Annotated in this window: 52 protein-coding genes, 1 tRNA gene and 1 pseudogene (2 of these 54 only partly in view); 18 read left to right on the top strand and 36 right to left on the bottom strand. The window is 72.2% G+C overall.

All coding sequences use genetic code 11. From position 1 onward, the window contains the following. Both ACRRSS_RS02875 and ACRRSS_RS02870 read left to right on the top strand, forming a co-directional pair. Window positions 1-265: the 3' portion of a 2OG-Fe dioxygenase family protein gene (locus ACRRSS_RS02875; protein WP_435969641.1), read on the top strand. 503 nt of this gene lie to the left of the window's left edge; only the last 265 of its 768 coding nucleotides appear in the window; the start codon falls outside the window, past its left edge; the stop codon is at window positions 263-265. An 89-nt stretch (window positions 266-354) separates the two neighbouring features. Beyond that, window positions 355-972, top strand: a complete 618-nt coding sequence (locus ACRRSS_RS02870) for a LysE family translocator (protein WP_435969640.1) — start codon at window positions 355-357, stop codon at window positions 970-972. A 38-nt stretch (window positions 973-1010) separates the two neighbouring features. On the opposite strand, the gene ACRRSS_RS02865 is transcribed toward ACRRSS_RS02870, so the two are convergent. From ACRRSS_RS02865 to ACRRSS_RS02840, 6 genes are all read right to left on the bottom strand, one after another. Then, window positions 1011-1538, bottom strand: a complete 528-nt coding sequence (locus ACRRSS_RS02865; RefSeq protein WP_435969639.1) for a YbaK/EbsC family protein — start codon at window positions 1536-1538, stop codon at window positions 1011-1013. Window positions 1539-1564: 26 nt separating this feature from the next. After that, the gene (locus tag ACRRSS_RS02860; RefSeq protein ID WP_435969638.1) at window positions 1565-2662 is read right to left on the bottom strand and encodes a helix-turn-helix domain-containing protein; all 1098 of its coding nucleotides are present in this window, start codon (window positions 2660-2662) and stop codon (window positions 1565-1567) included. Window positions 2663-2815: 153 nt separating this feature from the next. Next, window positions 2816-4000 carry a serine hydrolase domain-containing protein gene (locus tag ACRRSS_RS02855; protein WP_435975233.1) on the bottom strand — a complete coding sequence of 395 codons (1185 nt, stop codon included), beginning with the start codon at window positions 3998-4000 and terminating at the stop codon, window positions 2816-2818. A gap of 124 nt (window positions 4001-4124) precedes the next feature. Next, a complete protein-coding gene (locus tag ACRRSS_RS02850) occupies window positions 4125-4868 on the bottom strand; it encodes an energy-coupling factor ABC transporter ATP-binding protein (RefSeq protein WP_435969637.1) in 744 nt (247 codons plus the stop codon). Further along, complete coding sequence (gene cbiQ / locus ACRRSS_RS02845; RefSeq protein WP_435969636.1) at window positions 4865-5626, bottom strand: cobalt ECF transporter T component CbiQ; 762 nt, start codon at window positions 5624-5626, stop codon at window positions 4865-4867. Before cbiQ ends, ACRRSS_RS02850 begins: the two co-directional genes overlap by 4 nt. Window positions 5627-5662: 36 nt before the next feature. Beyond that, complete coding sequence (locus ACRRSS_RS02840) at window positions 5663-6697, bottom strand: energy-coupling factor ABC transporter permease (protein ID WP_435969635.1); 1035 nt, start codon at window positions 6695-6697, stop codon at window positions 5663-5665. A 187-nt stretch (window positions 6698-6884) separates the two neighbouring features. On the opposite strand from ACRRSS_RS02840, the gene ACRRSS_RS02835 reads away from it, so the two are divergent. Then, on the top strand, window positions 6885-7268 hold the full coding sequence (locus ACRRSS_RS02835) for an SsgA family sporulation/cell division regulator (RefSeq protein ID WP_435969634.1): 384 nt from the start codon (window positions 6885-6887) through the stop codon (window positions 7266-7268). A gap of 28 nt (window positions 7269-7296) precedes the next feature. On the opposite strand, the gene ACRRSS_RS02830 is transcribed toward ACRRSS_RS02835, so the two are convergent. Both ACRRSS_RS02830 and ACRRSS_RS02825 read right to left on the bottom strand, forming a co-directional pair. Then, the gene (locus tag ACRRSS_RS02830) at window positions 7297-9504 is read right to left on the bottom strand and encodes an MMPL family transporter (RefSeq protein WP_435969633.1); all 2208 of its coding nucleotides are present in this window, start codon (window positions 9502-9504) and stop codon (window positions 7297-7299) included. 126 nt (window positions 9505-9630) lie between these two features. Then, complete coding sequence (locus ACRRSS_RS02825; protein ID WP_435969632.1) at window positions 9631-10215, bottom strand: TetR/AcrR family transcriptional regulator; 585 nt, start codon at window positions 10213-10215, stop codon at window positions 9631-9633. A 187-nt stretch (window positions 10216-10402) separates the two neighbouring features. Between ACRRSS_RS02825 and ACRRSS_RS02820 the strand changes: the two genes are divergently transcribed. Then, on the top strand, window positions 10403-13759 hold the full coding sequence (locus tag ACRRSS_RS02820; RefSeq protein WP_435969631.1) for a S41 family peptidase: 3357 nt from the start codon (window positions 10403-10405) through the stop codon (window positions 13757-13759). A 42-nt stretch (window positions 13760-13801) separates the two neighbouring features. On the opposite strand, the gene ACRRSS_RS02815 is transcribed toward ACRRSS_RS02820, so the two are convergent. From ACRRSS_RS02815 to ACRRSS_RS02795, 5 genes are all read right to left on the bottom strand, one after another. After that, a complete protein-coding gene (locus ACRRSS_RS02815; protein ID WP_435969630.1) occupies window positions 13802-14326 on the bottom strand; it encodes a GNAT family N-acetyltransferase in 525 nt (174 codons plus the stop codon). A 132-nt stretch (window positions 14327-14458) separates the two neighbouring features. Continuing rightward, entirely contained in the window at window positions 14459-14644 is a 186-nt protein-coding gene (locus ACRRSS_RS02810; RefSeq protein WP_435969629.1) for a hypothetical protein, read from the bottom strand. Between the two features lie 163 nt (window positions 14645-14807). Beyond that, a complete protein-coding gene (locus ACRRSS_RS02805; RefSeq protein WP_435969628.1) occupies window positions 14808-15689 on the bottom strand; it encodes an SDR family oxidoreductase in 882 nt (293 codons plus the stop codon). After that, window positions 15686-16615: an alpha/beta fold hydrolase gene (locus ACRRSS_RS02800; RefSeq protein WP_435969627.1), complete on the bottom strand. Its 930-nt coding sequence runs from the start codon at window positions 16613-16615 to the stop codon at window positions 15686-15688. Before ACRRSS_RS02800 ends, ACRRSS_RS02805 begins: the two co-directional genes overlap by 4 nt. After that, on the bottom strand, window positions 16612-18138 hold the full coding sequence (locus ACRRSS_RS02795) for a flavin-containing monooxygenase (RefSeq protein ID WP_435969626.1): 1527 nt from the start codon (window positions 18136-18138) through the stop codon (window positions 16612-16614). The genes ACRRSS_RS02800 and ACRRSS_RS02795 overlap by 4 nt, the downstream gene beginning before the upstream one ends. Before the next feature lie 299 nt (window positions 18139-18437). Between ACRRSS_RS02795 and ACRRSS_RS02790 the strand changes: the two genes are divergently transcribed. Then, window positions 18438-19085 (top strand): MerR family transcriptional regulator, encoded by a 648-nt coding sequence (locus ACRRSS_RS02790; RefSeq protein WP_435975232.1) that lies wholly within the window; start codon window positions 18438-18440, stop codon window positions 19083-19085. Between the two features lie 66 nt (window positions 19086-19151). On the opposite strand, the gene ACRRSS_RS02785 is transcribed toward ACRRSS_RS02790, so the two are convergent. Then, on the bottom strand, window positions 19152-19955 hold the full coding sequence (locus ACRRSS_RS02785; protein ID WP_435969625.1) for an exodeoxyribonuclease III: 804 nt from the start codon (window positions 19953-19955) through the stop codon (window positions 19152-19154). A 62-nt stretch (window positions 19956-20017) separates the two neighbouring features. Here ACRRSS_RS02785 and ACRRSS_RS02780 point away from each other — a divergent pair, with 62 nt between their 5' ends. Then, a complete protein-coding gene (locus ACRRSS_RS02780) occupies window positions 20018-20497 on the top strand; it encodes a GNAT family N-acetyltransferase (RefSeq protein ID WP_435969624.1) in 480 nt (159 codons plus the stop codon). Between the two features lie 138 nt (window positions 20498-20635). Here the strand turns inward: ACRRSS_RS02780 and ACRRSS_RS02775 are convergent. From ACRRSS_RS02775 to galU, 7 genes are all read right to left on the bottom strand, one after another. Next, window positions 20636-20709: transfer RNA gene (locus ACRRSS_RS02775), tRNA-Ala, on the bottom strand. Between the two features lie 95 nt (window positions 20710-20804). Next, entirely contained in the window at window positions 20805-21833 is a 1029-nt protein-coding gene (sepX, locus tag ACRRSS_RS02770; protein ID WP_435969623.1) for a divisome protein SepX/GlpR, read from the bottom strand. 137 nt (window positions 21834-21970) lie between these two features. Further along, complete coding sequence (locus tag ACRRSS_RS02765) at window positions 21971-22582, bottom strand: GNAT family N-acetyltransferase (RefSeq protein ID WP_435969622.1); 612 nt, start codon at window positions 22580-22582, stop codon at window positions 21971-21973. Next, on the bottom strand, window positions 22579-23082 hold the full coding sequence (locus tag ACRRSS_RS02760; protein ID WP_435975231.1) for a MogA/MoaB family molybdenum cofactor biosynthesis protein: 504 nt from the start codon (window positions 23080-23082) through the stop codon (window positions 22579-22581). The genes ACRRSS_RS02765 and ACRRSS_RS02760 overlap by 4 nt, the downstream gene beginning before the upstream one ends. A 98-nt stretch (window positions 23083-23180) precedes the next feature. Continuing rightward, window positions 23181-23666 carry a cyclic pyranopterin monophosphate synthase MoaC gene (gene moaC / locus ACRRSS_RS02755; protein WP_435969621.1) on the bottom strand — a complete coding sequence of 162 codons (486 nt, stop codon included), beginning with the start codon at window positions 23664-23666 and terminating at the stop codon, window positions 23181-23183. Between the two features lie 57 nt (window positions 23667-23723). Continuing rightward, the gene (glp, locus tag ACRRSS_RS02750; protein WP_435969620.1) at window positions 23724-25115 is read right to left on the bottom strand and encodes a molybdotransferase-like divisome protein Glp; all 1392 of its coding nucleotides are present in this window, start codon (window positions 25113-25115) and stop codon (window positions 23724-23726) included. A 4-nt stretch (window positions 25116-25119) separates the two neighbouring features. After that, a complete protein-coding gene (galU, locus tag ACRRSS_RS02745) occupies window positions 25120-26031 on the bottom strand; it encodes a UTP--glucose-1-phosphate uridylyltransferase GalU (protein ID WP_435969619.1) in 912 nt (303 codons plus the stop codon). Window positions 26032-26135: 104 nt separating this feature from the next. On the opposite strand from galU, the gene ACRRSS_RS02740 reads away from it, so the two are divergent. Further along, window positions 26136-26729: a 5-formyltetrahydrofolate cyclo-ligase gene (locus tag ACRRSS_RS02740; RefSeq protein WP_435969618.1), complete on the top strand. Its 594-nt coding sequence runs from the start codon at window positions 26136-26138 to the stop codon at window positions 26727-26729. Between the two features lie 18 nt (window positions 26730-26747). Here ACRRSS_RS02740 and ACRRSS_RS02735 read toward each other — a convergent pair whose 3' ends face one another. Next, complete coding sequence (locus ACRRSS_RS02735) at window positions 26748-29495, bottom strand: penicillin acylase family protein (protein WP_435969617.1); 2748 nt, start codon at window positions 29493-29495, stop codon at window positions 26748-26750. A gap of 260 nt (window positions 29496-29755) precedes the next feature. Here ACRRSS_RS02735 and ACRRSS_RS02730 point away from each other — a divergent pair, with 260 nt between their 5' ends. From ACRRSS_RS02730 to mscL, 6 genes and pseudogenes are all read left to right on the top strand, one after another. After that, window positions 29756-31267, top strand: coding sequence for a potassium/proton antiporter (locus ACRRSS_RS02730; protein WP_435969616.1), 1512 nt, complete (start codon window positions 29756-29758; stop codon window positions 31265-31267). A gap of 262 nt (window positions 31268-31529) precedes the next feature. Further along, the gene (locus ACRRSS_RS02725; RefSeq protein ID WP_435969615.1) at window positions 31530-32801 is read left to right on the top strand and encodes an MFS transporter; all 1272 of its coding nucleotides are present in this window, start codon (window positions 31530-31532) and stop codon (window positions 32799-32801) included. Between the two features lie 68 nt (window positions 32802-32869). After that, complete coding sequence (locus tag ACRRSS_RS02720) at window positions 32870-33208, top strand: FmdB family zinc ribbon protein (protein ID WP_435969614.1); 339 nt, start codon at window positions 32870-32872, stop codon at window positions 33206-33208. A 101-nt stretch (window positions 33209-33309) separates the two neighbouring features. Then, window positions 33310-33630 (top strand): annotated as a pseudogene (locus ACRRSS_RS02715) (phosphorylase family protein); the annotation flags it as partial. 160 nt (window positions 33631-33790) lie between these two features. Continuing rightward, window positions 33791-34420 (top strand): hypothetical protein, encoded by a 630-nt coding sequence (locus ACRRSS_RS02710; protein ID WP_435969613.1) that lies wholly within the window; start codon window positions 33791-33793, stop codon window positions 34418-34420. A gap of 114 nt (window positions 34421-34534) precedes the next feature. Then, the gene (gene mscL / locus ACRRSS_RS02705; RefSeq protein ID WP_435969612.1) at window positions 34535-35059 is read left to right on the top strand and encodes a large conductance mechanosensitive channel protein MscL; all 525 of its coding nucleotides are present in this window, start codon (window positions 34535-34537) and stop codon (window positions 35057-35059) included. Window positions 35060-35078: 19 nt separating this feature from the next. Here mscL and ACRRSS_RS02700 read toward each other — a convergent pair whose 3' ends face one another. The 10 genes from ACRRSS_RS02700 to ACRRSS_RS02655 all read right to left on the bottom strand — a co-directional run bounded on the left by ACRRSS_RS02700 (window position 35079) and on the right by ACRRSS_RS02655 (window position 46098). After that, window positions 35079-35300 carry a hypothetical protein gene (locus tag ACRRSS_RS02700; protein WP_435969611.1) on the bottom strand — a complete coding sequence of 74 codons (222 nt, stop codon included), beginning with the start codon at window positions 35298-35300 and terminating at the stop codon, window positions 35079-35081. Window positions 35301-35402: 102 nt separating this feature from the next. After that, a complete protein-coding gene (locus ACRRSS_RS02695; RefSeq protein WP_435975230.1) occupies window positions 35403-35768 on the bottom strand; it encodes a hypothetical protein in 366 nt (121 codons plus the stop codon). 116 nt (window positions 35769-35884) lie between these two features. Next, window positions 35885-36544: a Rieske (2Fe-2S) protein gene (locus ACRRSS_RS02690; protein WP_435969610.1), complete on the bottom strand. Its 660-nt coding sequence runs from the start codon at window positions 36542-36544 to the stop codon at window positions 35885-35887. Then, window positions 36541-37140 (bottom strand): 4Fe-4S dicluster domain-containing protein, encoded by a 600-nt coding sequence (locus tag ACRRSS_RS02685; protein WP_351897365.1) that lies wholly within the window; start codon window positions 37138-37140, stop codon window positions 36541-36543. Before ACRRSS_RS02685 ends, ACRRSS_RS02690 begins: the two co-directional genes overlap by 4 nt. A gap of 7 nt (window positions 37141-37147) precedes the next feature. Then, complete coding sequence (locus tag ACRRSS_RS02680; protein ID WP_435969609.1) at window positions 37148-39460, bottom strand: molybdopterin oxidoreductase family protein; 2313 nt, start codon at window positions 39458-39460, stop codon at window positions 37148-37150. Then, window positions 39457-40578, bottom strand: a complete 1122-nt coding sequence (locus ACRRSS_RS02675) for an MFS transporter (RefSeq protein WP_435969608.1) — start codon at window positions 40576-40578, stop codon at window positions 39457-39459. The genes ACRRSS_RS02680 and ACRRSS_RS02675 overlap by 4 nt, the downstream gene beginning before the upstream one ends. 67 nt (window positions 40579-40645) lie before the next feature. After that, window positions 40646-41512: a pyruvate formate-lyase-activating protein gene (gene pflA / locus ACRRSS_RS02670; RefSeq protein ID WP_435969607.1), complete on the bottom strand. Its 867-nt coding sequence runs from the start codon at window positions 41510-41512 to the stop codon at window positions 40646-40648. 82 nt (window positions 41513-41594) lie between these two features. Further along, window positions 41595-43865, bottom strand: coding sequence for a formate C-acetyltransferase (pflB, locus tag ACRRSS_RS02665; protein WP_435969606.1), 2271 nt, complete (start codon window positions 43863-43865; stop codon window positions 41595-41597). Between the two features lie 240 nt (window positions 43866-44105). Next, window positions 44106-45527, bottom strand: coding sequence for an MFS transporter (locus tag ACRRSS_RS02660; protein WP_435969605.1), 1422 nt, complete (start codon window positions 45525-45527; stop codon window positions 44106-44108). Window positions 45528-45654: 127 nt separating this feature from the next. After that, window positions 45655-46098: a nitrite reductase (NAD(P)H) small subunit gene (locus ACRRSS_RS02655; protein WP_435969604.1), complete on the bottom strand. Its 444-nt coding sequence runs from the start codon at window positions 46096-46098 to the stop codon at window positions 45655-45657. Between the two features lie 12 nt (window positions 46099-46110). Here ACRRSS_RS02655 and ACRRSS_RS02650 point away from each other — a divergent pair, with 12 nt between their 5' ends. The 4 genes from ACRRSS_RS02650 (at window position 46111) to ACRRSS_RS02635 (ending at window position 49935) form a co-directional block, all read left to right on the top strand. Then, entirely contained in the window at window positions 46111-46653 is a 543-nt protein-coding gene (locus ACRRSS_RS02650; protein WP_435969603.1) for a sirohydrochlorin chelatase, read from the top strand. Then, window positions 46650-47843, top strand: a complete 1194-nt coding sequence (locus tag ACRRSS_RS02645; protein WP_435969602.1) for a low temperature requirement protein A — start codon at window positions 46650-46652, stop codon at window positions 47841-47843. Before ACRRSS_RS02650 ends, ACRRSS_RS02645 begins: the two co-directional genes overlap by 4 nt. 53 nt (window positions 47844-47896) lie before the next feature. Beyond that, window positions 47897-49009 (top strand): P1 family peptidase, encoded by a 1113-nt coding sequence (locus ACRRSS_RS02640; RefSeq protein ID WP_435969601.1) that lies wholly within the window; start codon window positions 47897-47899, stop codon window positions 49007-49009. Window positions 49010-49092: 83 nt separating this feature from the next. Then, window positions 49093-49935 (top strand): DUF6227 family protein, encoded by an 843-nt coding sequence (locus tag ACRRSS_RS02635; RefSeq protein WP_435969600.1) that lies wholly within the window; start codon window positions 49093-49095, stop codon window positions 49933-49935. Between the two features lie 69 nt (window positions 49936-50004). Here ACRRSS_RS02635 and ACRRSS_RS02630 read toward each other — a convergent pair whose 3' ends face one another. From ACRRSS_RS02630 to ACRRSS_RS02615, 4 genes are all read right to left on the bottom strand, one after another. Then, a complete protein-coding gene (locus ACRRSS_RS02630) occupies window positions 50005-52056 on the bottom strand; it encodes a PTS fructose transporter subunit IIABC (protein WP_435969599.1) in 2052 nt (683 codons plus the stop codon). Continuing rightward, window positions 52053-53006, bottom strand: coding sequence for a 1-phosphofructokinase (gene pfkB / locus ACRRSS_RS02625; RefSeq protein WP_435969598.1), 954 nt, complete (start codon window positions 53004-53006; stop codon window positions 52053-52055). The genes ACRRSS_RS02630 and pfkB overlap by 4 nt, the downstream gene beginning before the upstream one ends. Continuing rightward, window positions 53003-53764 carry a DeoR/GlpR family DNA-binding transcription regulator gene (locus tag ACRRSS_RS02620; protein ID WP_435969597.1) on the bottom strand — a complete coding sequence of 254 codons (762 nt, stop codon included), beginning with the start codon at window positions 53762-53764 and terminating at the stop codon, window positions 53003-53005. The genes pfkB and ACRRSS_RS02620 overlap by 4 nt, the downstream gene beginning before the upstream one ends. A gap of 247 nt (window positions 53765-54011) precedes the next feature. Beyond that, window positions 54012-55547 carry an MFS transporter gene (locus tag ACRRSS_RS02615; protein ID WP_435969596.1) on the bottom strand — a complete coding sequence of 512 codons (1536 nt, stop codon included), beginning with the start codon at window positions 55545-55547 and terminating at the stop codon, window positions 54012-54014. A 62-nt stretch (window positions 55548-55609) separates the two neighbouring features. On the opposite strand from ACRRSS_RS02615, the gene ACRRSS_RS02610 reads away from it, so the two are divergent. Next, on the top strand, window positions 55610-56278 hold the 5' portion of the coding sequence (locus ACRRSS_RS02610) for a helix-turn-helix transcriptional regulator (RefSeq protein ID WP_435969595.1). It continues 291 nt past the right edge of the window; only the first 669 of its 960 coding nucleotides appear in the window; the start codon lies at window positions 55610-55612; its stop codon lies beyond the right edge, outside the window.

Genomic DNA, 56278 nt, shown 5'->3' with positions numbered 1-56278 from the left:
GCCGACGCCGGAGGGTGTCCACCGCGACGGTGTCACCTTCGTCCTGATGGCGATGATCGGCCGTTCGAACGCCACCGGCGGCGAGAGCACCGTGTTCAACCTGGACAAGCAGCCGGTCGAGAAGTTCGAGCTGACGGACCCGCTCGACGTGGCCCTCGTCAACGACGAGCGGGTCTACCACGGCGTCACGCCCATCGAGCAGATCGACTCCGGCGCCCCGGCCTCGCGCGACGTGCTGGTCATCACCTACCGTCACAAGCCCTGATGTCAGGCGCGGGTGCGGGGGCCGGCGTCCGCGAAGGCGCCGCCCCCCGCCCGCGTACCCCTTGAGTGAGAAGACGGGAAGACGGGTACATGGGTCAGCTCATCGCCGTGGCGGTCATCACCATTCTGGCTGTCATCAGCCCCGGCGCGGATTTCGCGATGACCGTCCGCAACAGTTATCTGTACGGACGGACCGCGGGCGTTCTCGCCGCCGTCGGAATTGCGCTGGGCGTTCTCGTCCACGTCACCTACACGATGCTGGGCGTGGGTCTTCTGGTTTCCAGGAGTCCGATGCTTTTCATGGCGATGAAACTGATCGGCGCCGCATATCTCATCTACATCGGGTACAGGACGTTCGTCACCAAGACCGAGGTGGACATCGACCTGTCGAGCGACGGCGGTCTGTCGAAGGCGGGCGCGCTGCGCACCGGTTTCCTGACGAACGCGCTCAACCCGAAGACGATGCTGTTCGTGCTGAGCACGTACACCCAGGTCGTCAGCGCCGACACCCCCGTCTTCCAGCAGGTCGGCTACGGCCTGTTCATGTCGTTCGCCCACCTGGTGTGGTTCGCGCTGGCCGCGCTCCTCTTCTCCCAGCAGAGCCTGCGCTCCCGGCTGTTGAAGCGGCAGACGGTGCTCAACAAGATCATCGGCACCGTGCTCGTCGGTCTGGGGATGGTGCTGGCGCTGACGCCCGCCATGGCGTGATGTCAGGTCCCGGGGCGTGATCCCGGGACCCGGGAGGGTCAGTCGGTCGAGACCCGCTCCACGCGCGGCTCGGCGATCGACCGGTAGTCCTCCACCGACAGGGCGATCGAACGGTCGAGCCGCGCCGCGTTGAAGTAGAACTCCGGGTGGACCAGCAGGTCCGGGTCGACGAGGAGTTCGAGGCGCTCGTCGAAGGAGAACGGCAGGATCGTGCCGCTCGGCGATCCTGCCAGGTCCTCGGCGATCTCCGGGGAGGCGAAGGAGACGTAGGTGCCGCCGTACAGCGCCTTCACGGCGCCCAGGTCGATCCGGCGGTCGCCGGGGACGACGACCAGCGCGAAGCGCTTCTCCTTCTTGCCGATCTTCACCATCGCGATGATGCACTTGGCCGCCTCGGCGAGCGTGTGACCCCGCAGCGCGCTGACCGCCTCGGTGCCGCCCTCGGGGGCGTGCTCGATCAGCCGGTACGCCGCCCCGCGCTCGTCGAGCAGGGCGATCAGCTTCTCGTACGTGGCGTTCGTCCCGTCCGTGGCACTCGTCGCGTCCGCGGCGTTCTCGTCGGTCATGTGGTTCCTCCTCGTTACTGCGTGTATCAACTGGTTTCGCACGACGGCGCGTTGACCCTACGCCAGTTGTCGAGGTGCCTGAGCAGCACGACACCCGAGCCGTCCAGCTCGTACAGCACCCGCACGCCCGCCCGGCGACGCCGCACGACTCCCGCGGCCACCAGCGAGGTGAGATGTTCGGAGACGGTGCTGGGGGCGAGTCCGAGCGCCGTCGCCAGGTCCGAGGTGGTGGTCGGCGCGACGAGCGCGCGGACGACGGCGGCCCGGCTGCGGCCGAGCAGGATCTCCAGGCGGTCGCCGCGCGCGGGTTCGTCGGCCCGCCGGCCCGGCTGTATCTCACCGGCGAGTACGGCGGCCCCCTCGGCCTGGTACGACACGGCCGTCACACCGTTCGGGGCGGAGCCGACGAGGGACGCCCCCCGGCCGAACACCAGGGGGACGAGGACGACACGGGAGCCGTGCGGCGACCCCGCGCCAACGCCGGTACCACCGCCGGGGCCACCGCCGCCGGGCACGGTCCCGCCCGGCCCGTACCCGCCCGGCGTCCTGACGTTCAGCCTCAGGACCTCGCCGTGCCGCGAGAGCCGCCCGCGCAGGCCGCCGAGGAGTTTCTCCGGGCCCTCGGTGGCGAGGACGCGGGCGCGGAGCAGGATGTCGTCCTCCGTGACGGCCCGCAGGGGTCCCCCGAACGGGGCAAGGGCGGCCCGCCAGTAGCGCGGGAGGAAGGCGCACAGCTCGGCGATCCGCGCCTCCGGGTCCGCGTGCAGCGGGCGCACCTCGACGGGGACGCCCTGTGGGAACCACCGCTCCAGCTCCTCGCGCACCCGGGCCGGGGACACGGAACGGAGGGTCGCGATCTCCTCCGCCAGGCCGGCCTGCGGGGCGGAGGACGGGACGGGCAGGAGGAAGGAGGGCAGGGTTCCGCCGCTGACCCGGTAGAGGTGGACGAGCCACCCCGGGATGGTCACGTCGGCGCGCATCAGCGAACGGCGGCTCGCCCTGCCCCAGTTGGTGTACGGCCAGGGGGCGAGCCCCCGGTGTGCGGACAGCAGCCCGATGCTGCCGAAGGTCTCCCAGAGCCGGCTTTCGGCGATCCGAATCGTCCCGCGTTCGGAAGTCGTCAACGGAATCTCGATCACATGCGCCCCCGTGCGCCTGGTCCACCGGACGGTGGAGCGGGCACACGGTACCGGCGGCTCGATCGCCTCTCCGCGCGACTTACGCTCAGAATGTCAGGTCGGGTCGGCCCTATGTCAGGTCCGGGAGGGCGCAGGCCTTCAAGGGCGGCCGTCCGTCACCGACTTGACCGCTCTCACCAGCGACTGAGCCCTCGGGTCGGCCGTCACCGTCCTCCGCATGCCGTTCGTCACGTACCCCAGGGCGACGCCCGCGTCGGGGTCGGCGAAGCCCAGCGAGCCGCCGCGTCCGGGGTGGCCGAAAGACGACGGTCCGAGCAGCGGGGAGGCCGGGCCGTGCAGCATGTGGCCGAGGCCGAAGCGGGTGCCGACCAGCAGCACCCTGTCCGGGCCCGCGGACTCCTCGGTCCGTGCGAGCGCGAGGGTGTCCGGGGTGAAGAGGCGCGCGGCGCCGTCCACGGGGCCGAGGGTGGCCGCGTAGAAGCCGGCGAGGGCGCGGGCGGTCGCCACCCCGGCCGAGCCGGGCAGCTCGGCGGCGCGGTAGACCGGGTCGTTCTCGTCGGGCTTGGGGTCGATGACCCCGAAGGCGCGGCGGGTGAGGGAGGCCGGGTCCTTGTACGCCTCGGAGACGGAGCGCTTGGGGCGGAGCCTGAGGGCGCCGCCGCCCGCCGGTTCGATCTCCTCGACGGGGCCGATCCTGCCGACCCGGTGGGTCTCGGCGGCCGGGAGCCCGATCCACAGGTCGAGGCCGAGGGGGCCGGTGATCTCCTCGGCGACCCAGTGGCCGATGGTGCGGCCGGTGACCCGGTGGACGAGGCCGGAGAGCAGCCAGCTGAAGGTGTGGGCGTGGTAGCCGTGGGCGGTGCCGGGCTCCCAGACGGGGGCCTGGGCGGCTATCGCGCCGGTCGCGGTCGGCAGGTCGACGGCCTCGGCGAGGGTGAGCGGCCGGTCCAGGACGGGGACCCCGGCCCGGTGCGCGAGCAGCTGTCGTACGGTCACGCGGTCCTTGCCGGCCGCCTTGAACTCGGGCCAGTACGCGGCGACGGGGGCGTCCAGGTCGAGCAGGCCGCGCTGGTGCAGCAGCAGGGGTACGGCGGCGGCGACGCCCTTGGTGGCCGAGCGGACGACCTGGGCGGTGTCGGCGGTCCAGGGGGCCGCGTCGGCACCGGGGCCGACGTCGCGGGTGCCCGCCCACAGGTCCACGACCCGCACCCCGTCGTGGTGGACGGCGACCGCGGCCCCGCGCTCGCCGCGCTGCTCGAAGTTGCGCAGGAACGCGTCCCTGACCGGCTCCCAGCCCGCCGCCACCGTGCCCTGGACGTCCACCCGACCCACTCTCCCTTTTGTACGACCGGCTCGTACGACCGGCTCGTGCGACCGGCTCGTACGACCGGCTCGTACGACCGGCTCCCATGGTGCAACGCGGGTCGGGAGGGACGGATTCCGGGGGTCAGGCCACGGAGCGCGGCACGAAGCCGAACGGCAGCTCCAGGCGGTGCCGGGCCATCAGCTCCTCGTCGGCGAGGATCTCGCCGGTGCGTCCGTCGGCGGCGATGACGCCCTCGCTGAGGATCACCGCGCGCGGGCAGAGCTCCAGGGCGTACGGCAGGTCGTGGGTGACCATGAGGACGGTGACGTCGAGCGTTCGGAGGATGTCGGCGAGCTCGCGGCGCGAGGCCGGGTCCAGGTTGGAGGAGGGCTCGTCGAGGACGAGGATCTCCGGCTCCATGGCGAGGACGGTGGCGACGGCGACCCGGCGGCGCTGACCGAAGGACAGGTGGTGCGGCGGCCGGTCCGCGTACTCCGCCATCCCGACCCGCTCCAGCGCGCGGGTCACGACGGCCTCCAGCTCGGCGCCCCGCAGGCCCGCGGCGGCCGGCCCGAAGGCCACGTCCTCGCGGACGGTCGGCATGAAGAGCTGGTCGTCGGGGTCCTGGAAGACGATGCCGACCTTGCGCCGGATCGCGGCGAGGTGCTTCCTGCCGACGGGGAGCCCGGCGACGGTGACGCCGCCCGCGCCGCCGGTGAGGATGCCGTTGAGGTGGAGGACGAGGGTGGTCTTGCCGGCGCCGTTGGGACCGAGGAGGGCGACCCGTTCGCCGCGCCCGACGGTCAGGTCCACGCCGAACAGGGCCTGGTGGCCGTCGGGGTACGCGTACGCGAGGCCGGTCACTTCGAGCGAGGGGGCGGTCATAGGGTCCATCCCAGGAGGCAGATCAGAAGTGCGGTGAGCGGGAGCGCGGCCGCGTACGCCCACTGGGCGCGGGTCGCCGTCACCTCGTCGATGACGGGCATGGTGCCCGTGTACCCCCGGCTGACCATGGCGAGGTGGACCCGCTCCCCGCGCTCGTACGAGCGGATGAAGAGCGCGCCCGCCGACTTGGCGAGGACGCCCCAGTGGCGGACGCCCCGTGCCTCGAAGCCGCGCGAGCGGCGGGCGACGGACATCCGGCGCATCTCGTCGGTGATGACGTCGCCGTACCGGATCATGAACGAGGCGATCTGGACGAGCAGCGGCGGCAGTCTCAGCCGCTGGAGGCCGAGGAGCAGGGCGCGCAGTTCGGTGGTGGAGGCGAGGAGCACGGAGGCGGCGACGCCGAGGGTGCCCTTGGCGAGGACGTTCCAGGCGCCCCACAGTCCGGGGACGCTCAGCGACACCCCGAGGACGGTCGTCCGCTCGCCGGGGACGACGAAGGGCATGAGCAGCGCGAACGCGACGAACGGCACCTCGATGAGGAGCCGCTTCAGCAGGAAGCCGGCCGGGATGCGGGCCTTCGCCGCGACGGCCGCGAGGAGCACGGCGTAGAGGGCGAAGGCCCAGACGGCCTCGCGGGGCGTCGAGACGACGACCACGACGAAGCCGAGGACCGCGGCGAGCTTGGTGTGCGGGGGCAGCTCGTGGACCGGCGAGTGCGCGTGCCGGTAGAGCTTGTGGGCGTGGCCCGCTCCCATCTCAGTGTGCTCCCATGTCGGTGCCCCGGGCCCGGGTCAGACCCGCGCCCCGGTCTCGTTCCTGCGGCGGCGTACGGCCACGAAGGCGCCGGTGCCGACGGCGAGGGTCGCGCCGACGCCGATCACGCCGGCGAGTCCGCCGGAGAGCCGGGCGGTCTCGATGCCCTTGACGCCGTAGTCGGCGAGCGGGGAGTCCGCGGTGGCGTGCTCGTACTCCTCGGCCTTGGCGTCGATGCCCTTGTCGGCGGCGACCTTCTCCAGGCCGTCGGGGCTGGCGGAGGCGTAGAAGGAGACGAAGCCGGCGAGGACGAGGGCGGTGACGACACCGCCGATCCACAGCTTCCTCGGGGACCGGGCGGGCGCGGGTGCGGCGGCGGGCGTCGCGTCGACCAGCTCGCCGTCGACGCGGAGCTTGAGCGGGGCGGTCAGGCCCCGGGCGCCGTAGACCAGGTCGGGGCGGACGGCGATGACCGCGCCGACGGTCAGCATGGTGATGACGGCCTCGCCGATGCCGATGAGGACGTGGACGCCGACCATGGCCGTGAGGACCTTGGGGAGCGGTACGTCGGTGGTGCCGCCGATCGCGTAGACGAGGGTGAAGGCGGCGGCCGCGGCCGGTACGGAGACGAGGGCGGCGACGAAGGAGGCCGCGGTGACCGAGGCGCGGGTGCGGGGCAGCACCAGGACGAGGCCGCGGAAGAGCGCGTAGGCGACGACGACCGTGACGACGCCCATGACGGTGATGTTCACGCCGAGGGCGGTGAGGCCGCCGTCGGCGAAGAGGATGCCCTGCATCAGCAGGACGACGGCGATGCACAGGACGCCGGTCCAGGGACCGACGAGTATCGCCGCGAGCGCGCCGCCGAGGAGGTGTCCGCTGGTCCCGGCGGCGACCGGGAAGTTCAGCATCTGCACGGCGAAGACGAAGGCGGCGACGAGCCCGGCGAGCGGGGCCGTCCGGTCGTCCAGCTCGCGGCGGGCTCCGCGCAGGCTGACGGCGACGGCGCCGGCGGCGACGACTCCGGCGACGACCGATACGGGGGCGTTGATGAATCCGTCAGGTACATGCACGTCCCGAATGATGAGCGTTCCTGCAAAGCACTTGCAAGAGCGCACAGGTCACAGAACGGCGGCGCACGGTCGCGCGTGACCCCGACCACACCTGCGCTCATCCGTGCATGGCTCGCGCTCACCCGGGGAAGAAGTGGGACATTGAGTACAGCGAGGTACAAAAGAGACGGCTGTGAGGAGCACTTCCATGCGCGCCCCGGAAGACCGTGAAGACGCCCGCGACACCGACGCCCATGGAATCGAGGACCACGCCAAGGGACGGATCATCAGCGACGCCCCGCTCTCGCGCCCCGTTCCCGTGGCCCTCCGCTACGACCCCGGCTTCTCCCCCGCCACCGTGCGCTTCGCCTTCCCCGGCGAGGAGTGGTCGTTCCCCCGCGTCCTCCTGGAGACCGGGCTGCGCGCCCCGACCCGCCGCGGCGACATAGGCGTCTGGCCCTGCGGCCGGGTCCAGACGGTCGTCGAGCTCCACACGGACGACGGGGTCACGGTCGTCCAGTTCGACACGACGGCCCTGCTCCGCTTCCTGAAGCACACGTACGCCGCCGGTGCGTCGATGACGACACACTGACGGCGTACGCGAGCTGTTCCGGCGCGGGTCAGACCTTCACGAGGTCCGGCTTCGCGCCGGAGGACCCGTCGGCGGGCGTCCCCGCGGCGAGGGCCTCGCCCTCCACGTCCACGTTCGGAAGGATCCGGTCCAGCCACTTCGGCAGCCACCAGGCCTTGTGGCCGAGGAGCGCGAGCACGGCCGGGACGATCGCCATCCGGACCACGAAGGCGTCGAAGAGGACCGCGACGGCCAGGCCGAAGCCGATCATCTTGATCATCTGGTCCGTCATGCCGATGAAGCCGGCGAAGACCGCGATCATGATCACCGCGGCGGCGGTGACCACCCGGGCGCTGTGCCGGAAGCCGGTCACGATCGCCTCGCCGGGCCGCTCCCCGTGGACGTACGCCTCCCGCATGCGGGTGACGAGGAAGACCTCGTAGTCCATCGCGAGACCGAAGACGACACCCACCATGAAGATCGGCATCATCGACATGATCGGGCCGGTCTGCTCGACCCCGAAGAGGCTGCCGAGCCAGCCCCACTGGAAGACCGCGACGACCGCGCCGAGGGCCGCGACCACCGAGAGCAGGAAGCCGAGGGCCGCCTTCAGGGGGACGAGGACCGAGCGGAAGACCAGGGTCAGGAGCAGGAAGGCCAGGCCGACGACGAGGGCCAGGTACGGCACCAGGGCGTCGTTCATCTTCTGCGAGAAGTCGATGTTCATCGCGGTGGCGCCGGTGACGAGCACGTCGTCGCCGGTGGCGTCCCGGATGTCGTGGACGAGGCTCTCGGTGGCGACCGAGGACGGGCGGTCCTTCGGGACCACCGTGATCATCGCGGCGTCGCCGGCCTTGTTCGGGGTCGCCGGGGTGACCGCCGCCCAGCCTTCGAGGCCCTTGATCGTGGAGACCGTCCGGTCGGCGGTCGCCTTGTCGCCGTCCACGACGACGAGCAGCGGGCCGTTGAAGCCGGGGCCGAAGCCGTCGGACAGGGTGTCGTAGGCCCGGCGCTCGGTGGTGGAGGTCGGCTTGGCGCCGTCGTCCGGGAGGCCCATCTCCAGGGAGGCGGCGGGCAGCGCGATCGCGCCGAGGCCGAGGACTCCGACGAGCAGCACCATCACGGGGCGGCGGATGACGAAGCGGGCCCAGCGGGTGCCGCCGTTCGGCTTGTCGGCCTCGGCCTGGTCGCCGGTGGAGGCGGCGACGTCACCCGCGGCACCGGCCTTCGCGGCCTTGCGCTGCTTGCGGCCGACGACCCTGTCGCCGGCGAAGCCCAGCAGGGCCGGGATCAGGGTGAGCGCGATCAGGACGGCGATCACGACCGTACCGGCGGCGGCGAAGCCCATCTTCGTCAGCATCGGGATGTTGACGACGGCCAGGCCGACCAGGGCGATGACGACGGTGAGTCCGGCGAAGACGACGGCGGAGCCCGCCGTGCCGACCGCGCGGCCCGCCGCGTCCTCCTTCTCGCGCCCGTCGGCGAGCTCCGCGCGGTAGCGGGAGACGATGAAGAGGGCGTAGTCGATGCCGACCGCGAGGCCGATCATCATCGCGAGGGTGGAGGTGGTGGAGCCCAGGTCGAGGACGTTCGCGAGCGCGGTGATCGAGGAGACGCCGATGCCGACGCCGATGATCGCCGTGAGCAGCGGGAGTCCGGCGGCGACGAGCGAGCCGAAGGTCATGACCAGGACGATGCCGGCGATGACGACGCCGATGATCTCGCTGGAGCCGGTCGCCGGCATGGTCTGGAGGGCGTCACCGCCGACCTCGACGGTCAGCCCCTTGCCCTGCGCGTTCTCGCCGGCCTGGGTCAGCGCCTCGCGCGTCCCGTCGGTGAGCTCCATCGCGTTGACCTTGTAGGCGACGGAGACGTAGGCGGTGGAGCCGTTCTGGGAGACGGCCTGCGCGGTGTACGGGTCGGTGACCGAGACGATCTGGTCCGACCCCTTCTTCAGCGCGGAGACGGTCTCCTCGACGACGGCCTTGTGCGCCGGGTCGGTCATCTTCTGGCCTTCGGGGGCCTTGAAGACGACCCGGGCGGTGGCTCCGTCGGCGCCGGCGCCCGGGAAGCGCTCTTCGAGCAGGTCGAAGGCGCGCTGGGCCTCGGTGCCGGGGATGGAGAAGGAGCCGGAGGTCGCGGCGGGTGCGGTGGCGGCGCCGATCCCGGCGACCGCCAGGAGGGCCACCCAGAGGAGGGCGACGAGCCGTCGGCGCCGGAAGGCGGAACGGCCCAACTTGTACAGGAACGTGGCCACGGGGGCGTACTCCCAGGGTGGGGTGGGACAGGGCATGGGGAGCCGGCCCGACGGCGAGAGCGGAGCGCGTCAGGGGGGTACTGCTGCTGTCGGGAGGGGTGCTCCGGCCGGGGACGCCGGTGCGGGTTACAGGTGGCTCTGGACGCCGAGCGAGGGGAGCACGACGGCGTCGACATAGGCGCTGAGGAACGCGTGGTCGACCGGCTGATCCTCGATCAGCGGGCGGGCGACGAACGCGCCGATCAGCATGTGCGGGACGAGCTTCAGCGCCGGGTTCCCGGCGTCGACCTCGCCCCGGCGGACCGCTCGGCGCAGTACTTCGTCGAGGCCGTTCATCTCGGGTTCGATGAGCAGCTCGCGCAGCGCCCGGTGCAGTTCGGGGTTGGTGTGGACGGCATGGGCCAGACCCCGCATCAGCGCGGAGTCCTTCTCCATCTGGCAGTCGTCGGTCCGGTCGAGGAGCTCGTGGAAGTCGCCGCGCAGCGTGCCGGTGTCGATCTGCGAGAGATCGGCCGGCTTGTTGTCGCGCAGCGCCCTGGCGACCAGCTCGGGCTTGCTCCCCCACTGGCGGTAGAGGGTGGCCTTGCTGGAGTGGGTGCGGGCGGCGACGGCGTCCATGGTGAGGGCGTCGTAGCCGACCTCGCGAAGGAGGTCGAGCACGGCCGCGTACAGCTCGGACTCCCGCTCGGGAGTGAGTCTGCTGCGTGCCATGGCCGTGTCTCCGTCCAGGGTCCCGGTGTAACGAGCGAAACGACTTCGTACAGTACGAAGATACCCCCGCCCTCAGCGAAACGAAACCGTTTCGTACGTGTCCTGGACCACATCGGGCGCCCCCTTCGGAGACGCCCGCATACACGTACGAGTTGCCTCACCCCCTCCGCGCGGAAAGCATGAACGGGTGAGTGACGACGTCGCGTATCTCCGTTTCCCGCACCTCCACGACGACCTGCTGTGCTTCGCCGCCGAGGACGACCTGTGGATCGCCCCGCTCGCCGCCGAGGGCCACCGCCCCGGCCGGGCCTGGCGGCTCACCGTCGACCGCACGCGGGTCGGCCACCCGCGCTTCTCGCCGGACGGGCGCCTGATCGCGTACACGAACTGGCGCAGCCTCGATCCGGAGATCCATCTGGTGCCCATCGAGGGCGGGGCCGCCCGGCGCCTCACCTACTGGGGCTCCACCGACACCCGGGTCTGCGGCTGGACACCCCCCGACAAGGACGGCCGCTCCGACATCCTCGCCGTCTCCTCGCACGGGCAGCCCTTCTCGTACTTCTCCTGGGCCTACACCGTCCCCACCGACGGGACCCCCGGCAGCAAGCTGCCCTGGGGCCCGGTCTCCGACATCGCGGTCACCGACGACACCGCCATCACCGGCGGCGCCACCGGCCCCGACCACGAGGGCGAGCGCCGCTCCCTCCTCCTCACCGGAAAGCCGCCCCACGAGCCGGCCGCCTGGAAGCGCTACCTCGGCGGCGCCACCGGCCGCCTCTGGCTGCACGGCGAACGGCTGCTGCCCGACATCGGCGGCCACCTCGACAGCCCCATGGCCGTCGGAGGCCGCGTCGCCTTCCTCTCCGACCACGAGGGCGTCGGCAACCTCTACTCCTGCCGGCCCGACGGCACCGACCTGCGCCGCCACACCGACCACGACGAGTTCTACGCCCGGCACGCCTCCACCGACGGACAGCGGGTCGTCTACCAGTGCGCCGGCGACCTGTGGATCGTCGACGCCCTCACACCCGACTCCCGCCCCCGGAGACTGGAGGTGCGGCTCGGCGGCCAGCGCGTCGGCCGGCGCCCGTACCAGGTGCCCGCCGCCCACCACGTCGACGCGGTCACCGTCGACGAGACCGGCCGGGCCAGCGCCGTCTCCGTACGGGGCAGCCTGTACTGGCTGACGCACCGCGACGGCCCGGCCCGCACGATCATCGACACCCCGGGCGTCCGGGTCAGGCTCCCCGAGATGCTGGGCAGCGGCGGCCAGGTCGCGTACGTCACCGACGCCGAGGGAGAGGACGCCGTCGAGGTCGCCTATCTGCCGCGCGCCAGCGGCGACCGTCCCCCGCGCCGCCTCGCCTCCGGCGACCTCGGCCGTGTCGAGGAGCTCGTCGCCGACCCCGACGGCGAGCGGCTCGCGATCGCCTCCCACGACGGACGGCTCCTCCTCCTGGACACCACGGAGGAGTCCGGACAGGACGCGGACACCTCCCCGGCCGAGGGCTCCGGGGGAGTCACCGAGCTGATCAGGTCCGTCAACGGGCCCGTCCGCGACCTCGCCTTCTCCCCCGACGGCGCCTGGCTCACCTGGTCCCACCCCGGCATCGGCCGCTCCCTGCGCTCCATCAAGATGGCCCGGATCTCCGGCCCCGGCGCCCGGACCGTCATCGACGTCACCAACGGCCGCTTCGAGGACGAGAACCCCGTCTTCACCCGGGACGGCCGCTACCTCGCCTTCCTCTCCTGGCGGGGCTTCGACCCGGTGTACGACGTGCACACCGGCGACCTGTCGTTCCCGCTCGGCTGCCGCCCCTACCTCGTCCCGCTCTCCTCCGCCACGCCCTCCCCCTTCGCGCTGCTCCCCGACGGGCGCCCGGCGGCCGGCGGCCTCGACCCCGCCGACGACGACACGGAGACGGCCGACGGCACGGTCACCGTCGAGATCGAGGGGCTCCCCGACCGGGTCACACCCTTCCCGGTCACCGCCTCCAAGTACTCCGCCCTGCACCCGGTCAGCGGCGGCGGCCTGGTCTGGCTGCGCTGGCCCATCTCGGGCGCGCTCGGCGAGACGTTCGCCAACCCCGCCGACACCTCCGGCCGCCCCACCCTGGAGTACTTCTCCATCACCAAGGCCCGCAAGAGCGAACTCGCCAAGGACCTCGACTGGTTCGCGGTCAGCGGCGACGGCACCCGGCTCGTCGTCGCCGACGAGGGCGAGCTGCGGGCCGTCCCCGCCACCGAGTCCGGGGACGGCGACTCCACCGTCTACCTGGACCTGCGGCGCATCCTCCACGAGGTCGACCCGGGCGCCGAGTGGCGGCAGGCCTTCGACGAGGCCGGCCGGATCGTCCGCGCCTACTTCTGGGAGCCCGGCATGGGCGGGGTCGACTGGACGGCCGTCCTCGACCAGTACCGGCCCCTCGTCGAACGGATCGCCTCCCCCGACGAGTTCGCCGACCTGCTCCGGGAGGTCGTCGGCGAACTGGGCACCTCCCACGCGTACGTCACCCCCGCCCGCCGCAACGAGGGACCACCGCACTACCAGCGGCCCATGGGCCTCCTCGGGTCCAACCTCGTCCTCCGCGAGAACGGCTGGACGGTGAAGCGGATCCTGCCCGGCGAGTCCTCCGACTCCAAGGCCCGCTCCCCGCTCGCCGGTACGGGCATCCGCGAGGGCGCCGTCCTCACCCACGTCGACGGCCGGCCCGTGGACCCGGTCACCGGCCCGTACCCGCTGCTCTCCGGCACCGGCGGCACCACCGTCGAACTCACCTTCACCCCCGCCGAGGGCGAGGGCAGGGCCCGCCGCGTCGCCGTCGTCCCGCTCGTCGACGAGCGCCCGCTGCGCTACCAGGACTGGGTCGCCAAACGCCGTGCGGTGGTACGGGAGATCAGCGGCGGCCGCTGCGGCTACCTCCACATCCCCGACATGGGCGGCTCGGGCTGGGCCCAGTTCAACCGCGACCTGCGCATGGAGGTCTCCCGGCCGGCCCTCATCGTCGACGTGCGCGGCAACGCGGGCGGCAACATCAGCGAACTCGTCATCGAGAAGCTCACCCGCAAGATCCTCGGGTGGGACCTCACCCGCAACGCCCAGCCCGTCGCGTACGCCTCCAACGCCCCGCGCGGCCCCATCGTCGCCCTCGCCGACGAGGCCACCTCCTCCGACGGCGACATGATCACCGCCGCGTTCAAGCTCCTCGGCCTCGGCCCGGTCGTCGGCCAGCGCACCTGGGGCGGGGTGGTGGGCATGACCGGCCGCCACCGGCTCGGCGACGGCACCCAGATCACGGTCCCGATGAACGCGGCCTGGTTCCCCGAGTACGGCTGGTCCCTGGAGAACCACGGCGTCGAACCCGACCTCGCGGTCCTGCGCACCCCCCTCGACTGGGCCGAGGGCCGCCACGCCCAGCTCGACGACGCGGTCCACGTCGCCCTCGCGCTCCTCACCGAGACCCCGGCGGCGAGCCCGCCGGGGTACGAGGACCTCCCGGACCGCTCCCGCCCGAAACTGCCCCCGAGGCGGGACGTCCCCTAGGGGTGTCCGGAAGGTCCCGCCCGGCCCGGCGGGCGGACGGCACTACTTTCCGGACAGGACCTGGACGCCGACGAGGCCGGGGGCGTGGCTCAGGTCCAGCTCGTACGAGGTGCCCGGCCGCCCGTCGAGCGTCACGCTCCCCACCGCGCCGAATCCGACCCGCCCCAGCACGACCCTCGACCCGTCGTTGTCGAGGGTCGTGACGGCGGTGAGCCGGCTCAGCCCGTACTCCTCGCGCGCCAGCCGGCACACCGCGCGGACGCCGGCGGTCGCCACCCCGCGCCCGGCCGCCCTCTCGGCCACCCGGTACCCCAGCTCGGCGGCCCCGTCGGCGACGCCGACGAGGTTGAACCGCCCGAGGATCCCGCCGCCCTCCCCCACGAGCACGTGGAAGTGGATCGCCCCGGTCCCCTGTTCGTCGAGCAGCGCCCGGTGCCGCTGCTCGAAGTCGGTGAAGTAGGCGTCCCCCCGGTCGGGGACGGACGCGGCGAAGTACCCCCGGTTCTCCCGCTCGAAGGCGAGCAGGGCGGGCGCGTGGTCGGATCGCAGTCGCTCAAGTACGGCCATGGGCGCCACGGTACGAAGATCCGCCCCCCGGCGCGTACGACTTTTCGGCCCATGACGCGAGGAGGCGCACCCGGTCTCCCGGGTGCGCCTCCTTCAAGGATTCCGCGAGGCTCCGCGGGAAGCGGTCCGCCGTCAGGCCTCGTAGTCCTGGTCCACGCGGTCCTGGGCCTCCTGCTGGGCCCTGCGGGTCTCGTCGCCGGAGCGGTCGCGGCCCCGGGAGGCACGCTCGGACGCCTCGTCCTTCGCCTTGCCCGCGGCCTGCCTGGCCTGCTCCTTGAGCTGCTCCGCCTTGTCCTTGAACTGGTCTGCCATGCCCATGAAGGTTCACTCCTAGAAGGGTGTGAGGGGGCCGGGGCGGTGCGCCCCTTGGGCCTCGACCAGCCTCGCACGAGCGAACATTCCACGCATTTCGATCAGTTACGTTCCGTACGCGGGGGCGCTGCGGTGCGGCCCCCGCGTACGGCCGCCGGTCGGGCGCCGGTCAGAGGCGGCCCTTACGCGCCTGCTCGTCGGCCGCGCCGCCCGCGCCCACCAGCCCCTTGGAGACCGAGGCAAGACGCGGCTCGAAGCGCTCCATCTCGCGCCGGCCGACCGTCGCGATCATGCCGGGCAGGTAGCCGCGGACCGACTGCATCCCCCGCAGCCACCACTGCGCGTACACATGGGCCGAGCGCCGCTCGATGCCCGCCACGATCCGGTCGACGGCCGGGCCGAGCGGGTACGTGCGGTTCGAGGGCCACGGCAGCCGCTGCCGCAGCTCCTTCATCACGTCGTCCTGGTCCGCGCCCCGCACCATGTCCGTGTCGGTCCAGGACAGATAGCCGACCCCGACCTTCACGCCCTTGTAGGCGACCTCGGCGCGCAGGCTGTGCGCGAAGGCCTCGACGCCCGACTTGGAGGCGCAGTACGCCGTCATCATCGGCGCCGGGGTGAGCGCGGCGAGCGAGGCGATCTGGAGGAAGTACCCCCGGGACTCCATGAGGACGGGCAGGAACGCCCGGCCCGTCACCGCGCCGCCGATCAGGTTGACCTCGATGACCCGTCGCCAGGCCGCCGGGTCGGAGTCGACGAACGGACCGCCCGCCGCGACACCGGCGTTGGCGACGACGATGTCGACCTTCCCGAACCGCTCCTTCACCTCGGCCGCGACCCGGGCCATCGCCTCGTGGTCGGTGACGTCGGCGTGCCACCAGTCGGCCTCCGTGTGGAGCCGGCCCGCGACCTCCTTGAGCTGCTCCGGCTCCAGGCCGACGAGCGCGATCCTCGCGCCGCGCGCGGAGAGCTTGCGGGCGAGGAGCTCCCCGACGCCGCGGGCTCCTCCGGTGACGACCGCGACCTGTCCTTCCAGGCTCACCCTGCTCATGCCTGCTCCTTCTCCTTCTCGTCGGACTTCGCGCCCAGGTACGTGAGGGTCAGTTCGCGGATCTGCGCGGTGACGGCCTCGGGGGCCTCCAGCGGCGTCATGTGGCCCATGCCGGCCAGCTGGACGAGGCCCGTGCAGTGCGGCAGCGCGTCCGCCATCGCACGGGAGTGGGCGGCCGGGGTGAGCCGGTCGGCGGTGCCGACGAGCACGGCCACCGGCAGCCTCAGCGCCCGCAGTGCGGGTTCGAGGTCGAGCCCGGCCAGGACCTGTGACCAGCCGTACCGGGCGCCGCGCGGGCAGGCGTGCACGATCCGGGCGCAGGCCTCGACCCGGTCCGGCGCCGAACCCGGTCCCATCGTCGCGTACTTGAGGACCTTCTTCGAGACGGCGTTGACCGGGCCGAGCGGCGCCTTCGCGCCGAGAACGGCCTTGGTCAGCCGGCTGCGCAGACCGCCGGGCCGCAGCGGTACGACGGTGGCCTCGGCCGTCAGCCGCGAGGGCCCGGTGGAGCAGAGCAGGACGGCGGCGGCGTGCTGCCGGAAGCGGGGGCGCTCGGCGGCGGCCATGATCGTCATGCCGCCCATGGAGTGGCCGGCCAGGACGGCCCGCTCGCCGGGGGCGAGGGTGGCCGCGAGCACCGCCTCCAGGTCGTCGGCGAGCGCCGTGGTCGAGTAGCCCGCGCCGCCGGTCCCGGCGGGGGCCGGGGTCCGGCCGTGGCCGCGCTGGTCGTAGGCGATGACCCGGTGGTCGGCGGCGAGGGCCTGGATCTGCTCGGCCCAGAAGGTGATCGAGCAGGTCCAGCCGTGGGCGAGGACGACGGCGGGCGCGCCCTCGGGGCCGTACACCTCGACGTGGATCGGGGCGCCGTCGGCGGAGAGGGCGGTGAGTTCGCGGGGCGTGGGCAGCGAGGTCAGGTGCCGGTTCACTGGGCGGCCTCCTTCTTGCGGGTGGTGCGCGTCTTCGTCGCGGGGGCCGGCCCGGTCGCGCGGATCACCTCGTACTCGGAGAGGTCGACCTGCCGGGTCTCGCGCCGGAACTCGCCGGTCGTGCCCGGCCACAGCGTGGTGTTGCGGCCGTTGGCGTCGAGGTACCAGCTCTCGCAGCCGCCCGCCTTCCAGACGGTCCGCTCCATCCGGGCCTGCACCTTGCGGTTCCAGGCGCCGACGGCGGAGGGCCGGACGGCGAGGGCGGCGCGGCCGCCGAGCACGTCGAGCTGGCGCAGGTAGTCGGCCATGTAGTTCAGCTGGGACTCGATCATGAGGATCATGGAGGAGTTGCCGAGGCCCGTGTTGGGGCCGATGACCGTCATGAAGTTGGGGAAGCCGGCGGCGGTGGCGCCGCGCAGCGCCTCCATGCCGCCCTTCCAGGTCTCGGCGAGGGTCCTCCCCTCGGCGCCGACGACCCGTTCGGCGATCGGCATGTCGGTGACGTGGAAGCCGGTGCCGAAGACGATCGCGTCGACCTCGGTCTCGGTGCCGTCGGCGGCGACCAGGGTCGAGCCGCGGACCTCGCGGAGTCCGGAGGCGACCACGTCGACGTTGGGCCGCGCGACGGCCGGGTAGTACGTGCTGGAGAGCAGGATGCGCTTGCAGCCGATGCGGTACGAGGGCGTCAGCTTGGCGCGGAGCACCGGGTCCTTGATGGACTTGGAGATGTTGGCCTTGGCCAGCTTCTCGACGAGCCCGAGTTCGTTCGGGTGCTTGGTGAAGGCGCCGACCTGGAGTTCGCGGATGCCCCAGAGCAGACCGCGGCGCAGGGTGCCGGTGGCGGGCACGGCGCGGTGGAGCCAGCGCTCGGGGCCGGTGATGGCCCGGTCCATGCGGCGCATGACCCACGGGGGCGTGCGCTGGAAGAGCGTCAGCCGCCCGACCTGGGGCTGGATCGCGGGCACGATCTGGATGGCGGAGGCGCCGGTGCCGATCATGGCGACGCGCTTGCCGGTGAGGTCGTAGTCGTGGTCCCAGCGGGCCGAGTGGAAGACCTTGCCGGGGAAGTCGGCGAGCCCCGGGATGTCCGGGATCTTGGGGTCGGAGAGCGGCCCGGTCGCGGAGACGACGACCTCGGCGCTGAAGCTGCCCCGGCTGGTCTCGATCTCCCAGCGGAGCGTCTCGGTGTCCCATTCCATCCGCCGCACCTCGTGGCCGAGGCGCAGGTGGGGGCGGATCCCGAAGGTGTCCGTGACGTGCTCCAGATACGCGCGGATGTGGCGCTGTCCGGAGAAGGTCCGCGGCCAGTCGGGGTTGGGCGCGAAGGAGAAGGAGTAGAGGTGGGAGGGGACGTCGCAGGCACAGCCGGGGTAGCTGTTGTCCCGCCATGTTCCGCCCACGGAGTCGGCCCGCTCCAGGACCACGAAGTCGGTGATCCCCTCGCGGCGCAGCCGGACGGCTGCACCGAGGCCACCGAATCCCGATCCGATCACCGCCACCCGTACGTGCTCGTGCTTCGCCATGCCGCCTCCCGTGCGCCCGGCCAATCACGCCAGCAATCACTGGCACAGTCGGGACTGTAGAGCAGCTCCATACCGAGCGGTAGGGGTACGACGAGGGAAAGTTACCGGCGGTACAACATAGGCTGGCGGGCGTGGCAGAAGGATCAGGCGCAGCATCGGAACCCACCGCGGGCGCACGCGACGACGCACAGGCGGGCCTACGCGCGGGCGCGCGCGAGGCCGGGCGGGCGGGCGCGCCCGAGGCCGCGCGGACCGGCCCGAACGAGACCGCCCCGCACCCAGGCGTACGCGAGTACCGCATGGAGGAGCTGGCGTCCGCCGCCGGCGTCACCGTGCGCACCCTGCGCTTCTACCGCGAACGCGGCCTGATCCCCCCGCCCCGCCGCGAGGGCCGGATCGCCTGGTACGACGAGCAGCACCTGGCCCGGCTGCGCACCATCGCCGCCCTCCTGGAGCGCGGCCACACCCTCAACGGCATCGCCGACCTCACCACCGCCTTCGAGAGCGGCCGCAACGTCCGCGAGGTCCTCGCCATCGACGTCCCCAGCGAGGAGGAACCGGTCCGGCTGACCCCCGGGGAGCTGGCCGACCACTTCGCCGGCGAGGTCACGCCCGAGAACCTCGCCGCCGCCCTCGACCTGGGCTACCTCGCCACCGACGGCGAGGAGATCGTCCACATCAGCCGCCGCCTGCTCGACGTCTCCGCCGCCCTCGTCCGCGAGGGCGTCCCGCTCGCCGAGGTGCTCAAGGCGGGCGCCCGCGTCCGTGAACACGCCGACGCCCTCGCGGAGCTCTTCACCGACCTGCTGCGCACCCACGCCGCCGAGGACGACCTGTGGCGGCTGCGCCCGCTCGCGAAGAGCGTGGTGGAGGCGGAGCTGTCGATGGCGCTGGACCGGCGCCTGCGCACCGCGGGCCCGCCGGAGGGCGACGGACCGGCCTCATGACCGCCTGACAGGTCCTCCCACGGCAGACCGCCGCCCGCGGTCGGCACGGTACCGCGCGGGAATGGCCTACATCGCGTAGACGGCGGTCACGGGAGCGTGGTCGCTCCACCGCTCGGCGTGGGTCGCGGCCCGCTCGACGTAGGCCTTCACGGCCTTGGCGGCGAGACCGGGGGTGGAGAGCTGGTAGTCGATGCGCCAGCCGCTGTCGTTGTCGAAGGCGCGACCCCGGTAGGACCACCAGGAGTAGGGCCCCTCCTGCTCGGGGTGGAGCGCCCGCACGACGTCGACGTATCCCCCGTCGGCCTCGTCGAGGACGCGTCCGAACCACTCCCGCTCCTCGGGCAGGAAGCCGGCGTTCTTCCTGTTGGCCTTCCAGTTCTTGAGGTCGGCCTCGCGGTGGGCGATGTTCCAGTCGCCGCAGACGACGACCTCGCGCCCGTCGGCGGCGGCCCGGGTCCTGAGCTCCTTCAGGTACGGCAGGAACTCGCCCATGAACCGGTACTTCTCGTCCTGGCGCTCGGTGCCGACCTCGCCGGAGGGCAGGTAGAGGCTGGTGACGGTGACGCCGGGCAGGTCGGCCTCGACGTACCGGCCGCTGCCGTCGAACTCGCTCGACCCGAAGCCGACGCGCACCTGGTCGGGCTCGCGGCGCGTGTAGAGGGAGACCCCGGCGCGGCCCTTGGCGGCGGCGGGCGCGTGGACGGTGAACCAGCCCTCGGGCGCCCGCACCTCCTCGGGCAGCTGCGCCTCCTCGGCGCGCACCTCCTGGAGGCAGACGGCATCGGCGGAGGTCCCGGCCAGCCACTCGACGAAGCCCTTCTTGGCGGCGGCGCGGAGACCATTGACATTCACGGACGTCACAGTGAGCATCCCGGGAGAATACCGACACGGGGGCCCGCGCCGGATAGTCGCATAGATGTACGATGCTCCGCATGAACATCCAGCCCACCCCCTATGACCACCCCGACGCCGTGAAACTCAACGACGCCGTGCAGGCGGAGTACGCCGTCCGTTACGACGACGAGGGCGATGTCACACCGCTGGACGCCGGGATGTTCGTCCCTCCCCACGGCCTCTACCTCCTCGCGTACGACCCCGAGGGCAACCCGCTGGCCACCGGCGGCTGGCGCACCCAGGACGAGAACGAGCAGGGCTACGCGGACGGCGACGCCGAGCTCAAGCGCATGTACGTGATCCCCGAGGCCCGCGGCCTGGGCCTGGCCCGCCGCATCCTGAGCGCCCTGGAATCCGACGCCCGCTCGGCCGGCCGCACCCGCATGGTCCTGGAGACGGGCACCGCCCAGCCGGAGGCGATAGCCCTCTACACCTCCAGCGGCTACGCGCCCTGCGCCAAGTTCGGCCACTACCGCGACCACCCGGCCAGCCGCTGCTTCGCGAAGCCGCTGACCTGACACCCCGCGGGAGACGACGGACGGAGAGAGGGGCGCCGAGAGGGGCGCCCCTCTCTCCGTCCGGCCCCCGTCCGGTCTCCGTCCGGAAAAGCAGGAATCCCGCCCGATCTTTCGATCGGACGGGATTCCCGTTGTCTGTGGACCTGTGGGGATTTGAACCCCAGACCCCCTCGATGCGAACGAGGTGCGCTACCAGACTGCGCCACAGGCCCTTGCGACGTGTGAAACATTAGCATCCCGACGGGCCCAGACAAAAATCCGTTCCCTCGCAGGTCAGCCGGGGGCCGTCACGGGCTCCCGGCCGGGGTCATTCGTTGGCCGCCCGGGGGCGGTCGTCGTCCGCGTACTGGTCGAAGAGCGGGGTGCGGCCGTGGTCGCGGTCGCGGTTCCGGTGGGGCGGGTTGGCGCGCTGACGGGGGGCCGGGGACGGGGCGGGGGCCGGGTCGGCCGCCGTGGAGGAGCGGGCGGCGCTCCAGGTCTCCGGGTCCGTGATGTCGATGCCGCTCGTGGCGCGCGGGGCGACCGGCGCGGTGACGTACGTGGGCAGCGGCACCGGCACCGGGTCCCAGCTGTCGCCGCGGGCCGGGCCGCGCTCGCGCTGCTGGTCGACCCACTCCGCGTGGTCGGTCTGCTCGACCAGGGCGCGCCGGTCCGCCTCCTGCGGGGAGGGGGCCGAAGAGGCCTCGGGCGACAGCTCGGGCGTGGGGGCGGGCCGTCGGCTCTCGCGGAGCCGGGCCGCCGCCGCCTCGGCGCGCCGCCGGTCCATCACGTACACGAAGCGGCGCCGTTCCTGCGTCCGCAGGTGCACGATGTACGCGCTGAGGAGCAGGGCGGGGACGGCGGGCACCCAGAGGAAGGCGATGCCGCCGACGGCCGCGACGACCGCGCCGAGGGTGAAGCCCGCGAAGAGGAGCGTCGTGGTGCGCCGGCGCCGGGCGAGGACCTTGCCGCGGCGGGCGCGCTCGGCGGCGGCGCCGGTGGCGGGGCGGGCCGGGGAGGGCGCGGGATCCGGTTCGCGATCCGGGAGTTCCAGGCGCGCCTCGGTCCTGGCCGCGGGCGCGGAGAAGGCCCGGACGTCGACCGAGCTGACGTGCTCGGTTTCCGCGTCCGGGTCCACGTCGGGGGTCGGGCCCTCCACCGTACGGTCCCGCTGCTTGAGCTCCTTGGCGTACCGGCGCTCCATGCCCGCCCGTCCGGAAAGCAGCCGGATGGCGGTGCTGAAGCGTTCCGTCGGACGGGCTTCGTTCAGCTCGTCCTGCCTGCGGAGCCACATCGGCACCAAGTAGGCGGCCCAGGCCCCGACGATGACTGCGTAGATGAGGCCGCTGCTGCTCACGCCTCACACGGTAGAGGGGTTACGTAACGGGCATCGGCCAATTGGCCCGGTGTGTCGCACGATCTGGCTGATATCACTGAACTTTTTTGTGATTGTTCAGATCGATTGGCTGACAACTACCGATTAAATTCGAACACTTATTTTATTCTCGCCTGACGCCAACGACGCAGAAGCCCTTCCGGGACCTCCTCGACGGTCAGCGCGAAGACCAGATGGTCCCGCCACGCGCCGTCGATGTGGAGGTAGCGGGGCCGCAACCCCTCCTCGCGGAAGCCCAGTTTCTCCACGACCCGGCGCGAAGGCCCGTTCTCCGGGCGGATGCAGACCTCCATGCGGTGCAGCCCGACCGCGCGGAAGCAGTGGTCGACGGCGAGCGCGACGGCCGTCGGCATCACCCCGCGCCCGGCCACCTCGCTGTCCACCCAGTAGCCCACGTGCCCCGAGCACATCGAACCCCAGGTGATGCCGGCCACCGTCAACTGGCCGACGAGCCGCCCCCGGTACTCGATGACGAAGGGCAGCATCCGGCCCGCGTTCGCCTCCGCGCGCAGATGGCGGACCATCTGGCGGTACGTCGGCCGCTGGGCCACCGGCCCGCCCGGGGGCGGCGGCGGAACCGTCGCCTCCCACGGCCGCAGCCACTCGCGGTTGCGCCGGTTCACCTCGCGCCAGGCCGCGTGGTCACGCATCCTTATCGGGCGCAGCACCACGTCGCCGTCGACGAGGACCACCGGCCAGGACGGGATCACGACGGTCTCGGGTGGTCGCCGCCGCGGATCTGGTCGACGGCGTGCCGCAGGATCGGCTCCAGGACGGCCAGCCCGTCCCGCACCCCGCCGGGGGATCCCGGCAGGTTCACGATCAGCGTGCCGCCCGCGACGCCCGCGAGGCCCCGCGAGAGCGCCGCCGTCGGCACCTTCTCCCGGCCGTACGCCCGGATCGCCTCCGGGATGCCCGGGATCTCCCGCTCCAGGACCCGGCGGGTCACCTCGGGCGTCTCGTCGGTGGGCGAGATGCCCGTGCCTCCGGTGGTCACGACGGCGTCGTACCCGGCGGCGACCGCCGCCCGCAGCGCCGCCTCGACCGGCGCACCGTCCGGCACGACCTGCGGGCCGTCCACGGCGAAGCCCGCCCGGGTCAGGCCCTCGACGATCAGCGGACCGCCCTTGTCCTCGTAGACCCCGGCGGCCGCCCGGTTGGAGGCGGTGACGACGAGCGCGGCGTAGGGGGCGAGGAGCGCGCCGCCCACGCCCGCGCCGAGCGCCGCCGGAGGGTGCTCCTCCCGCGCGGGGCCCTCGTGGTCGGGTGCCTCGTGGTCGTGCGCTCCGGACACCCGGCCGCCGCGGCTCACGACCCGCTCCGCGTCCAGTGGCCCGACTTTCCGCCCGTCTTCTCCTCCACCCGTACGTCGGAGATGACCGCGCCCTTGTCGACCGCCTTCACCATGTCGACCACCGTGAGGGCCGCCACCGAGACCGCCGTCAGGGCCTCCATCTCGACGCCCGTGCGGTCCGTGGTCTTCACCGTCGCCAGGATCTCGACCGCCTCGTCCGTGACCGCCAGGTCCAGCGTCACGCCGGACACCGCGAGCGGATGACAGAGCGGGATGAGCTCCGGGGTCTTCTTGGCGCCCATGATCCCCGCGATCCGGGCGGTGGCGAGCGCGTCGCCCTTCGGGACGCCCTCGCCGCGCAGCAGCTCGATCACGCGCGGCGAGACGAGGACCCGCCCGCTGGCGCGCGCCGTACGGGACGTGACGTCCTTCGCCGATACGTCGACCATGCGGGCCGCGCCCGCCTCGTCGATGTGGGTGAGACCTTGCTGCGTGCTCATCGCCGTGACACTCCCGGTCGCTGTGTGGGACGACACCGTACCCCCACCCTCGCCCCCTCAGCCGAGGAGGACCACTTCCAGCTCGGCGCCCGGCTCCACGCTCTCCGTCTCCTCGGCCACCACCAGCAGGCAGTCCGCGTGCGCGAGGGCCGCGATCAGGTGGGAACCCGCACCGCCCACCGGGGTGACGGTGCCCGCCTCCGGGTCGTACGTCCCCCGGAGGAACTGCCTCCGCCCGGCGGGTGAGGACAGCGCCTCGCCGGCGACCAGCTCCGCCCGCACCCGGGGCCGGTGCAGCTCCTCGACGCCCATGAGGGCCCGGATCGCGGGCCGGACGAACAGCTCGAAGGAGACGTACGAGGAGACCGGGTTGCCCGGCAGCGCGAGCAGCGGGATCTGCTCGGCGCCGATCGCGCCGAAGCCCTGCGGCTTGCCCGGCTGCATGGCCAGCTTGCGGAAGTCGACCTGCCCGTCGGCGCTCAGCGCCTCCTTGACGACGTCGTACGCGCCGACGCTCACCCCGCCGGTGGTCACGATCAGATCGGCCCGGATGAGCTGGTCCTCGATGGTGGCGCGCAGCGACTCCGCGTCGTCGGCGACCGCGCCCACCCGGTAGGCGAGCGCGCCCGCGTCCCGCGCGGCCGCGGCGAGCGCGAAGCTGTTGGAGTCGTGGATCTGGCCCTCGCCGAGCGGCTCACCGGGCTGGACCAGCTCGCTGCCGGTGGACATCACGACCACCCGGGGGCGCGGCCGCACCCGGACGGTGCCGCGCCCGATCGCGGCGAGGAGCCCGATCTGCGGCGGACCGAGGACCGTGCCGGCCGCGAGGGCCAGCTCCCCGGCCCGTACGTCGCTGCCCCGCGTGCGGACATGGGCGCCGGCCTCGGCGGAGCGGTGCACCCGGACCTCGCCGGCCGCGCCCTCGGGGGCGGCGCTCGCGGCGGTCATGCCGGTGGCCGTGCCCCCGCCCGTACCGCCGTCGGTCCATTCGACGGGGACGACGGCCTCGGCGCCGGGCGGCAGAGGGGCGCCGGTCATGATCCGGGCGGCCTGGCCGGGGCCGACCTCGGGCAGGCCGCCGGCGCCCGCCGCGACGTCGCCGACGACGGTGAGGACGGCCGGGAACTCCTCGGTGGCTCCGGCGACATCGGCGACCCGGACCGCGTACCCGTCCATGGAGCTGTTGTCGAAGGGGGGCAGCGCGACCGGCACCGTCACGTCCTCGACGAGGACGCAGCCCTGCGCGTCGAGGAGTTGCAGCTCGATGGGTTCGAGCGGGCCGACCGTCGCGAGGATGTCGGCGAGGTGCTCGTCCACCGACCACAGGCCGCGCGCGGGCCCCGCGCAGGGGTCGGCCGCGCCCGGGGCGTCGCTCCGCTCGCCGCCGTGGACGTCGTGGTCGTGGCCGTGGTCGTCGGGGGACGGCGACGGTGCCGGGCTGCTGCTCAAGGTGCTACATCTCCTCGCTGACGTATCTCCGGAGCCAGGCCCGGAAGTCCGGTCCCAGATCTTCACGTTCGCACGCGAGTCTGACAATGGCACGCAGATAGTCCCCGCGGTCACCGGTGTCATAGCGGCGCCCCTTGAACACGACACCGTGCACCGGGCCGCCGATCTTCTCGTCCGAGGCGAGCTTCTGCAGGGCGTCGGTCAGCTGGATCTCCCCGCCGCGGCCCGGCTCGGTCTCCCGCAGCATCCCGAAGACGGCCGGATCCAGCACGTAACGGCCGATGATCGCGTAGTTGCTGGGCGCCTCGCCCACGTCCGGCTTCTCGACCAGGTCCGTCACCTTCACGACGTCCGCGTCGACGGTCGCCTCGACCGCCGCGCAGCCGTACTGGTGGATCTGCGAGGGCTCGACCTCCATGAGGGCGATCACGCTGCCGCCCTCCCGCTCCTGGACCTCCACCATCCGCGAGAGCAGCGGGTCGCGCGGGTCGATCAGGTCGTCGCCGAGGAGCACCGCGAAGGGCTGGTCGCCGACGTGCGGGGCGGCGCAGAGCACGGCGTGGCCGAGGCCGCGCGGGGCGCCCTGGCGCACGTAGTGCATGGTGGCGAGGTCGTTGGACTCCTGGACCTTGGAGAGACGTTCGCCGTCGCCCTTCCGGCTCAGGGCCTCCTCCAGCTCGTAGTTCCGGTCGAAGTGGTCCTCCAGGGGACGCTTGTTCCGGCCGGTGATCATCAGGACGTCGGAGAGACCGGCCGCGACGGCCTCCTCGACGACGTACTGGATGGCCGGCTTGTCGACGACCGGCAGCATCTCCTTCGGCGTCGCCTTGGTCGCCGGGAGGAAGCGGGTGCCGAGGCCGGCGGCCGGGATGACAGCCTTGCTGATCCGGCCGAGCCTGGGGAGCGACTGATTCATGCGGTGCACCTTAGCCGTTCGGAATGAGAGGAAGATGTGGCTTCGGTTAACTTCCTTCACATAAAGACAGTTACGTGAGTTTCGTGGATGGACAGGGGCCCGTCATGACACCGGAGATGTCCGAAAAGGCCGTGCTGCGCAGTCGACTTCTCGCCGACCGCGCCGCGTTGAGCGCCGAATCGCTGACGCTCACCGCCGATTCCCTCGCCCGCCGAGGACTGGAACTGGCCGAACTCGCCGGGGCGTCCACCGTCGCCGCCTACGTGTCCGTGGGGCGCGAGCCGGGCACGCGCGCGTTGCTCGACGCGCTCCACGCGCGCGGGGTGCGGGTCCTGCTCCCCGTCCTGCTCCCCGACAACGACCTGGACTGGGCCGCGTACGAGGGGCGGGAGGCGCTGGCGAAGGCCGGCCGCGGGCTGCTGGAGCCCACCGGGCCCCGGCTCGGCCCCGACGCCGTCTGCACCGCCGACACCGTCCTGCTCCCGGGCCTCGCCGTCGACGGGCGCGGGATGCGGCTCGGGCGGGGCGGCGGCTCGTACGACCGGGTGCTCGCCCGGCTCACGCGCGCGGGCGCCGATCCGGCCCTGGTGGTGCTCCTGTACGCGGACGAGGTGGTCGCCCGGGTCCCGGAGGAACCGCACGACCACCCCGTGCACGCGGTGGTGACCCCGGAGGGAGTCACCCGCTTCCGGCCCTGAGCCCGGCCCGGCCCCTGGTCAGGGCCTGAGCTTCAGCGTGTCCTTCGTCGCCGCGTCGACCGCCGCCTTGCCGTACGCCCAGTCGAAGAGCTCGCCCTTCGCCCACGCGTCCGTCTGGTCGGTGTAGTGGGAGTTGAAGGCGTGCCCGGAGGCGCCGGTCAGGTTGATCCAGCGGGACTTGTCCCAGTCGCCGACGTTGACGACCATCCGCATCGACGGCACCCAGATGACCTCGTAGCCGCCGGCCGCGTTCCAGCCGGTGGCGTCGACGGCCGCCTCGCCGCCGCCCAGGTTCCACGGGCCGCGGTTGAGGAGCTGCTGCACGACGCCGGGGCCGGCGGTGCCGAGGGTCTGGTTCTTGAGGGTCAGCTGGTGCAGCCGGCCCCAGCTCCAGGTCGAGACGTCCTTGCCGAGCTTGGCGGTCAGCTCCCAGCGCGCGTCCTTCATGGCGCGGGCGAGCAGCTGGTCACGGGTCTCGGTGGCCTGGTCGGTGCGGTTGCCCGGGGTGACCCACCACTCGCTCTTCTCCTGCTTGAGGAGCGGGCGGACCACCTCGTACCAGCGGTCGCCGCCGTCCGGCTGCGCCGAGTCGGCGTCGCGCTGGCCGCATTCGCGCACGAGCTTGTTCTGCTCGTCGACCGGGCCGGTGGCGTCGGCCGGGCGGACGTTGATGCAGTCGCCCTCGGCGCGCAGCTCCTTGGGGAGCTTGTTGCCGAAGGAGAGCTTGAGGACGTTGCGCCAGACCGCGTTGAAGTAGGCGGCTGCGGCCGAGTCGGGCTCCTGGGTGTAGTCCCAGCCCTCGAGCAGCTTCTGCGCCTCGCGGACGGACGGGTCCGAGATGTCGATCTTCAGCAGGAGCGGGTTCAGCAGGGTCGCGATCTCGCTGCGGTTGTCCGTCTGCATGGTCCGCATGTCGTCCGACGAGATCTTTCCGCCGTCCTTGGTCTTCGACTCGATCAGGTCGTTGATCCGCTGGCTGCGCGAGCCGTAGCCCCAGTCCTTGGTGAGCAGGTCGGGGTACGTCCTGGAGTCGATCACGGCCTGGTTGGCGGTGACGATGTAGCCGCGCTTCGGGTCGTACTCGTACGGCAGCTGCTCGAAGGGGATGTAGCCCTTCCACCGGTACGTGGAGTCCCAGCCGGGCGCGGGCAGGGTGCCGTCGCCCTTGCTGCGCTGCGGGATCTTGCCCGGGGACTGGTAGCCGATGTGGCCCTCGGTGTCGGCGTAGATCAGGTTCTGCGAGGGGACCTCGAAGTTCTTGGCGGCGGCCCGGAACTCCTCGAAGTCCTGGGCGCGGTCGAGGGCGAAGATCGCGTCCATCGACCTGCCGGGCTGGAGCGCGGTCCACTGGAGGGAGACGCCGTAGCCGGTGCCGCGGTCGGGGGCGGCGTTGCCGACGGGGGCCTTCTGGCCGACCTTCTCCAGTTCGGAGGAGCGGTCGGAGACGAGCGGGCCGTGGCCGGTGGAGCGGACGGTGATCTTCCGGTCGCTGCCGCCGGCGACCTTGATGGTCTCCTCGCGGGTGATGAAGGGCTCGACCTTGCCGTCGACGAGGTAGCCGTCCGGGCCGATGCGCTCCAGGTAGAGGTCGGTCACGTCGGCGCCGAGGTTGGTGAGGCCCCAGGCGACCTTGTCGTTGTGTCCGATGATCACACCGGGCATGCCGGAGAAGGTGTAGCCCGACACGTCGTAACGGCAGGTCGCCGAGACCGAGCGGCAGTGCAGGCCCATCTGGTACCAGAGGGACGGCAGCTGGGGCGCGAGGTGCGGGTCGTTGGCGAGCAGCGGCTTGCCGGAGGTCGTGTACTGCCCGGAGACGACCCAGGAGTTCGAGCCGATGCCGTTGCCGTTGGGGCCGAGGAGGGCGGGGATGCCGTCCAGGACCTCGGAGAGCGCGCCGAGCTGGGACTGCGTACCGAGGTCGTCGGAGGAACCGGAGCCGGGGACGCCGCCCTCGGTCTCACCGGTGGTCAGGTCGTCGTCCTCGCCGGCCCTGGCCTTCGGGTCGAACTTCCCGGTGGACTCGTCGACCGCGCCCTGACCGACGATCGGCTGGTGGAGCGCGTACGGGTACTCCGGGTACAGCTGCTTGATCTGGCTCGCGCTCATCCGGCTCGTCATCAGCGAGCGGTCGATCTCGTCCTGCATGTTGCCGCGCAGGTCCCAGGCCATCGCCTTGAGCCAGGCCACCGAGTCGACCGGCGTCCACGGCTCGATCGCGTAGTCGTTGGTGAAGCCCAGGGCCGCGTACTCGACGGAGATGTCGGCGGGGTCCCGGTCCTTCAGATAGGCGTTGACGCCCTCCGCGTACGCCTGGAGGTACTTCTTCGTCTCCGCCGAGAGGACCTTGTCGTACTCCTCCTGCGCGACCCGGCGCCAGCCGAGCGTGCGCAGGAACGAGTCGGTCTCGACCTGGCCCTCGCCGAACATCTCGGAGAGCCGGCCCGCGGTCACGTGCCGCCGGACGTCCATCTCGTAGAAGCGGTCCTGCGCCTGGACGTAGCCCTGGGCGCGGAAGAGGTCCGACTCGTTGTCCGCGTAGATCTGCGGGACGCCGTTCGCGTCGCGCTTCACCTCGACCTCACCGGACAGCTTGTCGAGCCGGATCTCGCCCGTGGTCTGCGGGAACGAGGCCCGGACGGTGCTCACACCCCAGTACCCGCCGTATCCGACGCCCGCGACCAGGGCGAGGACCAGGACGAGGAGGATCAGGCGGGCGCGCCGCCCTTTCTTCTTGGCGGGAGGCGCGGTCGTGTTGGAGGGCATCGCTGTCCTTCGAGGGGCAGGGTGGTCCTGGAGTACGGGAGCAACCTTAGGCGCAGCGTCCGGACGGCCCGGACGCGGTGTCAGGAAGAGAACCGTACTGGTGAGCGGGAGGACGAGAGGAAGGCCGTCAAGAAAACGTTAAAGATTAGGTAAGGTAACGAAGTGTCGGCCGCTGGAGGAACGATCCAGCTGCATGTGAGGGGAAGGAACGGCCACTGACTGTCCACGAGCTCAACGAACTCCTGCTCATCAGCTCCCTCGTGCTGCTGATCGCGGTCGCGGCCGTACGGATCTCGTCGCGGAGCGGGCTCCCCAGCCTGCTGCTCTACCTCGGCATCGGCATCGCCATCGGCCAGGACGGCATCGGCAACGTCGCCTTCGACAACGCCGAACTCACGCAGGTCATCGGCTATGCCGCCCTCGTCGTGATCCTCGCCGAGGGCGGCCTCGGCACGAAGTGGAAGGAGATCAAGCCGGCGCTGCCCGCCGCGGTCGTCCTCTCCACCGTCGGCGTCGCGGTGAGCGTGGGCATCACGGCCGCCGCCGCGCACTACCTCGTCGGTCTCGACTGGCGACAGGCCCTGATCATCGGCGCCGTCGTCTCCTCCACCGACGCCGCCGCGGTCTTCTCCGTCCTGCGCAAGGTGCCCCTGCCCTCACGGGTCACCGGTGTCCTGGAGGCCGAGTCCGGCTTCAACGACGCCCCCGTCGTGATCCTCGTCGTCGCCTTCTCCACCGCCGGACCGGTCGACCACTGGTACGTCCTCGTCGGGGAGATCGCCCTCGAACTCGCCATCGGCGCGGCCATCGGCCTCGCGGTCGGCTTCCTCGGCGCCTACGGGCTCCGCCACGTCGCCCTGCCCGCCTCCGGCCTCTACCCGATCGCCGTCATGGCCATCGCCGTCGTCGCGTACGCCGCCGGCGCCATGGCCCACGGCTCCGGCTTCCTCGCCGTCTACCTCACCTCGATGGTCCTCGGCAACGCCAAACTGCCCCACGCGCCCGCGAACCGCGGCTTCGCCGAGGGGCTCGGCTGGATCGCCCAGATCGGCATGTTCGTCCTGCTCGGCCTGCTCGTCACCCCGCACGAGCTCGTCCACGACTTCTGGCCCGCCGTCGTCATCGGACTGGTCCTGACGGTGGTCGCACGGCCCATGGAGATCCTGGTCAGCCTGGCCCCGTTCCGCATCCCCTGGCAGGAGCAGGCCCTCATGTCCTGGGCCGGCCTGCGCGGAGCCGTCCCCATCATCCTCGCCACGATCCCGATGGTGGCGAAGATCGAGGGCAGCGAACGGATCTTCAACATCGTCTTCGTCCTCGTCGTCGTCTACACCCTCATCCAGGGCCCGACCCTGCCCTGGCTGGCGAAGGCCCTGAAGCTCGGCGACTCCGGGGAGGCCGCCGACCTCGGCGTCGAGTCCGCTCCCCTGGAGCGGCTGCGCGGACACCTGCTCTCCGTCGCCATCCCCGAGCACTCCCGGATGCACGGCGTCGAGGTGGCCGAACTGCGCCTCCCGGCCGGAGCGGCGGTCACCCTCGTCGTACGGGAGGAGCGGAGCTTCGTACCGGGGCCGGCGACGGTCCTGCGGCGCGGCGACGAACTCCTCGTGGTCGCCACCGACCCGGTACGGGACGCCACCGAACGGCGCCTGCGCGCGGTCGGCCAGGGCGGCAAGCTCGCCGGCTGGCTGGGCACGGGAGGCGCGACCGCGGCCTCCACCCCCACGGACACGGCCCTGCGCTTCCACCGCCCTGGTGAGCGGCACAAATGATCATCCGATCGATCTGAGGCCTTCGTCACAGGGAGAAGCCTTTTCCCAGGCGGGAAGAGGCTTCTCCCTGTACCATGAAGGCACACCTGATCGAACCAACTCTGCCTGACGCAGAGCTGGCGCGACCGTATGGCGGCCGTGGCGCCCCTCCGCAGTGGGGCCGGCCCGGTATCTACCGCAGTAACGCGCATGAGGACAGCTCTCGGCGACACCCGCACCACAGTGCCGGGGCGCGCTACCAGGCGGCAGAAAGGCCAGGACCGTGGCGTCCACGGTCATCTCGGACAAGCGGCCCGGCTACGGCCGGCTGCTGCGCACACCCGGTGCGCTGTCCTTCCTTCTCCCCGGCTTCGCCGCCCGGCAGCCCTTCGCGATGCTGACCATCGGCATCGTCCTGCTCGTCCAGCACACCACCGGCTCCTTCGGCAGCGCCGGCGCGGTCGCCGCCGTCACCGGCGTCTCGATGGCGCTGTTCGCGCCGCAGAGCGGCAAGCTCGCCGACCGCTTCGGCCAGCGGGCCGTCCTGATCCCCGGCGTCCTCGTCCACACCGCGTCCGTCTCCCTGCTCGTGGTGCTCGCCCTGAGCGACGCCCCGCTCTGGGCCCTGTTCCTGGCCGCCGTGCCCGCCGGCGCCTCCGTGCCCCAGGTCGGACCGATGGTCCGGGCCCGCTGGGCCGCCAAGCTGGACGGCACCCCGCTGATGCCGACGGCCGCGGCCTTCGAGTCCGTGACGGACGAGTTCACCTTCGTCGTCGGACCCGTCCTCGCCACCGCCCTGTGCACCGGCGTCCACCCGGCCGCCGGCCTGATCGCCGAGGCCGCCCTCACCCTCTTCGGCGGACTCTTCTTCGCCGCCCAGCGCGCCACCCAGCCCGCCTTCGGCGCCTCCTCGGCCACCGCCGGCGAGCCCCGCCGTTCGGCGCTCTCCATCCCCGGCGTCCGTGTTCTCGTCGTCGCCTTCCTCGGCATCGGCTCCGTCTTCGGCGGCATGCAGGTCTCCCTCACCGCGTTCACCGAGGAGATCGGCAACCCCGGCGCCAACGGTCTGCTGTACGGCGTCTTCGCCGCCGGCAACATGCTCGCGGGCATCGCCATGGGCGCCGTCGCCTGGAAGACCGGCCCCCGCCGCCGCCTGATCCTCGGCTACGCCGGCCTCACCGTCGCCGCGTCCCTGCTGTGGACCACGCACTCGGTGCTGCTCCTCGGTGCCCTGGGCCTGGTCGTGGGCCTCTGCATCGCCCCCGCCCTGATCACCGGCTACACCATCGTCGAGACCCTGATCCCGGCGTCCGCCCGTACCGAGGCCTTCACCTGGCTCACCGGCGCCGTCGCGCTCGGCCAGGCCGCGGCCGTCACGGTCGCCGGCCGTCTCGCCGACGCGCACGGCGCGAGCACCGGATTCCTGGTGCCGATGGTGGGCACGGCGCTCGCCCTCGTCACGCTCCTCGCCCTGCGCTCGCGCCTCAAGCCGCGCGAGACGAGCCGGGTCGCGGCGCGTGGTATCGGTCACCGCGTACCGGTGGCGGTGGACTGATCCCGCGGAATACGTCAGTATGGATCGTCGTTAGCACTCGATGAGTGTGAGTGCCAGGAGGAAGACAAGTGCCGACCTACCAGTACCAGTGCACCGAGTGCGGCGAAGGCCTCGAGGCGGTGCAGAAGTTCACCGATGACGCGCTGACCGAGTGCCCCCAGTGCAAGGGCCGCCTGAAGAAGGTGTTCTCGGCCGTCGGCATCGTCTTCAAGGGATCCGGCTTCTACCGGAACGACAGTCGCGGCTCGTCGTCCAGCAGCTCGCCGGCCGCGTCGAAGTCCGCGACCGCGTCGACTCCGTCCACGTCGTCCTCGACGTCGGACGCGAAGCCGGCCGCGTCGACCTCTTCGTCGTCCGCCTCCGCCTCCTCGACGTCCTCGTCGAGCACCGGAAGCTCGGCCGCCTGAGACCTGCCGCCTGATCCCGGACGACGTCCTCACGTCCGTTCCGCATGTTCCTCACCGAGGGGCCTCGTCGCGCGCGACGAGGCCCCTCGGCGTTTCCCGGGGGCGCCTGCCAGTTTCCGGGGGTGGCTCGGGGTTACGGGAGTGGCTCGGGGTTACGGGGGCGGCTCGGGGTTACGGGGGCGGCCGTGCCCCGGGTCGTCCACGCGACCTTCGCCGACCCGTATCGCCCCGACGGGTGGCGGGTCGCGGTCAAGGCCGCCCGGGGACGGGGCTGGGACCCGGTGGACGGCGGCACGATGGTCGTGATGCAGGGGCCGCGCTTCTCGACCCGGGCCGAGTCCCGGTGGCACGCGGCCGCCGACTGGTCGGTCGTCGGCATGACCGGGCACCCCGAGGCCGTCCTCGCCCGCGAGCTGGGGATCGAGCTGCCGTAGCCGGGGCAAACCGCCCTGAGGGGTGAGGGAGTTGTCCACAGACGGGAGGCGATCCCCAGGCCGGAGCGGGGAGATGGGGCGGCCGGGAAAGTGGGAGCGGGTCCGGAGCGGACCTTCTTCCCGACTCGACCAGGACGGCGGCACCCCGATGACCCCACTCTCCTCTCCTCCTCCCACGCCTTCCCTTTCCCCCTCCCCCTCCCCCTCCCCCTCCCTCTCCCTCTCTCCGTCTTCGTCCTTCGCCCGGTCGTCCGTTCCGGCGACGTGCGTGGTGCCGGACTTCGAGCCGCTGCGGGTACGGGGGACGCGGCACCGGCTGCGCAGGGCGCTGCGGCGGGGGCGGTGGGCGCCGGCGGTGTTCCTGGCCCTGGTGGCGGCAGCACTCGCCGTCGCCAGCGGTGGGCCGGGGCCGCAGGCTCCGCCGTCGGCGGCGGGGGCGGGGGCGGCGGGGGCTCCGATCTCCACCGTCGCCGCTCGCGCGCGGCCGCCCGTCGCGGTCCGTCTGGTGTCCGCTCCGGTACGGATCGCCGACGCCGCGACCGTACGGCTGCTGCGCCCTGGCGACCGGGTCGACGTCATCGCCGCGCCCAACTCGCCGCTCGGTGGGGAGGGTGAGGCCCGTGTGGTAGCGACGGGCGCCCGAGTGGCCGAAGTTCCGCACCCGGGCGAGACTCGTTCGGACGGAGGGGCGCTCGTCGTCCTCTCTGTGCCGCGTCCGACGGCGACGGCCCTCGCGGGTGCGGGTGTCACGTCCCAACTGGCGGTGACGATGTGCTGATTCGCACGGAGTCCCTGTCAAGTCACCGTTCCGTGTGTACGGATTGGACGCCTCTGCGCCGCTCGCGGCCTAATGGCACGGCACACAGCAGCACAAGCGACGAAAGGCACCTTGGTGGCCGAGAAGAAGGAAAGTCTGCTGGGAGGCTTCAAAGCCTTCCTGATGCGTGGCAACGTGATCGATCTGGCTGTGGCCGTCGTCATCGGTGCCGCGTTCACCAACATCGTGAACGCGGTGGTCAAGGGCATCATCAACCCGCTCGTGGGCGCCTTCGGCACGAAGAACCTGGAGAGCTACGCGTCCTGCCTGAAGGACCCCTGCAAGGTGGTCAACGGGGAGATGCAGGGCATCCAGATCCAGTGGGGCCTGGTCCTCAGCGCGATCCTGAGCTTCCTGATCACCGCGGCCGTCGTGTACTTCCTGATGGTCCTGCCGATGGCGAAGATCCTCGCGAAGCGCGCCGCGCACGACAGGGCGAAGGAAGGCGCCGCGGAGACCATGGAGATCAGCGAGCTGGAGGTGCTCAAGGAGATCCGCGACCACCTCGTCGCCCAGCGCGGCCCCGTCACGGGCACGGGTACGGGCACGGCCGGCGGTTCGGGCTCGGTGGGTGGTTCGGGGACGCACCCCACCTCCTGACCGGCGGCCCTGGCCGGATTCAGAGGTGGTGCGGCGGCTTCTCGTCGAGGAAGCGCGCGAGGTCGGCAGCGCTGTCGCCGCCGGTCGGAGGCCGCTCGCCCCATCCACGGTCCGTGTCGTCCGAGGACTGCTGGTCCAGCGGATCGTCGAAGACGAGTGCCGGCTTCGGACTGTTCTCAGGGCCGGTGCTTACGCCGGTCTGCTTCGCGTCTCGCGGTCCGTGGGCGGGGGCGGTGCTCATACCTTCAGGGTACGCCCGCTCCCCCGCCCCGTACCCCTCTGATCAGCGCCCTCCTGATCAGCGCTCCTCTGGTCAGCGGTCTGCTGGCCGGTGGTCTTCTGGTCAGCGGTCCTTCGGGTCGATCAGCCAGAGGCCGAGCACCACGAGGAACGACAGGACGAGGAAGCCCGCGCCCCACCACGCGGTGCCGGTGTTCCCCGCCATCCACTCGTCCACCAGGATCGTCAGGCCCCAGAGCTGGCCGATGACGACCGTGAGCGCCAGCGTCAGACGCGCCGACAGCTTCGAGGAGCGCTCCGGCTCCTGTTCCGTACCGGCTCCCGGTCCCGGCCCGGTGTGCCGGATCCGGGCGTCGCCGTACCCGCTGGTGGGCCGGATCTGCGGATACCGCTCACGCACGGGCCGGTTCAGGCGAGGCTGCGCACTGCCCGGGGTGTACGCCGGGGGCCGGGGCGGCTCGGAGGGCAAGGCCTGTTCCGGCGTCCTGGACGGCTCCCGCGCCTTGTCCGACTCCCGTGTCCTGGCGGGCTCCGGTGCTTCCGGGTCTCGGGGGAACGGGCTCTCGTGGGGGAACGGGTTCTCGCTCACGTCCGCTCACTCCTCTCCGTTGTGTCGGCCCGCGCGGAGGCGCCGGGGCAGCCCAGGCGGTCGGCCAGTTCGGGCCGGTCGTCGCCGAGCCGGCGGCAGATGCCTTCGCGGGCGTTCTCGCCCGAGCGGGCGGTGCCGATCGCCCACACGCTGCCGTCGGCCTCCTCCACCAGCACCACCTTCGGCAGCCCACGCGGCGGCGGGCCCGCCGTGACCTCTCCCGTGCGGGCGTCGAAGATGCCCTCGTGGCAGGGGCAGTACAGCTCGCCCTCGCTGCCCCGCTCCTTGCGCCAGAGCACCGCGCAGGCGAGGTGGGTGCAGACGGCGGAGTAGCCGGCGAGGGTGCCGTCCTCCAGGCGGACGGCGACCGCGCGGTCCTCGGCGCCGGGGTAGCGGAAGGCGAGGGACTCGCCGGGCAGGATCCCGTCGGCGATCCTCTTCGCCTCGGGCGGCCCCTCGGCGTCCCCGTGCCGGTGCAGGATGCCGGAGGCGACGCCGATGCCGCCGACGGCGAGGCCGCCGGAGACGGTGGCGACGATCCGCAGGTAGTCGCGGCGGGTGGTGAGCGAGTCGGCGGCGATCCGGTCGTGGAGCGCTTCCTGGGCCGCGTCTGAGTGGGGACCCGACGTGGGCGGCTGGGGGTCGGTGACGCTCAACGGACGTCCCTTCCGTTGATCTCGACGACGGGGAGCCCGCCGGGCACCGGCCACTGCACCTTGTCGGCGGGGACGACCATCGCGACGCCGGTGGAAACGGTCGTGGTGCCGAAGGTGAAGGAGTCGGCGACCTGGACGCCGGGGCGTTCGGTCTGGAGCTCTTCGAGGGTTCCGTAGAAGAGGGCGCCGGTGGGGCAGACGGTGGCGCACATCGGGGCCAGGCCGTAGGCGGTGCGGTCGTAGCAGAGGTTGCACTTCATCTGGAGCTTCGCCTGGAGGTCGATCTTGGGAACGCCGAAGGGACAGGCGTTGACGCAGTTGGCGCAGCCGATGCAGCGGGTGGCGTCGGCCTGCTGCACGACACCGTCGGCGGTGACGAGGATCGCGTCCGCGGGGCAGACCTCGGCGCAGGGGGCGACGGGGTCCTCGCAGTGCATGCAGACGGTGGGGAGGGAGGCGACGGAGTGGCCCTCGTCGGGGTAGTCGAGGTGGATCATCGACTTGCCGCGGTGGGAGTCGCATTCGCGGCAGGCGGAGACGCAGGCCTGGCAGCCGATGCAGCGGCCCGGGTCGATGAAGATCGTGCGGCCCATCATGTGCGGGTCAGCTCCTCTCCGCGGTGCCGCGGCCCTGGGGGGAGGTGGGGGGCAGCGGGTCGGTGCGGGAGACCTGGGTCTCCGGGTAGGCCTGGTGGCCGGGGGCGGTGGGTGGGGCGGGGACCTCGTCGATCCGTTCGGCGGCCTCGACGCGGGCGGCGCAGACCTTGTACTCCGGGATCTTGGAGCGCGGGTCGAGGGCGTCGATGGTGAGGGCGTTGGCGGCGGTGGGGACCGGCCAGTGGTACGGGACGAAGACGGTGTCCGGCCGGATGGCCTCGGTGACGAGGGCCGGGAAGACCTCGCTGCCGCGGCGGGTGACGACACGGACGGGTTCGCCGTTGCGGAAGCCGTGGGAGGGGTGGACCTCGACCCAGGGGCGCGGTGTCTGTTCGACGAGGGCGCCGAGGCGGCGGGTCTGGTTGCCGGAGAGGAAGTGGGCGACGGTGCGGCCGGTGGTCAGCGAGAGGGGGTACTCCTCGCTGTACGGGTCCATGGGCAGGTGCCATTCGACGACCTGCAGGTGGATCTTGCCGTCGGGGTGGTAGGTGCGGCCGTCCTCGAAGAGGCGGGGGGTGCCGGGGTGCTCGGTGGTGGGGCACGGCCAGGCGATGCCGCCGGTCTCCTCCAGGCGTTCGTAGGTGATGCCGTAGTAGTCGTTGACGGTTCCGGCGGAGGCGATCCGGAGCTCCTCGAAGACGGAACGGGAGTCGGGGAAATCGAACTTGTCGCCCGCGCCGAGCCGGCGGGCGAGTTCGCACATGACCCAGGTGTCGGTGCGGACGCCGGCCGGGGGTTCCTGGGCCTTGTTGTGCTTGACGACCCGGGCCTCGGCGTTGGCCATGACGCCCTCGTCCTCGGCCCACACGGTGACGGGGAAGACCACGTGCGCGTTGGCGGCGGTCTCGGAGAGGAAGAAGTCGAACTGGGCGTGGAACTCGAGGGTGTCGTAGCCGTCCTTGACGGTGGCGTAGTTCGGCAGGGAGACGAAGGGGTTGTTGCAGATGCCGACGAGGCCGCGGATCTCCTTGCGCTGCATCTGCCAGACCATCTCCATCATGGAGGTGCCGGCGAGCGGGAGTTCCGCCTCGTCGATGCCCCAGATCTCGCAGATCTGGCGGCGGTGCTCCGGGTTGGTGATGGAGCGGCCGCCGGGCAGGAGGTCGGACTTCTGGCCGTGCTCGCGGCCGCCCTGGCCGTTGCCCTGGCCGGTGATGGTGCCGTAGCCGGCGCCGGGCTTGCCGATGTTCCCGGTGGCGGCGCACAGGTTGATGATGCTGAGGCAGTTCTCGACGCCCTGGGAGTGGTGCTCGACGCCGCGGGCGTGCCAGGCCATGGAACGCCCGGCGCCCGCGAACATGCGGGCGACCTGGACGATCTGCGCCTCGGGGACCCCGCAGATCTCGGCCGACCGGGCGGGCGGGTAGGCGGCGACGGTCGCCTTCACCTCCTCCCAGCCGGTGGTGTGGGCGGCGAGGTGGGTCTCGTCGGTGAGGCCCTCGGCGACGACGACGTGGAGGACGGCGTTGAAGAAGGCGGAGTCGGTGCCGGGCTTGAGGGCGACGTGGACGTCGGCGGTGCGGGCGATCGCCGTCTCGCGGGGGTCGACGACGATGAGACTGGCGCCCCGGTCGCGGGCGCCCCACAGGTACTGGGTCATGACGGGGAAGCACTCGCCGACGTTGGAGCCCGCGATGAGCAGGCAGTCGGTGAGGAGGATGTCGGAGAAGGGGTTGCCGGCGCGGTCGATGCCGAAGGCGAGCTTGTTGGCGCCGGCGGCGGAGACCATGCAGAGGCGTCCGTTGTAGTCGACGTGCCGGGACTTGAGGGCGACCCGGGCGAACTTGCCGACGAGGTAGGTCTTCTCGGAGTAGAGGCTGGCGCCGCCGAGGAGGCCGAAGGCGTCGTTGCCGTACTCGCCCTGGATGCGGCGGATCTCGGCGACGGTGCGGTCGAGCGCCTCGTCCCAGCTGACCTCGCGGAACGGCTCGTCGCGGTTGTCGCGCATGAGGGGCGAGGTGAGCCGGTCGGGATGGTTGACCTGCTGGTAGGCGTTGATGCCCTTGGGGCAGAGCCGCATCCGGTTGATGTCGTGGTTGCGGGGTTCGACGCCGAAGACCTTGCCGTGCCGGTCGACGCGCAGGTACATGCCGCACTGGACGCCGCAGAAGCAGCAGTGGGTGGGGACGAGGGTCTCGCCGTTCTGGTCGGCGTGCCACCGGTCGGCGGGGATGCCGCCGGCGTCGCGGAAGTTGCGGGTGCCGGGCGGGGCGAGGGAGGGGTCGAGCGGCAGCGCCCGGCTGGGGTCGGTCGCGGTCACTTGAAGCCCTTCTTCACGTGGTCGAGGTAGGCGCTGCCGCGCAGGACGCGCTTGCAGCGGGGGCAGTACTCGGCCCATTCCTCGAAGCCGAGGTCGAGGTCGCGCATGGTGCCCTGGAGGTTCTCCACGTACGGGGCGGTGTCGATGGGCTCCTGGCAGCGGCGGCAGGTGAGCACCTCCTCGTCCTTGCGGCGGGAGGTGTACTTGAAGAGCTGCATGCCGACGGCGGCGGGCCGCTGGACGATGTGGAAGAACTTCCCGAACGGGATGTAGATGAGGGTGAAGACGACGGACACCATGTGGAGGATCGCGAGGAACTCGTAGCCTCCGCCGTGCAGGAAGATCGACGAGAAGGTGAGCAGGAGCCCGGTCACGGAGATGACGATGAGGGCGATCAGCGGCACCAGGTCGTAGGCGAAGCGCTGGCCGGTGATGGCGCCGCGGTCCTTCATGCGGCGCCGGAGGAAGTAGGCGGCGCCGGAGATGACGAGCACGGCGGCGATGTCGAGGCCGTGGAACATGAGCCAGCCGAAGACGCTGAGGGCGTCGAAGCCGAGGACCTTGAGCCCCCAGATCCGCATCTCGTAGCCGGGGCCCGAGCCGGTGGACGAGGTGAAGGTGAACCAGCCCCAGGTGAGGGGGAAGGTGATCGCCGCGGCCAGCAGGCAGCCCCAGAAGATGAGCTGGTGGGCGGCCCAGCGGGCGTGGGAGCGGGCGCCGAGGAACTTCTGGAGGCCGAGGTAGGTGGCGATCATCCTCGGCAGCGCGGTGGGCGCCTTGCGGAAGTTCTCGACGGAGAAGAACGAGCCCCAGCCCTTGCGGAAGAGGCGGCGGGCGCCGGGGGCGGAGATCCAGACGGTGTAGCGGTAGGCGACGCCGAAGGCGAGGAAGACGGTGGCGACGGCGTACGGGAGGAGCGCCGAGTCGAAGTCGCGGAGCAGACGGCTGCCGAAGACGATCGCGAGGATCAGCAGCACGGAGACGCCGGTGCCCGCGAGGGTCGCGCGGCGGCGCACCGCGGCGGGGGTCTGTGGTGGGGGCCCGGCGGCTGCGGGGTCCCCGGCCACGGGGCCGGCGGGGGCAGGGCTCGGCTCGGCTGTCTGCGGTGGCTCGGTCACGCGGCCACGGTAAAGGCGTACGCCCGGTTTAGTCCTGTTTTGCGAGGTTCCGGGGTGAGCGCGTCGCTCAGACGGCGTTCAGGCCGTGGGCGCGGAAGACCTCGCGGACCTCGGCGACCCGCTCGGGCGTCGGGGACGGCGTGTCGTGCAGGGTGAACGGCATGGCGAGTGCCTGCCACTTCGCTTCGCCGAGCTTGTGGAAGGGCAGGATGTCCACGCGGGAGACGTTGCCGAGACCCCCGGCGAAGGCGGCGACCCCCTCGATGTCGGCGGGCTCGTCGGTGAGCCCCGGGACGAGGACGAAGCGGACGTGGACCTCCTGGCCGAGGTCGGCGAGCCGCCTGGCGAAGTCGAGGGTCGGCGCGAGCGGCCGGCCCGTGACCTTCTTGTACGTGGCGGGATCCCAGGACTTGATGTCGAGAAGGACCAGGTCGGTGTCGCGCAGCAGGGCGTCGGTGGCGCGGTCGCCCAGGAAGCCCGAGGTGTCGAGGGCCGTGTGCAGGCCGAGCTCGTGCTTCATCCGGTGCAGGAGCTCGCCGGTGAAGACGGGCTGGAGCAGGGGTTCGCCGCCGGAGACGGTGGCGCCTCCCCCGGAGGCCGAGATGAAGCGGACGTACTTGGCCGCCTCGGCGATGACGTCGTCGGCGGAGGTCCGCTTGCCATTGCGCATCCTCCAGGTGTCGGGGTTGTGGCAGTAGAGACAGGTGAGGGGGCAGCCGGAGAGGAAGGTGACGAAGCGGGTACCGGGGCCGTCGACGCCGGTGGACAGGTCCCAGGAGTGGAGCGAGCCCTCGGAGGGCCGTTGGGTGGCGGCGGCGGCCGGGGTGGCGGGGCACGCCCCGGCGCCCGGAGCGGCGGCGGTCGTGGCGGCCGGGGTGAGGGGCCCGGGGGTGAGGGGCCCGGGGGTGAGGGGCCCGGGGGCGAGGCTGGGCATGGCAGGGCCTCTTTCGATCGTGTCGGGCGCGCCCCGGGGCCGGGGTGAGGGCCGCCGGCCCCGGGGCGCGGGCGGGGGGGGGCTACAGCGAGCCGTGGAAGGTGCGGTTCAGGACGTCCAGCTGCTGCTCGCGGGTGAGCCGGACGAAGTTGACCGCGTATCCGGAGACCCGGATGGTCAGCTGCGGGTGGTTCTCCGGGTGCTCCATGGCGTCCATGAGGACGTCGCGGTTGAGGACGTTGACGTTCATGTGGAAGCCGTCGCTGGCCATGTAGCCGTCGAGGACACCCGCGAGGTTCCTGATCCGCTCCTCGGGGGTGCGGCCCAGGCCGTCGGGGGTGACGGTGTTGGTCAGCGAGATGCCGTCCTCGGCGTCCTCGTACGGGAGTTTGGCGACCGAGAGGGCCGAGGCCACGTAGCCGTGGGTGTCGCGGCCGTTCATCGGGTTGGCGCCCGGAGAGAACGGTTCGCCGGCGCGGCGCCCGTCGGGGGTGTTGCCGGTCTTCTTGCCGTAGACGACGTTGGAGGTGATGGTCAGGACGGACTGGGTGTGCTCGGCGTCGCGGTAGGTCGGGTGCCTGCGGACCTTCCGCATGAACTCCTCGACGAGCCGGACCGCGATCTCGTCGACGCGCGCGTCGTTGTTGCCGTACGCCGGGTAGTCGCCCTCGATGACGTAGTCGGTGACGAGGCCGGTCTCGTCCCGGACCGGGGTGACCCTGGCGTACTTCACGGCGGCGAGGGAGTCGGCGGCGACCGAGAGGCCGGCGATGCCGCAGGCCATGGTGCGGCGCACGTCGCGGTCGTGGAGGGCCATCTCGACGCGCTCGTAGGCGTACCGGTCGTGCATGTAGTGGATGACGTTCAGGGCGTGGACGTAGACGTCGGCGAGCCACTCCATCTGCTCGTCGAACCTGGCCATGACCTCGTCGTAGTCGAGGACGTCGGAGGTGACGGCTCCGGTGGCGGGGCCGACCTGGGCGCCGGACTTCTCGTCCCGGCCGCCGTTGATCGCGTAGAGGAGGGTCTTGGCGAGGTTCACGCGGGCGCCGAAGAACTGCATCTGCTTGCCGACGGGCATCGCGGAGACGCAGCAGGCGATGGCGGTGTCGTCGCCGAAGCGGGGGCGCATCAGCTCGTCCGACTCGTACTGGACGGAGGAGGTGTCGATGGAGACCTTCGCGCAGAACTCCTTGAAGCCCTGCGGGAGCCGCGGTGACCAGAAGACGGTCATGTTCGGCTCGGGGGCCGGGCCGAGGTTGTAGAGGGTCTGGAGGTAGCGGAAGGAGGTCCGGGTGACCAGGGGGCGGCCGTCCTCGCCCATGCCGGCGATGGACTCGGTGACCCAGGTGGGGTCGCCGGAGAACAGCTCGTCGTACTCGGGGGTGCGCAGGAAGCGGACGATGCGGAGTTTGATGATGAAGTCGTCGACGAGTTCCTGGGCCCGCTCCTCGGTGAGGAGACCGGCCTCGATGTCGCGCTGGAGGTAGACGTCGAGGAAGGTGGAGGTCCGGCCGAGGGACATCGCGGCGCCGTTCTGCTCCTTCACGGCGGCGAGGTAGGCGAAGTAGAGCCACTGGACGGCCTCGCGGCCGGTGGTGGCGGGACCGGAGATGTCGTGACCGTAGGAGGCGGCCATCGCCTTCAGCTCGCCGAGGGCCCGGATCTGCTCGGAGAGTTCCTCGCGGAGCCGGATCGTCTCCTCCAGCGAACGGTTTCCGGCGGGGAGGGAGTTGAGCTCCTCCTTCTCCTCCTTCTTCACCTCGACGAGGCGGTCGACGCCGTAGAGGGCGACCCGGCGGTAGTCGCCGATGATGCGGCCGCGGCCGTAGGCGTCGGGGAGTCCGGTGACGATGCCGGCCTTGCGGGCGGCGCGGATCTCGGGGGTGTACGCGTCGAAGACACCGGCGTTGTGGGTCTTGCGGTACTCGGTGAAGACCTTCTCCAGCTCCGAGGAGACCGGGTAGCCGTAGGTCTCCAGTGCGCCGGCGACCATGCGCCAGCCGCCGTACGGCATGATCGCGCGCTTGAGCGGGGCGTCGGTCTGGAGGCCGACGATCAGGTCCTTGTCGCGGTCGATCCAGCCGGGGGCGTGGGCGGTGATGGTGGAGGGGATGTCGTACGAGACGTCGTGGACGCCCTTGGCGCGCTCCTCGGGGAACCTGTCCGTGATCGCCTTCCACACGGCGGTGGTGCGCTCGGTGGGCCCGGCGAGGAAGGAGTCGTCACCTTCGTACGGCGTGTAGTTCTGCTGGATGAAGTCGCGGACGTCGATGGCGTCGCGCCAGAGTCCGCCCTTGAAGCCCTTCCAGGCCCGCTCGTTCACCGTTGCCTCAGCAGGGGTCGCAGTCACTGCCCGCACCGCCTTCTTCGATTCATTCGATCGCGTCGTTGCCTACCTCCATTGCACTCCTTTTGATCGATCATCTCGGTCGGCAATGGTCACCTTCCGGCGGCCTTAGGTCCCTTTCCGGGGATGCGGAAAGGCCCCGCCGCTGCGGGGCCTTCTGCGCCGGGGCTTTCTGCGCCGGGGCTTTCTGCGCCGGGCCTTTCGCACCGGGCTGGAGGACGGGGCTCGGCTGGGCGATGGGGCTCAGCTGGGTGCTTCGGCGTTCCTGCGGGCGTAGAACCACCAGGTCACGACCATGCAGCTGAGGTAGAAGGCGACGAAGCCCCACATCGCACTGGTCACGGCCACCGAGCCGAAGAGGGCCGGGATGAAGAAGAAGCCGTAGGCCGCGATAGCCGAGGTGAAACCGGTGACCGCGCCGGACTCCATTTCCGCCTGCTTCAGGGCCTTCGTGTACTCCGGGGTGTCCTCCGTGAGGCCCTTGAGGTGGGTGCCCCGGAAGATGACCGGGATCTGGCGGAACGTGGAGCCGTTGCCGATGCCGGAGAAGAAGAACGCGGCGAGGAAGCAGAGGAAGAAGCCGTGGAACGAGCCGCCGTCACCGCCCGAGGGCAGGAAGTTGATCACGCCGATGATCGATACGGCCATGCCCACGAAGGACAGGATGGTGACCCGGGCGCCGCCCCACTTGTCGGCGATCCAGCCGCCGCCCCAGCGGGCGAGGGCGCCCACGGCGGGGCCCATCCAGGCGTAGGCGGCGATCGAGTAGTCCGGGAACGTCGTCTTGATCAGCATCGGCAGGGCGGCGGCGAAGCCGATGAAGGAGCCGAAGGTGCCGACGTACAGCCAGGTCATCAGCCAGTTGTGCTTGCGCTTGAAGATGATCTTCTGCCGGCGGAAGGGGGTCGCGGCCACCTTGAGGTCGTTCTGCCCGAACCAGGCGACGGCCGCGAGGATCAGCAGGATCGGCACCCAGAGGAACGCGGCGTTCTGCAGGTAGACGGGGGTGCCGTCGGCCTTGTGCTGGGCCGAGCCGATCGCGAGGGTCGACCAGGTGATGACGATCGGGGTGAGCAGCTGGACGACGGAGACGCCGAGGTTGCCGAGACCGCCGTTGATGCCGGTCGCGCTGCCCTTTCTCGCCTTGGGGAAGAAGAAGCCGATGTTGGCGAGGGAGGAGGCGAAGTTCGCGCCGCCGATGCCGCAGAGGGCGGCGATCGCGACCATCACCCCGTACGGGGTCGTCGGGTCCTGGATGGCGATGCCGAGCCAGATCAGCGGCACGATCAGGACGACCGTCGACAGGGCGGTGAAGCGGCGCTGGCCGACCATCGGGCCCAGGAAGGTGTAGAGGATCCGGGCCGTGCCGCCGGTCAGACCGGGGATGGCCGTCAGCCAGAACAGCTGGGAGGTCGAGAAGCCGAAGCCGACGTCCTTCAGGTTGGTCGCGGTGACCGACCACACCTGCCAGACGACGAAGGCCACGAGCAGCGCCGGCACCGCGATCCACAGGTTGCGGGTGGCGACCTTCTTGCCGATGGCCTTCCAGAAGAGCTCGTTCTCCGGCTCCCAGTCGGTGATCGGCTTGCCGGGGCGGTACTGCTCCGTGTCGAACGAGGCGGCGGGCCCGCCCGTCCTTCTGCTGTCCTGGACTACGGAACTCATGGCGCTTCCCTGACTTCGCTGACGTTCGAGGCTTTCCTTGCCCTTCCAGGCTCCGCCGCGACACGGGGGGTTCGTGAGTGCCGATGGTCGCCGGCCGGGCGGGCCTAGGTCGGCCCGGCCGGCGGGCCTAGGTCCCTCCGGATGAGGTCGTAGGCACCGGAGGCGCAGAAGCCACCGGCAGGACGGCGGACACGGGCAGGGCAGGAGGCACGGGCAGGGCAGGAGGCGCCAGGGACTCAGGAGCCACGGGCGCCACGGGCGGGACGGGCGCCACAGGCAGGACCGGAGGCACGGGCGGGACCGGAGGCACCGGCAGGACCGGGAGGGTCACGGCCGGGTCGTCGAGGCACGCGCCGGTCCGCAGGTCGAACTCCTGCTTGCGCATCGGGGACGCCACCACCGGCACCCCGTCCCGGCTGCCCATGATCCCGTTCGCGATGACGTCGGCGCCCGAGAACGGATCCCGGTCGCGCACCGCGTACACCTCGCCGTCCCCGTCCCGGAACAGCGCCGCCTCGGTACCGTCCGCGAGGACCACCGCACCGTCGACATCCCGGCCGTCGCCCGCCACTTCGACAGTGCGGTGACGCGCGGGCTGAGCGGCGAGCACGGGGTGGCGCTCGCGCTGTACGACCGGCTGCGGGCCGCCGAGCGGGCGGCGGGCGGCCTCTCGGACGCGGTCGTCGTCGCCGGGGCGGGCTCCTCCCGGCCGGGCGGCGACGACGGCACGCTCGCGGCGGTCCGGCAGCTGGGCTCGCTCCTGCCGGTCCCGGTGACCGCCGCCTACTGCTCGGCGACCGGTCCGCCCCCGGCCGACGCCGTGGCGCGGCTGCGCGCCCACGGCTTCCGCCGGGTCGCGGCGGCCACCCACCTCCTCGCCCCGGGCCGCTTCACGCGCGCGCTCGCCACGGTCCCGGACGCCTGGGCGGTCGCGGAACCGATCGCCGACCACGCGCGCGTGGCGGGCCTGGTGGCGGCGAGGTACGCGGAGGCGGCGCCGGGCGGAGAGCCGCACCGGGCCCCTTCCGGAACCCGGTCCCGCCCCCGGTCCCTGCCCGGATCCCCGTACCCCGTGGCGTGGCATGCGGGCCGGAGCACCACGCCCTCTGCTGTGCTGGGTCCATGACGCAACCGTTCCTCCCCCTCACCGCGCGCTCCCGCGCGGAGTCGCACCGGGCCGCCACGCCTCTGGAGCTCTTCTTCGACCTGTGTTTCGTCGTCGCCGTCGCCCAGGCGGGCGCGGAGCTCGTGCACGCGGTCGCCGAGGGCCACGCGGGCGAGGGGATCATCAACTACGCGATGATCTTCTTTGCGATCTGGTGGGCGTGGATGAACTTCACCTGGTTCGCCTCGGCCTACGACAACGACGACGTCCTGTACCGCGTCGTCACCCTCGTCCAGATCGCCGGCGTGCTCATCCTCGCGGCCGGGGTGTCCAGGGCCTTCGAGGAGCACGACTTCCTCGTCCTCTACCTCGGCTACCTCGTCATGCGGCTCGCGCTCGCCTCGCAGTGGCTGCGCGCCGCCCACCACGCCACCGACCCCGCCGAGCGGACGATGTGCCGGCGGTACGCGGGCGGGGTCCTCGCCTGTCAGATCGGCTGGCTCGCACTGGTCCTCGTGCCGGAGCCGGCCCGCCCGTGGATCTTCCTCGCCATGGTGGTGGCCGAGCTGGCCGTGCCCGTGTACGCGGAGAAGGACGCGGCCAGCACCTGGCACCCGCACCACATCGCCGAGCGGTACGGCCTGTTCACCATCATCGTGCTCGGTGAGACCGTCGCCGCCGCGACCGTCGCCGTGAAGACCGGCATCGCCGAGAACGACGCCCTCGGCGAGGTGCTGCCGATCGCCGCCGGCGGTCTGCTGATCGTCTTCGCCGCCTGGTGGATCTACTTCGTCGTCCCCGCCCACGACCGGCTGGCCTCCAACCGCCAGGGCTTCCTGTGGGGCTACGGCCACTACGTGATCTTCGCGTCCGCCGCCGCCGTCGGCGCGGGCCTGGAGATCGCCGTGGAGCAGGCCGTCGGCAAGGCGCACATCTCCACGCTCGCCGCCTCCGCGTCGGTGACGATCCCGTCGGCCGTGTTCCTGTTGTCCGTGTGGCTCCTGCACGCCCGCTACTTCAAGGTGGGCATCGCCCAGCAGCTCGTCCTGCCCGTCTCGGCGCTCGCGATCCTGATGTCCTCCTTCGCCGGCCACTGGGCGGTCCTGGTCGCCGGTCTGGTCGCGGCGGCCACGGTGGTCGTCGGGGTGACCCTGGCGGCGAGGAACCCGGCCACCAGGGGCGGGCCGGGCACGGCCGCCACGGGCGCCTGACACCCCGGCCCCGGCCCCGGGCGCCGCGCCGACGCGCGTGGTAGGCAAGGGACATGACAGAGCCCGAGCAGACGCGTGGACACGACGGGGACCGGGGCGGGGACGGAGGGCGGCCCCGGGACGGGATCACCGATGTGAGCGGTCTGCGCGTGGGGCACGCGCGCGTGGGCGGGGCCGGGGCACTGAGCGGCACCACGGTGGTGATGGCCCCGCAGGGCGGGATGGTCGCCGCCGTGGACGTGCGGGGCGGGGGGCCCGGCACACGGGAGACGGACGCCCTGGACCCGAGGAACGTCGTCCAGCGGATCGACGCGGTCGTCCTGACCGGGGGCAGCGCCTACGGCCTGGAGTCCGCCGCCGGGGTGATGGCCTGGCTGGAGGAGCGGCACCGGGGCGTGCGCGTGGGCCCCGATCCGTCCCACGTGGTGCCGGTGGTGCCCGCCGCGTGCGTCTTCGACCTGGGCAGGGGCGGCGACTTCGGGGCCCGGCCGGACGCGTCGACGGGGCGGGCGGCGGCGGAGGCCGCCGACGCGAGCGGCGACCACGCGCGCGTGGAGACGGGCGCCGTCGGCGCGGGCACCGGCGCCGTGGTCGGCGGCCTCCGGGGCGGGGTCGGCACGGCGAGCACGGTCCTGGAGTCGGGGATCACGGTCGGCGCCCTGGTCGTGGTGAACGCGGTGGGCTCCGCCGTGGACCCGGCGACGGGCGCGCTGTACGGGAGTTACTACGACGGAGGCCGGCCCTCCTTCCCCGACGCGGCGGTGCACGACGCGGCGGTGCGGCGCCTCGCGGAGGCCCGGGCGGCGGCCGCCCCTCCCCCGCTGAACACCACGTTGGCCGTCGTCGCCACGGACGCGGTGCTGACCCGCGCGCAGGCGCGGAAGGTCGCGGGGACGGCGCACGACGGCATCGCGCGCGCCCTGCGCCCGGTGCACCTGATGAACGACGGGGACACCGTCTTCGCGCTCGCCACCGGGGCGCGGGAGCTGCCGGAGGCGCCCGGCCCGCTCGCCCTGAACGAGATCCTGGCGGCCGGCGCCGACCTGGTGACCCGGGCGATCGTCCGGGCGGTGCTCGCCGCCCCCGGCGGCCGGCGTGGACCGGGCGGGGACTTCCCCTCGTACGGCGAGCTCTACGGAGAGCCCCTGAGCCCGTACTCCCGGTAAGGTCAAGGGAGTTGGGTACGGGTGGTGCAATCAGGGCGGGGACTTCCCCCGTACGCCCTTCGTTTTCCGGAACGCCGGACACGATGTCAGACCCAGGGACTACGTTAAGCAAGCACCAAGTGACATGCGGCGACGGCCTGGAGACCCTCTTGAACGATCCGCAGGATCCTCACGATCCGTACGAGACGACCGAGACGCACCTTGAGCGGCTTCTCGGCCGGGCGCTCAACTCCTTCGATCTGCCCGACTCGACCGTCGAGCGCCTCGGCACGGCGCTCGCGCACTCCAGCGCGCTGCACTCCTCGCACCACAGCGCGTCGCTCCACCGCAGCACCTACCGCCACACGTACCTGCTGAGCGACGGCTCCGCGCTCAGTCTCTGGGAACTCACGCACAACGCGGGCCGGGACGGCACCGAGCAGCACGAGCTGTACGCGGAGGAGGCGGAGGCCCGGCTCGCCGCCTCCCGTCTCCCGACCGGCACGCTGCCGGGGTGGACCGCCGAGCGGTCCGACGGCCGCGCCCTCGACGAGGACGACGACCTGGAGCTGCTGAGCGCCCTGCTCGCCCGCCCGATACCCGCCCAGCCCCGGATGTACGTGCCGGACAACTCCGCCGACCACGCGCGCCGCGTCCTGCGGCGCGCGGAGAACGCGGACCGGCCGGGCGAGCGGACGGCCCGCCGGCTCCGGCTGGCCTTCGCGCACCACATCACCCAGGCCTTCGGGCGCCACTGCCCGCCGGAGGGCGGCCGGGACGCAGGCTTCACCCTCTACGAGCACCAGTTCCTGCTGCTGGACGGCAGCGAGGTCAGCCTCTGGGAGGTCGAACACACGGCGACGCCGGACGGTCGCCACATGTGCGAGGTGTACGAGGACGAGCGCGCGGCCCGCGAGGCGATGGAGTCCCGCCCCCGGGTGCGCTGAATCCCGCCGGACCCGGCCGAGGGGCGGCGGGCTCCACGAGCCCGCCGCCCCCGGTCCGTTCCGTGCGGGTCAGGCCGCGACGGCCACCCCGTTCCCGGCCTGGGCCGCCTCCTCGTCCGGCTCCGCCGCGGGGGCGGTCCGCCGGGCGCCCTTGAGGAGGATGACGAGTCCGGCGCTGACGACCGTGCCCGCGACGATCGCGAGCAGGTACAGCAGCGGGTTGCCGATCAGCGGGAGGACGAAGAGCCCGCCGTGCGGGGCCCGCAGGGTGCATTCGAAGGCCATCGACAGGGCGCCCGTGACCGCGCCGCCCGCCATCGTCGCGGGGATGACCCGCAGCGGGTCGGCGGCGGCGAACGGGATCGCGCCCTCGGAGATGAACGAGGCCCCGAGGACCCAGGCCGCCTTGCCGTTCTCGCGCTCGGTCCGGGTGAAGAGCCTGCCCCGGACGGTCGTGGCGAGGGCCATCGCGAGCGGCGGCACCATGCCCGCCGCCATCACGGCGGCCATGACCTTGAGGGAGCCCTCGTTCGGGTTGGCGAGGCCGCCGACGGCGAAGGCGTAGGCGACTTTGTTGACCGGACCGCCGAGGTCGAAGCACATCATCAGGCCGAGGATGACGCCGAGGATGACCGCGTTGGCGCCGGAGAGCCCGGACAGCCATTCGGTGAGCGCCTTCTGGAGCGAGGCGATGGGCTTGCCGACGACGAGGAACATCAGGAAGCCGACGACGATCGAGGAGACCAGCGGGATCACGACCACCGGCATGATGCCCCTGAGGACCGGTGGGATCCTCACCCTCTGGATGGCGAGGACGGTGCCGCCCGCGAGCAGACCGGCGACGAGTCCGCCGAGGAAGCCCGCGTCGACGGTGAGCGCGATCGCGCCGCCGACGAACCCGGGGACGAGACCGGGACGGTCGGCCATCCCGTACGAGATGTATCCGGCGAGGACCGGTACGAGGAAGCTGAACGCGAGCCCGCCGATCTGGAACATCAGGGCGGCCCAGCTGTCGACCTGACCCCAGGCGAAGTGCTCGGTGACGGACGGGGCCTTGTCGATGTCCCAGCCGCCGAGAGCGAAGCCGAGGGCGATGAGGAGGCCTCCGGCGGCGACGAACGGGACCATGTAACTCACACCGGACATGAGCCACTTGCGGAGTCTGGTGCCGTACCCCTCGCCGGGTTCGCCCGCCCGGTCGACGGGCGTGGCGGCGGTGGCGGGTGCGGAGACCTCGCCGCGCGCGGCCTTCTCGCGGACCTCGGCGATCAGTTCGGCGGGACGGTTGATGCCGGCCTTGACGCCGACATCGACGGTCGACTTCCCGGCGAACCGTTCCTTCTCCCGTACGGGCACGTCGTGGGCGAAGATCACGCCGTCCGCGGCGGCGACGACGGCCGGATCGAGCCGGGTGAACCCGGCGGACCCCTGCGTCTCGACCACGAGCTCCACTCCGGCCGTACGGCCGGCCTTCTCCAGGGATTCGGCGGCCATGTAGGTGTGGGCGATGCCGGTGGGGCAGGAGGTGACGGCGACGATCCGGAAGGGCACGCCGTCCTCAGGGCCCTGTGCGGAACCCGACGCCCGCTCCGGCTGCGGCTGCTGCTGCGGCTCCGGCTCCTGGTCCCGCTCCGGCTTCGGCTGCGGTTCCTGTGCCCGCTCCGGCTCCGGCTTCGGCGGCTCCTCCCCCGCGATCAGCGCCGCCGCCTCCGCCGGGGAGGTCGCGGCGCGCAGGGCACGCGTGAACTCCTCGTCCATCAGGTGGCGGGCGAGCGAGGAGAGGATCGTCAGGTGGGCGTCGTCCGCGCCCGCCGGGGCGGCGATCAGGAAGATCAGGTCCGCCGGACCGTCCGGGGCGCCGAAGTCGACACCGGCGGCCGAGCGGCCGAAGGCGAGGGTCGGCTCGGTGACATGGGCGCTGCGGCAGTGCGGGATGCCGATGCCGCCGTCCAGGCCGGTCGGCATCTGGGCCTCGCGGGCGGCGACGTCCGCGAGGAAGCCGTCCAGGTCGGTCACCCGGCCGCGGGCGACCATGCGCTCCGCGAGCGAACGGGCCGCCGCTTCCCTGGTGTCGGCGGACAGGTCGAGATCGACCAGATCCGCGGCGATCATCCTGCTCATCGCGGGCTCCCTTGCTCGCTGAGTACTCGGTCGAGGGGTACGTCGGCGGTCACCGTGACCGCCGCCGGGTCCAGGTCACCCGGGGTGGGCATCTCGCTGCCGGGCAGCTGGACGGCGGCCGCGCCGTGGGCGACGGCGGCCGCGAGGGCGCCGGGCCCTTCGCCGCCGGCCGCGAGGAAGCCCGCGAGGGAGGCGTCACCGGCCCCCACGTTGGAACGGACGGCGTCCACCGGGGCCGCGCCGAACCAGACGCCGGCCGCCGAGACGAGGAGTTGTCCGTCGGCGCCGAGGCTGGCGAGGACGGCGCCCGCGCCCAGCCCCCGGAGCTCCTCCGCCGCCTTGACCGCGTCGCCGACGGTGAGGAGGGGACGGCCGACGGCCTCGGCCAGCTCGTCGGCGTTGGGCTTGACGACGTCCGGGCGGGCGGTGAGGGCCGCGAGCAGGGAGGGACCGGAGGTGTCGAGGGCGATCCGGGCCCCGGCGCCGTGGGCGCGGGTGACGAGCCGGGCGTACCACTCGGGCGCGAGGCCGCGCGGGAGGCTGCCGCAGCAGGCGATCCAGTCGGCGGTGGGCGAGTGGGCGCCGACGGTCGCGAGGAGGGTCTCCGACTCCTCCTCCGTCAGCTCCGGGCCGGGTGCGTTGACCTTGGTGAGGGTCCCGTCCGGCTCGGCGAGCGCGATGTTGGAGCGGGTGTGTCCGGCGACCGGGACCGGGGCGACCTCGATGCCCTGTCCGGCGAGGAGCCGGGCGACGAGCGCGCCGGGGGCCCCGCCGAGCGGGACGACGGCGACGGTGCGGTGTCCGGCGGCGGCGACGGCCCGGGAGACGTTGACGCCCTTGCCGCCGGGGTCGACGCGCTCGGCGGCGGCGCGCAGCACCGCGCCGCGCTCCAGGGCGGGGACCTCGTACGTCCGGTCCAGGGAGGGGTTGGGGGTGACGGTGAGGATCATGCGCGGACGACTTCCGTTCCGGCCGCCTCGATGGCGGCGGCGTCCTCGGGGCTGAGGCCGCTGTCGGTGACGATCAGGTCGACGTCGGTCAGGTCGCCGAAGCGGGCGAAGTGCTCCTGGCCGTGCTTGGCGGAGTCGGCGAGGAGGACGACCCGGCGGGCGGCGGCGACGACGGCCCGCTTGACGGCGGCCTCGGCGAGGTCGGGGGTGGTGAGTCCGTGCGCGGGCGAGAAGCCGTTGGCGCCGAGGAAGGCGACGTCGGCGCGGATCTCCCCGTACGCCCGGAGCGCCCAGGCGTCGACGGCGGCGCGGGTACGGTGCCGTACCCGCCCGCCGACGAGGTGGAGGTCGATGCCGGGGTGGTCGGCGAGCCGGGCGGCCACGGGCAGGGCGTGGGTGACGACGGTCAGCGCGCGGTCGAGCGGGAACTCGGCGGCGAGCCGGGCGACGGTCGAGCCGGCGTCGAGGACGACGCTGCCCTCCTCGGGCAGTTCGGCGAGGGCCGCCCGGACGATCCGGTCCTTCTCGTCGGCGGCGATGGACTCCCGCTCGGCGAGGTCCGGCTCGAAGTCGAGCCGCCCGGCGGGGATGGCGCCGCCGTGCACCCGGCGGACGAGCCCCGCCCGGTCGAGGGCCTTGAGATCACGCCGTACGGTCTCGGCGGTGACCTGGAACTCCTCGGCGAGGGAGAGGACGTCGACGCGTCCGCTCTCGCGGGCGAGCCGCAGGATCTGTTGCTGACGCTCCGGTGCGTACATGAGGTTTTACGTCCGTTCGATGCCCGAACCTGTGGTTTCAGGGTCAGGCTACGCCCGGGTTTCCGCAAAGTAAACGGATTCGGGCGCGATGCAGGCACAAACGGGCATGACAGGTCATCCAACCCCGCCCGAGCAGGACGAAGGGCCCCGCCCCGGGACGTATCCCGGGGCGGGGCCCTGCCTGGCGCAGGCCTGTCGCAGGCCTGTCGCAGGCCTGGCGCGAGCCTCTCGCAGCCGCGCGGGCGGCTCAGTGCGCGAGCGCCGGCTCCTTCTCGATCACGACGCCGTCGTCGTCACCGCCACCCCCCAGGTGCTGCTTCGGCTTCGTCGGAAGCGCGAACATCACCAGGAAGATCACGGCGAGCACGCCGGCGACCCAGCCCATCGCGTTCTGGAAGGCGTCCGTGAACGCCGCCCCCGCCTCGGCCGGGGACTTCGGGGCGGGCTTGCCGTCGATCACGCCGAAGAAGACCACCGACACCAGCCCGAGCCCGAGCGCGTTGCCCATCTGCCCGGTCGTGTTGATCAGGCCGGAGGCCGACCCCGCGTGCTCCTTCGGCACGTCCGAGAGGACCGCGTCCGTCAGCGGCGCCACGATCAGACCCATGCCGAGACCCATGACCACCAGCGGCGGGATCATCTGCCAGGACTCGATCCCGGACCCGTACCGCCCGGCCTCGAAGAGGTAGAGCAGCACGCCCGCGATCATCGTCAGCGCGCCCGCCTGGAGCACCTTCCGGCCGAAGCGCGGCACCAGCTTCTGCACCGAGAGACCGGCGGCCATCGAGACCGCGATGGAGAACGGCACCCCGGTCAGGCCCGCCCGCAGCGGGCTCCAGCCGAGCCCGATCTGCATGTACAGCGTCCAGACCAGGAAGAAGATGCCCATCACGACACCGAAGGTCAGCTGCACCGCGATGCCCGCCGCGAAGCTCTTCACCTTGAACAGCGACAGTTCGACGAGCGGCGAACCGTCCTTCGCCGTCTTGTACTTCTCGTACGCGATGAGCGCGGCGAACACGAGCACGCTGCCGGCCATCATCAGGTGGCCCCACAGCGGCCAGTCCAGCTCGCGGCCGCGCGTCAGCGGGTAGATCAGCATCAGCAGCGCGGCCGTCACCAGGAGCATGCCCACGATGTCGAGGCGGAGCGCCTTCGGCGCCTTCGACTCGGTGATGAACTTACGGCCCAGCAGCAGGCCCGCGATGCCGACCGGCAGGTTGATCAGGAAGATCGGCCGCCACTCCAGGCCCGCGATGTTCCACTGCGTGAGCAGCGCGCCGAGCAGCGGGCCGGAGACCGCGCCGAGACCGATGATCGCGCCGAAGAGGCCGAAGACCTTTCCGCGCTCGTGCGCCGGGAAGGTGACGTGGATGATCGAGAGGACCTGCGGCACCATCATCGCGGCCGCCGCGCCCTGGAGGAGGCGGGAGGCGACCAGCATCTCCTGGTTGGCCGCGAAGCCGCAGAGCGCGGAGGCGACCGTGAAGCCCGCCGTGCCGAGGAGGAAGAGCCGCTTGCGGCCGTAGATGTCACCGAGGCGTCCGCCGGTGATCAGTCCGGCGGCGAACGCGAGCGCGTACCCGGCGGTGATCCACTGGATGGCCCCGAAGGAGGCGCCGAGGTCCCGCTCGATGCTGGGAATCGCGATGTTGACGATCGTCGCGTCGACCAGGTCCATGAAGGCGGCCGTCATGACGATGGCCAGGGCTATCCAGCGTCGCTTGTCGCTCGTGTCGGTGGGGGCCGCGTCCGTGGTGACGCCGGCGTCGTGTGCACTCATACGGAGAAGATAAAGGCCATCTAGGTCAGAAGATGGCCTAGATGGCCCTCATTCTGAAACGTATGACGGACACCCCGGTACGACTCCTGAATCTGCTCTCGCTCCTTCAGACCCCGCGCGAGTGGCCCGGAAGCGAACTCGCCGAACGGCTCTCGGTCTCCCCGCGCACCATCCGACGGGACATCGACCGGCTCCGTGACCTCGGCTACCCCGTCGAAGCGACCCTCGGCGCGGTCGGCGGCTACCGCCTCGTCGCCGGCACGGCCATGCCGCCGCTCCTCCTCGACGACGAGGAGGCCGTCGCCATCGCCGTCGGCCTGCGCGCCGGGGCCGGGCACGCCATCGAGGGCGTGGAGGAGGCGTCCGTACGGGCCCTGGCCAAGCTGGAACAGGTTCTCCCGGCCCGGCTCCGGCACCGGGTCTCCACCCTCCAGAACGCGACGCTCCCCCTGACGCGGGGCGATGGCGCCACGGTCGCCCCCGCGACCCTGACCACCCTGGCGGGCACGGTGACGGGCCGGGAGAAGCTGCGCTTCGGCTACCGGGCGGGCGACGGGGCCGAGACGAACCGCCTGGTCGAGCCCTACCGGCTGGTCTCCACCGGCCACCGCTGGTACCTCGTGGCGTACGACCTGGAGCGCGACGACTGGCGCACCTTCCGGGTGGACCGGGTCAGCGACCCGCTCGCCACGGGAGCCCGCTTCACCCCGCGCGAGCTGCCGGCCGGCGAC

It is taken from the genome of Streptomyces sp. Qhu_M48 (genome assembly GCF_051305195.1).
Lineage (GTDB): Bacteria > Actinomycetota > Actinomycetes > Streptomycetales > Streptomycetaceae > Streptomyces.
The sequence above is the reverse complement of the archived record's forward strand: the minus strand, read 5'-3'. Positions and strand labels throughout refer to the sequence as shown.

What these genes read in the sequence shown, in the direction of transcription:
- ACRRSS_RS02865 (WP_435969639.1), bottom strand. Translation starts at nt 1,538, where the DNA reads ATGACCGACGAGAACGCCGCGGACGCGACGAGTGCCACGGACGGGACG.
- ACRRSS_RS02640 (WP_435969601.1), top strand. Translation starts at nt 47,897, where the DNA reads ATGACAGAGCCCGAGCAGACGCGTGGACACGACGGGGACCGGGGCGGG.
- moaC (WP_435969621.1), bottom strand. Translation starts at nt 23,666, where the DNA reads ATGAGCACGCAGCAAGGTCTCACCCACATCGACGAGGCGGGCGCGGCC.
- ACRRSS_RS02870 (WP_435969640.1), top strand. Translation starts at nt 355, where the DNA reads ATGGGTCAGCTCATCGCCGTGGCGGTCATCACCATTCTGGCTGTCATC.
- ACRRSS_RS02735 (WP_435969617.1), bottom strand. Translation starts at nt 29,495, where the DNA reads ATGCCCTCCAACACGACCGCGCCTCCCGCCAAGAAGAAAGGGCGGCGC.
- ACRRSS_RS02660 (WP_435969605.1), bottom strand. Translation starts at nt 45,527, where the DNA reads ATGAGTTCCGTAGTCCAGGACAGCAGAAGGACGGGCGGGCCCGCCGCC.
- ACRRSS_RS02740 (WP_435969618.1), top strand. Translation starts at nt 26,136, where the DNA reads ATGACACCGGAGATGTCCGAAAAGGCCGTGCTGCGCAGTCGACTTCTC.
- ACRRSS_RS02635 (WP_435969600.1), top strand. Translation starts at nt 49,093, where the DNA reads ATGTCAGACCCAGGGACTACGTTAAGCAAGCACCAAGTGACATGCGGC.
- ACRRSS_RS02825 (WP_435969632.1), bottom strand. Translation starts at nt 10,215, where the DNA reads ATGGCACGCAGCAGACTCACTCCCGAGCGGGAGTCCGAGCTGTACGCG.
- ACRRSS_RS02710 (WP_435969613.1), top strand. Translation starts at nt 33,791, where the DNA reads ATGACCCCACTCTCCTCTCCTCCTCCCACGCCTTCCCTTTCCCCCTCC.
- ACRRSS_RS02685 (WP_351897365.1), bottom strand. Translation starts at nt 37,140, where the DNA reads ATGATGGGCCGCACGATCTTCATCGACCCGGGCCGCTGCATCGGCTGC.
- pfkB (WP_435969598.1), bottom strand. Translation starts at nt 53,006, where the DNA reads ATGATCCTCACCGTCACCCCCAACCCCTCCCTGGACCGGACGTACGAG.
- ACRRSS_RS02620 (WP_435969597.1), bottom strand. Translation starts at nt 53,764, where the DNA reads ATGTACGCACCGGAGCGTCAGCAACAGATCCTGCGGCTCGCCCGCGAG.
- ACRRSS_RS02850 (WP_435969637.1), bottom strand. Translation starts at nt 4,868, where the DNA reads ATGACCGCCCCCTCGCTCGAAGTGACCGGCCTCGCGTACGCGTACCCC.
- ACRRSS_RS02790 (WP_435975232.1), top strand. Translation starts at nt 18,438, where the DNA reads ATGGAGGAGCTGGCGTCCGCCGCCGGCGTCACCGTGCGCACCCTGCGC.
- ACRRSS_RS02805 (WP_435969628.1), bottom strand. Translation starts at nt 15,689, where the DNA reads ATGAGCAGGGTGAGCCTGGAAGGACAGGTCGCGGTCGTCACCGGAGGA.
- ACRRSS_RS02795 (WP_435969626.1), bottom strand. Translation starts at nt 18,138, where the DNA reads ATGGCGAAGCACGAGCACGTACGGGTGGCGGTGATCGGATCGGGATTC.
- ACRRSS_RS02785 (WP_435969625.1), bottom strand. Translation starts at nt 19,955, where the DNA reads ATGCTCACTGTGACGTCCGTGAATGTCAATGGTCTCCGCGCCGCCGCC.
- cbiQ (WP_435969636.1), bottom strand. Translation starts at nt 5,626, where the DNA reads ATGGGAGCGGGCCACGCCCACAAGCTCTACCGGCACGCGCACTCGCCG.
- ACRRSS_RS02810 (WP_435969629.1), bottom strand. Translation starts at nt 14,644, where the DNA reads ATGGGCATGGCAGACCAGTTCAAGGACAAGGCGGAGCAGCTCAAGGAG.
- ACRRSS_RS02815 (WP_435969630.1), bottom strand. Translation starts at nt 14,326, where the DNA reads ATGGCCGTACTTGAGCGACTGCGATCCGACCACGCGCCCGCCCTGCTC.
- ACRRSS_RS02630 (WP_435969599.1), bottom strand. Translation starts at nt 52,056, where the DNA reads ATGAGCAGGATGATCGCCGCGGATCTGGTCGATCTCGACCTGTCCGCC.
- ACRRSS_RS02645 (WP_435969602.1), top strand. Translation starts at nt 46,650, where the DNA reads ATGACGCAACCGTTCCTCCCCCTCACCGCGCGCTCCCGCGCGGAGTCG.
- ACRRSS_RS02700 (WP_435969611.1), bottom strand. Translation starts at nt 35,300, where the DNA reads ATGAGCACCGCCCCCGCCCACGGACCGCGAGACGCGAAGCAGACCGGC.
- ACRRSS_RS02780 (WP_435969624.1), top strand. Translation starts at nt 20,018, where the DNA reads ATGAACATCCAGCCCACCCCCTATGACCACCCCGACGCCGTGAAACTC.
- ACRRSS_RS02615 (WP_435969596.1), bottom strand. Translation starts at nt 55,547, where the DNA reads ATGAGTGCACACGACGCCGGCGTCACCACGGACGCGGCCCCCACCGAC.
- galU (WP_435969619.1), bottom strand. Translation starts at nt 26,031, where the DNA reads ATGAATCAGTCGCTCCCCAGGCTCGGCCGGATCAGCAAGGCTGTCATC.
- pflA (WP_435969607.1), bottom strand. Translation starts at nt 41,512, where the DNA reads ATGCCCAGCCTCGCCCCCGGGCCCCTCACCCCCGGGCCCCTCACCCCC.
- ACRRSS_RS02835 (WP_435969634.1), top strand. Translation starts at nt 6,885, where the DNA reads ATGCGCGCCCCGGAAGACCGTGAAGACGCCCGCGACACCGACGCCCAT.